47 protein-coding genes and 2 tRNA genes (2 of these 49 only partly in view) are annotated in these 57,671 nt (G+C 61.4%); 16 read left to right on the forward strand and 33 right to left on the reverse strand.

Annotated elements, in window-relative coordinates:
* The 4 genes in view from FHS49_RS03525 to FHS49_RS03540 are tightly spaced (at most 30 nt apart) and all read right to left on the reverse strand, a layout consistent with a single transcriptional unit that may run on beyond the window.
* Positions 1 to 168, reverse strand: partial view of a CopG family ribbon-helix-helix protein gene (locus FHS49_RS03525; protein WP_184015252.1) — the start only. The gene continues 342 nt to the left of window position 1, outside the view; only the first 168 of its 510 coding nucleotides appear in the window; it begins with the start codon at positions 166 to 168; its stop codon lies off the left edge, out of view.
* Between the two features lie 12 nt (positions 169 to 180).
* Positions 181 to 963, reverse strand: a complete 783-nt coding sequence (locus FHS49_RS03530; RefSeq protein ID WP_184015254.1) for an ABC transporter ATP-binding protein — start codon at positions 961 to 963, stop codon at positions 181 to 183.
* The gene (locus FHS49_RS03535) at positions 960 to 1,775 is read right to left on the reverse strand and encodes an ABC transporter permease (protein WP_184015256.1); all 816 of its coding nucleotides are present in this window, start codon (positions 1,773 to 1,775) and stop codon (positions 960 to 962) included. The genes FHS49_RS03530 and FHS49_RS03535 overlap by 4 nt, the downstream gene beginning before the upstream one ends.
* 30 nt (positions 1,776 to 1,805) lie before the next feature.
* A complete protein-coding gene (locus FHS49_RS03540) occupies positions 1,806 to 2,891 on the reverse strand; it encodes a putative urea ABC transporter substrate-binding protein (protein WP_184015258.1) in 1,086 nt (361 codons plus the stop codon).
* A gap of 151 nt (positions 2,892 to 3,042) precedes the next feature.
* Here FHS49_RS03540 and FHS49_RS03545 point away from each other — a divergent pair, with 151 nt between their 5' ends.
* From FHS49_RS03545 to FHS49_RS03560, 4 genes are all read left to right on the forward strand, one after another.
* Positions 3,043 to 4,131 (forward strand): MBL fold metallo-hydrolase, encoded by a 1,089-nt coding sequence (locus FHS49_RS03545; protein ID WP_184015260.1) that lies wholly within the window; start codon positions 3,043 to 3,045, stop codon positions 4,129 to 4,131.
* 17 nt (positions 4,132 to 4,148) lie between these two features.
* Complete coding sequence (locus FHS49_RS03550) at positions 4,149 to 5,162, forward strand: MBL fold metallo-hydrolase (RefSeq protein ID WP_184015262.1); 1,014 nt, start codon at positions 4,149 to 4,151, stop codon at positions 5,160 to 5,162.
* Positions 5,163 to 5,193: 31 nt separating this feature from the next.
* Complete coding sequence (locus FHS49_RS03555) at positions 5,194 to 6,114, forward strand: Vgb family protein (protein WP_184015264.1); 921 nt, start codon at positions 5,194 to 5,196, stop codon at positions 6,112 to 6,114.
* A 297-nt stretch (positions 6,115 to 6,411) separates the two neighbouring features.
* Positions 6,412 to 7,344, forward strand: a complete 933-nt coding sequence (locus FHS49_RS03560; RefSeq protein ID WP_184015266.1) for a sterol desaturase family protein — start codon at positions 6,412 to 6,414, stop codon at positions 7,342 to 7,344.
* Positions 7,345 to 7,360: 16 nt separating this feature from the next.
* Here FHS49_RS03560 and FHS49_RS19810 read toward each other — a convergent pair whose 3' ends face one another.
* Positions 7,361 to 7,483, reverse strand: a complete 123-nt coding sequence (locus FHS49_RS19810) for a hypothetical protein (RefSeq protein WP_281397024.1) — start codon at positions 7,481 to 7,483, stop codon at positions 7,361 to 7,363.
* A 42-nt stretch (positions 7,484 to 7,525) separates the two neighbouring features.
* On the opposite strand from FHS49_RS19810, the gene FHS49_RS03565 reads away from it, so the two are divergent.
* A complete protein-coding gene (locus tag FHS49_RS03565) occupies positions 7,526 to 9,949 on the forward strand; it encodes a TonB-dependent receptor (protein WP_184015268.1) in 2,424 nt (807 codons plus the stop codon).
* A 57-nt stretch (positions 9,950 to 10,006) separates the two neighbouring features.
* Here FHS49_RS03565 and FHS49_RS03570 read toward each other — a convergent pair whose 3' ends face one another.
* The 3 genes from FHS49_RS03570 to FHS49_RS03580 all read right to left on the reverse strand — a co-directional run bounded on the left by FHS49_RS03570 (position 10,007) and on the right by FHS49_RS03580 (position 13,397).
* Positions 10,007 to 11,605, reverse strand: a complete 1,599-nt coding sequence (locus FHS49_RS03570) for a tetratricopeptide repeat-containing sulfotransferase family protein (protein WP_184015270.1) — start codon at positions 11,603 to 11,605, stop codon at positions 10,007 to 10,009.
* A gap of 57 nt (positions 11,606 to 11,662) precedes the next feature.
* On the reverse strand, positions 11,663 to 12,265 hold the full coding sequence (locus FHS49_RS03575; protein ID WP_184015272.1) for a hypothetical protein: 603 nt from the start codon (positions 12,263 to 12,265) through the stop codon (positions 11,663 to 11,665).
* 127 nt (positions 12,266 to 12,392) lie between these two features.
* On the reverse strand, positions 12,393 to 13,397 hold the full coding sequence (locus tag FHS49_RS03580) for a sterol desaturase family protein (RefSeq protein WP_184015274.1): 1,005 nt from the start codon (positions 13,395 to 13,397) through the stop codon (positions 12,393 to 12,395).
* A gap of 187 nt (positions 13,398 to 13,584) precedes the next feature.
* Here FHS49_RS03580 and FHS49_RS03585 point away from each other — a divergent pair, with 187 nt between their 5' ends.
* Entirely contained in the window at positions 13,585 to 13,731 is a 147-nt protein-coding gene (locus FHS49_RS03585; RefSeq protein ID WP_184015276.1) for a hypothetical protein, read from the forward strand.
* Positions 13,732 to 13,737: 6 nt separating this feature from the next.
* Here the strand turns inward: FHS49_RS03585 and FHS49_RS03590 are convergent.
* From FHS49_RS03590 to queF, 8 genes are all read right to left on the reverse strand, one after another.
* Positions 13,738 to 13,812, reverse strand: a tRNA-Glu gene (locus tag FHS49_RS03590).
* Between the two features lie 85 nt (positions 13,813 to 13,897).
* On the reverse strand, positions 13,898 to 15,661 hold the full coding sequence (gene recJ / locus FHS49_RS03595; protein WP_184015278.1) for a single-stranded-DNA-specific exonuclease RecJ: 1,764 nt from the start codon (positions 15,659 to 15,661) through the stop codon (positions 13,898 to 13,900).
* A gap of 63 nt (positions 15,662 to 15,724) precedes the next feature.
* Positions 15,725 to 16,600, reverse strand: coding sequence for a 2-dehydropantoate 2-reductase (locus tag FHS49_RS03600; RefSeq protein WP_184015280.1), 876 nt, complete (start codon positions 16,598 to 16,600; stop codon positions 15,725 to 15,727).
* A 6-nt stretch (positions 16,601 to 16,606) separates the two neighbouring features.
* Entirely contained in the window at positions 16,607 to 17,581 is a 975-nt protein-coding gene (gene glpX, locus FHS49_RS03605; RefSeq protein WP_184015282.1) for a class II fructose-bisphosphatase, read from the reverse strand.
* 115 nt (positions 17,582 to 17,696) lie between these two features.
* Positions 17,697 to 18,104 carry an acyl-CoA thioesterase gene (locus FHS49_RS03610; protein WP_184015284.1) on the reverse strand — a complete coding sequence of 136 codons (408 nt, stop codon included), beginning with the start codon at positions 18,102 to 18,104 and terminating at the stop codon, positions 17,697 to 17,699.
* 48 nt (positions 18,105 to 18,152) lie between these two features.
* Complete coding sequence (locus FHS49_RS03615) at positions 18,153 to 19,436, reverse strand: glycoside hydrolase family 130 protein (protein WP_184015286.1); 1,284 nt, start codon at positions 19,434 to 19,436, stop codon at positions 18,153 to 18,155.
* A 100-nt stretch (positions 19,437 to 19,536) separates the two neighbouring features.
* Positions 19,537 to 21,819 carry a glycosyltransferase family 4 protein gene (locus FHS49_RS03620; protein WP_425502661.1) on the reverse strand — a complete coding sequence of 761 codons (2,283 nt, stop codon included), beginning with the start codon at positions 21,817 to 21,819 and terminating at the stop codon, positions 19,537 to 19,539.
* 147 nt (positions 21,820 to 21,966) lie between these two features.
* Positions 21,967 to 22,413 (reverse strand): preQ(1) synthase, encoded by a 447-nt coding sequence (gene queF / locus FHS49_RS03625; protein WP_184015288.1) that lies wholly within the window; start codon positions 22,411 to 22,413, stop codon positions 21,967 to 21,969.
* A 119-nt stretch (positions 22,414 to 22,532) separates the two neighbouring features.
* Here queF and FHS49_RS03630 point away from each other — a divergent pair, with 119 nt between their 5' ends.
* The 3 genes from FHS49_RS03630 to metC all read left to right on the forward strand — a co-directional run bounded on the left by FHS49_RS03630 (position 22,533) and on the right by metC (position 26,153).
* A complete protein-coding gene (locus FHS49_RS03630) occupies positions 22,533 to 24,035 on the forward strand; it encodes a S10 family peptidase (protein ID WP_184015290.1) in 1,503 nt (500 codons plus the stop codon).
* Positions 24,036 to 24,117: 82 nt separating this feature from the next.
* Entirely contained in the window at positions 24,118 to 24,957 is an 840-nt protein-coding gene (gene sseA / locus FHS49_RS03635; RefSeq protein WP_184015292.1) for a 3-mercaptopyruvate sulfurtransferase, read from the forward strand.
* Complete coding sequence (gene metC / locus FHS49_RS03640) at positions 24,912 to 26,153, forward strand: cystathionine beta-lyase (protein WP_184015294.1); 1,242 nt, start codon at positions 24,912 to 24,914, stop codon at positions 26,151 to 26,153. Before sseA ends, metC begins: the two co-directional genes overlap by 46 nt.
* A gap of 122 nt (positions 26,154 to 26,275) precedes the next feature.
* Here metC and FHS49_RS03645 read toward each other — a convergent pair whose 3' ends face one another.
* Complete coding sequence (locus FHS49_RS03645) at positions 26,276 to 26,617, reverse strand: hypothetical protein (RefSeq protein WP_184015296.1); 342 nt, start codon at positions 26,615 to 26,617, stop codon at positions 26,276 to 26,278.
* Between the two features lie 232 nt (positions 26,618 to 26,849).
* On the opposite strand from FHS49_RS03645, the gene FHS49_RS03650 reads away from it, so the two are divergent.
* The gene (locus FHS49_RS03650; protein WP_184015298.1) at positions 26,850 to 27,611 is read left to right on the forward strand and encodes a TorF family putative porin; all 762 of its coding nucleotides are present in this window, start codon (positions 26,850 to 26,852) and stop codon (positions 27,609 to 27,611) included.
* A gap of 250 nt (positions 27,612 to 27,861) precedes the next feature.
* Here FHS49_RS03650 and FHS49_RS03655 read toward each other — a convergent pair whose 3' ends face one another.
* The 11 genes from FHS49_RS03655 to FHS49_RS03705 all read right to left on the reverse strand — a co-directional run bounded on the left by FHS49_RS03655 (position 27,862) and on the right by FHS49_RS03705 (position 41,087).
* Complete coding sequence (locus FHS49_RS03655) at positions 27,862 to 28,287, reverse strand: DUF3035 domain-containing protein (RefSeq protein ID WP_184015300.1); 426 nt, start codon at positions 28,285 to 28,287, stop codon at positions 27,862 to 27,864.
* On the reverse strand, positions 28,280 to 28,804 hold the full coding sequence (gene lspA / locus FHS49_RS03660; protein WP_184015302.1) for a signal peptidase II: 525 nt from the start codon (positions 28,802 to 28,804) through the stop codon (positions 28,280 to 28,282). Before lspA ends, FHS49_RS03655 begins: the two co-directional genes overlap by 8 nt.
* A 129-nt stretch (positions 28,805 to 28,933) precedes the next feature.
* Positions 28,934 to 31,924 carry an isoleucine--tRNA ligase gene (gene ileS / locus FHS49_RS03665; protein ID WP_184015304.1) on the reverse strand — a complete coding sequence of 997 codons (2,991 nt, stop codon included), beginning with the start codon at positions 31,922 to 31,924 and terminating at the stop codon, positions 28,934 to 28,936.
* 124 nt (positions 31,925 to 32,048) lie between these two features.
* Positions 32,049 to 32,978 carry a bifunctional riboflavin kinase/FAD synthetase gene (locus tag FHS49_RS03670; RefSeq protein ID WP_184015306.1) on the reverse strand — a complete coding sequence of 310 codons (930 nt, stop codon included), beginning with the start codon at positions 32,976 to 32,978 and terminating at the stop codon, positions 32,049 to 32,051.
* 163 nt (positions 32,979 to 33,141) lie between these two features.
* Positions 33,142 to 34,317 carry a dipeptidase gene (locus FHS49_RS03675; protein WP_343052884.1) on the reverse strand — a complete coding sequence of 392 codons (1,176 nt, stop codon included), beginning with the start codon at positions 34,315 to 34,317 and terminating at the stop codon, positions 33,142 to 33,144.
* The gene (locus FHS49_RS03680) at positions 34,314 to 34,802 is read right to left on the reverse strand and encodes a dihydrofolate reductase (RefSeq protein ID WP_184015307.1); all 489 of its coding nucleotides are present in this window, start codon (positions 34,800 to 34,802) and stop codon (positions 34,314 to 34,316) included. The genes FHS49_RS03675 and FHS49_RS03680 overlap by 4 nt, the downstream gene beginning before the upstream one ends.
* On the reverse strand, positions 34,799 to 35,593 hold the full coding sequence (locus FHS49_RS03685) for a thymidylate synthase (protein ID WP_184015989.1): 795 nt from the start codon (positions 35,591 to 35,593) through the stop codon (positions 34,799 to 34,801). The genes FHS49_RS03680 and FHS49_RS03685 overlap by 4 nt, the downstream gene beginning before the upstream one ends.
* 181 nt (positions 35,594 to 35,774) lie before the next feature.
* Positions 35,775 to 36,458: a class I SAM-dependent methyltransferase gene (locus FHS49_RS03690; RefSeq protein ID WP_184015309.1), complete on the reverse strand. Its 684-nt coding sequence runs from the start codon at positions 36,456 to 36,458 to the stop codon at positions 35,775 to 35,777.
* 1 nt (position 36,459) lies between these two features.
* Positions 36,460 to 37,587 (reverse strand): peptide chain release factor 2, encoded by a 1,128-nt coding sequence (gene prfB / locus FHS49_RS03695; RefSeq protein ID WP_184015311.1) that lies wholly within the window; start codon positions 37,585 to 37,587, stop codon positions 36,460 to 36,462.
* A gap of 66 nt (positions 37,588 to 37,653) precedes the next feature.
* Positions 37,654 to 40,173, reverse strand: a complete 2,520-nt coding sequence (locus tag FHS49_RS03700) for a penicillin-binding protein 1A (protein WP_184015313.1) — start codon at positions 40,171 to 40,173, stop codon at positions 37,654 to 37,656.
* 50 nt (positions 40,174 to 40,223) lie between these two features.
* Positions 40,224 to 41,087: an N-acetylmuramoyl-L-alanine amidase family protein gene (locus FHS49_RS03705; RefSeq protein WP_425502662.1), complete on the reverse strand. Its 864-nt coding sequence runs from the start codon at positions 41,085 to 41,087 to the stop codon at positions 40,224 to 40,226.
* Between the two features lie 458 nt (positions 41,088 to 41,545).
* Between FHS49_RS03705 and FHS49_RS03710 the strand changes: the two genes are divergently transcribed.
* The 3 genes from FHS49_RS03710 (at position 41,546) to FHS49_RS03720 (ending at position 46,658) form a co-directional block, all read left to right on the forward strand.
* On the forward strand, positions 41,546 to 44,314 hold the full coding sequence (locus FHS49_RS03710) for an Rne/Rng family ribonuclease (RefSeq protein WP_184015317.1): 2,769 nt from the start codon (positions 41,546 to 41,548) through the stop codon (positions 44,312 to 44,314).
* Positions 44,315 to 44,503: 189 nt separating this feature from the next.
* A complete protein-coding gene (locus FHS49_RS03715; protein ID WP_184015319.1) occupies positions 44,504 to 45,874 on the forward strand; it encodes a M48 family metalloprotease in 1,371 nt (456 codons plus the stop codon).
* 34 nt (positions 45,875 to 45,908) lie between these two features.
* Positions 45,909 to 46,658 (forward strand): DsbA family protein, encoded by a 750-nt coding sequence (locus FHS49_RS03720; RefSeq protein ID WP_184015321.1) that lies wholly within the window; start codon positions 45,909 to 45,911, stop codon positions 46,656 to 46,658.
* 114 nt (positions 46,659 to 46,772) lie between these two features.
* Here the strand turns inward: FHS49_RS03720 and FHS49_RS03725 are convergent, their stop codons facing one another.
* Entirely contained in the window at positions 46,773 to 47,447 is a 675-nt protein-coding gene (locus FHS49_RS03725; protein WP_184015323.1) for an RlmE family RNA methyltransferase, read from the reverse strand.
* Positions 47,444 to 48,499 (reverse strand): Ppx/GppA phosphatase family protein, encoded by a 1,056-nt coding sequence (locus FHS49_RS03730; RefSeq protein WP_184015325.1) that lies wholly within the window; start codon positions 48,497 to 48,499, stop codon positions 47,444 to 47,446. Before FHS49_RS03730 ends, FHS49_RS03725 begins: the two co-directional genes overlap by 4 nt.
* 136 nt (positions 48,500 to 48,635) lie before the next feature.
* Between FHS49_RS03730 and FHS49_RS03735 the strand changes: the two genes are divergently transcribed.
* Positions 48,636 to 48,709 (forward strand) — tRNA-Gln (locus FHS49_RS03735).
* Positions 48,710 to 49,369: 660 nt separating this feature from the next.
* On the forward strand, positions 49,370 to 52,528 hold the full coding sequence (locus tag FHS49_RS03740; RefSeq protein WP_184015327.1) for a TonB-dependent receptor domain-containing protein: 3,159 nt from the start codon (positions 49,370 to 49,372) through the stop codon (positions 52,526 to 52,528).
* A 46-nt stretch (positions 52,529 to 52,574) separates the two neighbouring features.
* Here FHS49_RS03740 and FHS49_RS03745 read toward each other — a convergent pair whose 3' ends face one another.
* Complete coding sequence (locus tag FHS49_RS03745; protein ID WP_184015329.1) at positions 52,575 to 53,486, reverse strand: LysR family transcriptional regulator; 912 nt, start codon at positions 53,484 to 53,486, stop codon at positions 52,575 to 52,577.
* Positions 53,487 to 53,771: 285 nt separating this feature from the next.
* On the opposite strand from FHS49_RS03745, the gene FHS49_RS03750 reads away from it, so the two are divergent.
* Complete coding sequence (locus FHS49_RS03750) at positions 53,772 to 55,808, forward strand: S9 family peptidase (RefSeq protein WP_343052885.1); 2,037 nt, start codon at positions 53,772 to 53,774, stop codon at positions 55,806 to 55,808.
* Between the two features lie 72 nt (positions 55,809 to 55,880).
* Here FHS49_RS03750 and FHS49_RS03755 read toward each other — a convergent pair whose 3' ends face one another.
* Entirely contained in the window at positions 55,881 to 57,200 is a 1,320-nt protein-coding gene (locus tag FHS49_RS03755) for a CitMHS family transporter (RefSeq protein WP_184015333.1), read from the reverse strand.
* Positions 57,201 to 57,219: 19 nt separating this feature from the next.
* Positions 57,220 to 57,671 carry the end of a M20/M25/M40 family metallo-hydrolase gene (locus FHS49_RS03760; RefSeq protein WP_184015335.1) on the reverse strand. 1,000 nt of this gene lie beyond the right edge of the window, so the window shows 452 of its 1,452 coding nt (coding positions 1,001-1,452); its start codon lies off the right edge, out of view; the stop codon is at positions 57,220 to 57,222.

Below are 57,671 nucleotides of genomic sequence, written 5' to 3' on the forward strand. Positions count from 1 at the left end.
GGGGCGGGTCAGCGCCTCATGTTCAGCAAGTGCATGGCGGATCAGTTCTGCAATCAATTGGGATCGGGATGGCAGTCCGCGTTCCTCGACCATCACATCCAATTGACGAAACAACTCTGCCGGAAGGCTCATGCTCAGCCGGGCAAGACTGGTAGGTTCGGTACTCATGCTGCACTCATCTCAATTATTACAAATATCGTCAAGTGTAATACTCTTGTCTTTTTCCTTGGGGGGCGAAATACGCTTGGTCAGCGGCAGATCATAGACCGCCGTCGCGCCGAAGCGATGGGGGGCGTGCGGATCGTGGCGGCGCTTGTCCAATGTAAGCACGCGCGTGCCCAGCGTGAAGGCCTCGCGGATGTCGTGCGTCACCATGACGACGGTCAGGGCATAATCGGTCCACAGCCGGGTGATCAGCGCGTGCATGTCCGCCTTGATGCCCGGATCGAGCGCGCCGAAGGGCTCGTCGAGCAGCAGGATTCGCGGTCGCTTGATCAGCGCCTGCGCGATGGCGAGCCGTTGCTGCATCCCGCCCGACATTTGCGCAGGATAGAGATGCAGACTGTCGCCCAGGCCGACCGCGGCCAGCATGTTTTCGGCCTCCTGCATCGCGGCGCGGCGGCGCGCGCCGAACAATCTCGCGGTGAAGGGTGCCTGCGCGCATTCCAGCCCGAACAGCGTGTTACCTAATACGGACAGATGCGGGAACACCGAATAGCGCTGGAACACCACTCCACGATCCGGCCCGCATTCGGGCTTGAGCGGAATGCCGTCGAGCAGGATCGATCCGCGCGTCGGCGTTTCCTGGCCCAGAATGATGCGCAGCAGGCTGCTCTTGCCGGCACCCGAGGGGCCGATGATCGAGACGAAGGAGCCTGCCGCAATCTCCAAGCTTACCCGTTCCAGCACCACCTTGTCGCCATATTCGACCCAGATATTGTTCAGGCTCAGCAGCGCGCTCAATGGTTGGCTCCATGCGCCCAAGGGAAGAGCCTGCGGCTGGTCCAGCTCAGCATCAGGTCGATCACGATCGCCAGCAATGCGATCCAGGCGACATAGGGCAGGATGATGTCCATCGAAAGATAACGGCGCACCAGGAAAATGCGATAGCCCAAGCCGATATCGGAGGCGATCGCCTCGGCCGAAATCAGGAATACCCAGGCCGGGCCGAGCGACAGACGCACCGCCTGGATCAGGCGCGGCATCGCCTGGGGCAGCGCCACGCGCAGCATCAATTGCCAACTGCTCGCGCCTAATGTCTGAGCCTTGGCGATCTGCTCGCGCGGCAGCGCGGTGATGTGCGCAGCCACGTCGCGGATCATGAAGGGCGCGATGCCGATGAAGATCAGCATGACTTTGGAGGTTTCGCCCAGCCCGAAGGCGATGAACAGGATCGGCAGGAGGGCGATCGGCGGGATGACCGCGATCCCCGTCACCAGCGGGCCGAAAGTCGCCCGCACCGGGGGGAGGACGCCCAGCAGCAGGCCCACCAGCAAGGCGGAGAGGGTGGACACGCCGAGGCCCAGACCAAGGCGTTGCAGGCTGGCGAACGTATCCGCCCAGAAGATCAGCGTGCCGCTGAGCGGGTCCGGTTGAAACAGCAGCGCCGCCATCGCTTCAGCCATGCCGCTCGGCAACGGCAGGATCTTGTCGCTGGGATTGGCCGCATGGCGGCCGGCCGCCGCAACGAGATAGACCAAAGCCAGCAGCAGGATCGGCAGGGCGCCAAGCAGAATGCTGTTTCCCCGGCCGATGCGGCGGTTTACCCAGCGCATCGCGTGCTGTCCTCGCTGCGACCGATCGCCTCAGAGCGTCCCATCGGCGGCCATCTGCATATAGCTGGCGTCGAAGCGCAGGGTTACATGATCGGCATCGCCGAGCGTCTTGTTGCCGGGGAAGGACATGCCGACCACATCGGCCGATTTCGCACCCTGGCCGAAGAGACCTTTGGAGAAGCTGAAATCGCGCACGCGGGTCATGGTGGAGAGGAGTGCCGGGGCGGATGTGGCCGCCACCGCCGCCTTGGGATCGGCATAGAGAAAGGTGGTAGCCAATTGCCCGTCGAACATCTCCGGCGTGCTCCCCGCGAGCTTGGCCATGGCGGCACGCGCCGCCTTGCCCTGCGCATCCTGGCGCTGCATCAGTGCGGTGGTCTCATACCAGATGCCGGCCAGCGCCTTGCCCAGATTGGGATTGGCCTTGAGCGTCGCGGTATCGACCACGAGCAGGTCGAGAATCTCGCCGGGAATGTCGGCTGAACTGAATACCATCTTGGCACCTGGCACACCCTTCATGACCGAAAGCTGCGGATTCCAGGTTACGGCGGCGGTGACGTCGGGCGCGGCGAAGGCACCGACGATATCCGCATCCGACGTGTTGACCGTCTTCACGTCCGTCATCGCCATGCCGGCGCGCTCCAGCGCGCGGGCGAGCAGATAATGGGAGACGGAAAGCTCGACGAGATAGATCTGCCTGCCCTTGATCGCGGCCAGCGTGTCCGCATTTTTCAGCACGATCCCGTCATTGCCGTTGGAATAGTCGCCCACGATGATCGCGCTGGTATCCTTGCCGCCTGCCGCGGGAATGGTGAGCGCATCCATATTGGCGACCGTCACGCCATCGAATTTGCCGGCGGTATATTGGTTCACCGATTCGACGTAATCGTTCACTTGGACGATATCGATCTTGATCCCGTATTTGTCGGCCCATTTCTTCACGATCCCAGCCTGCTCGGCATAGGGCCAAGGCATCCAGCCCGCATAGATCGACCAGCCGATGCTGAATTCGGTGCGCGGTTCTGGTGCCGTGTTCGATGAAGGCGCGCAGGATGCTCCGATAAGCGTGCACGCCATGAGCGCGAGGCGGCGCGCGCTGCGGATCCAGTTGAACATGATTCGAACCCCTTTCGCGCTGCAGCATTGCCGCAAAGCATTGTCTTGTCCATGGCCGATTATTACTATTGCGGGAATTGGTAATATCAATATTATGCCGTTGGTGCCGTCCGGCTCAGGCCGCTTCAGCGTCTCTTTTCGGGAGAATACTATGGTGCAGAGCGCGACGCCCACCCCCGCACGACCAGGCATCGCGCCGTCGCCAAAGGGGCGCACTTTTCCGAACGGAAACCCCGAACTGGGATATAATCCCTCCGGCGTCCGCAACACCGACAGCGCCATACCGCTGCACCGCAGCAAGCCGGTGATCCACGATTATGCCTGCGAAGGCCCGGCCCCGGGCAATCTTGGCTTCCGCTGGACCTATGGCTCCAACGTCGCCGCCAAGAATCGCGATCCGCGCGTGCAGGTGGTGCAATATAATGAAGACAGCTTCGTGCTGCGCCAGAATGTCTGCGTGCATTGGGAAGCGCCCTTCACCTATCTGCTGTTTGGCAATACGGGCGCGTTGCTCATCGATAGCGGCGCGACCGCGCGCGGTGATCACTATCCGCTGCGCGAGACGGTTGACGCGATCATCACGCGATGGGCGCAGGCGCGTGGACGGAGCAGAATTCCCCTGACCGTCGCGCTGACATCCGGTGAGGATGTCGCGCAAAACCAGGGGCTGGTGCAGTTTGCAGGACGGCGAGATACCGTTATCGTCCCGCGGCCGCTGGAGGTGATGAAGCGTTTCTACGGCCTCGGGAAAAGCTGGCCATCGGACACGGGGAAGATCGATCTCGGCGATCGCGTGATCGATGTGATCCCGACCCCGGGCACGCACAAGGACGGTGTGAGCTTTTACGATCCCTATTGCGACTTTCTCTTCACCGGCGACCTTCTGTTTCCCGGCAAGATCAACATCGGCAACGATCGCGATTTCATCGCATCGCTTGAGCGGCTCAAGGCTTTTGCGGCCGCCCATCCCGTAAAATGGCTTCTCGGCGGTCATGTGGAAATGATGTTCGTGCCCGGAAAATACTATCCACGTTTCGCAAATTACAAACCCTATGAGCGCGTGCTGGAGATGGCGCCCGAACTGATCGACGAGGCGATCCAATATGCCCGTGAGGTGCAGGGCAGAGACATGATGCTCATCCGGCCCGATTTTGCGCTGTTCAACGGGGTCAGCCCTGATCAGCGAACGCAGGCCTGGCCCGCGGGCGTGCCCAAGATCAATCCGCCGCATCCCTTCTGACGATAAGGAGAGCTTCCATGGATCGTCGTACTTTTCTGTCCTATAATGCCGCGGCAGCCGCCATTCCTCTGTCGGGCGGGATGCTTGCCGGCCTGGCTGATACGGCGTCGGCGGCGGCCCGTCCGGTGGCGGTCGATTTCAAAAGCGATCTTCCCGCGAAGGGCAGTTTCCCCAAAAAATGGATCTGCGGCTCATCTTCTTGCATGGACAATGAGGATCCGGCGATCCAGGTCCATTGGTATAATCCGCACACCGCGATTTTGCGGCAAAACAAAGCCTATAGTTACGAAGCACCGTTCGCCCCGCTCTATTTCGGCAATGATCGCGTATTGCTGCTCGACGAAGGTTATGTGCAGTTGCGCAACGACTATGATCTGCGCGGCGTCGTTGACCAGTGCATAGAGGATTGGTGCGCGCGCAATGGCCGTGATCCATCCAGCATGGAGTTGCTGGTGGCGTTCAGCCATCTGCATGATGATCATTATGCCGCGACCAACCAGTTCGCGGACCGCCCCAATACGCGCTATATGGGCCTCACTCATGAGGAGATGGTCGGCTTTTGGGGGATGACCAAATTCCCCGAAGAGCGGGTGACCCTCGATCTGGGCGGCCGCGACATATTGATCTGGGGTTCGCCCGGGCATGTCGTCTCGGAATTCGCTTATTACGACAGCTACACCCAGATTTTATATACCGGCGACATGTTCTATCGCGGGCGTTGTTACATCAGCTTCTGGGAACCCTGGTTCGACAGCATGAAGCGGCTGATCGATTTTTGCGACACCCATCCGGTGACGCATGTGATGGGTTGCCATGTGGAGATCAGCAGGGATGGCGAGGACTATGCCTATGGCATGACCTGGCAGCCCGATGAGGCACCCGTGGAGATGACCGTGCAACAATTGCGCGAGGCCTTCGCCTTTGCGCAGACGATCACCAAGCCCGGCATCTATTTCACGGGCACCGTCTTCCTCTGCAATCAGACACGCAGCATGACGACGATCGACAAGAACCCGTATCGTTACAGTTGAAACGCCGCATTATCAGAGTGGGAGTGAGCGCATGAAACGGTCCGTTGGTTTGCCATTGATGTTCGCCATGCTGTGCGCCGCATCCGCACCGGACCCGGCTGCACTGCGCGAACAGGCCTTCGATGTGCCGGGTTTTGCAGATTTCCTGGCGGTCGACGGTGATACGGTGTGGGCCACCAATGACGGCCGAGTCGAACAATGGTCGATCAAAGGCAAACTGGCGTCCGTTGCGGTGCCCAAGCCCTGCGGTGCGATGGCGGTGGCCTATGGCTCGCTCTGGGTCGCCAATTGCAAGGACGGCAATCTTTACCGGATCGATGTGAAGACAGCCAAGGTGCAGGCGATCATCGCGACGGGTATCGCCAATCCCAAGGGCGAGACCAATGTCGTTGCGGGCGCTGGGTCGATTTGGGTGCCCAGCGACGGGGCGGGAAAGATTGCCCGGATAGACCCGGCAAACAACAAGATGTCGGCTGCGATCGTGGTTGATCCGGGCACCTTCTATCTGGCCTTCGGGTTTGACGCGCTATGGGCGGTCAGCAGTGACGAACAGTCTCTTCAGAAAATCGATCCGCAGACGGATACGGTGGTGAACAAGGTGAAATTGGGCAAGCAGCCCGGCTTTCTCGCTGCGGGCGAAGGCGCGGTCTGGGTGCAGGAGCAGCGCGACGGCACTGTGGCGCGGATCGATCCGCACACCGCCGCCGTGTCCGGGCGCGTCACGGTCGGAAAGACCCTGATTTATGGCGATATCGACGTGGGCGGCGGGAAGGTGTGGCTCCGCACGACGGAGGATCAGACATTTGTCGCCATCAATCCGGCATCGATGGAAATTCTCGGGCGTTTGGGCAAGCCGTCAGGCAGCGGTGCGTTGCGTTACACCGCGTCCGGCATCTGGACGTCCGCGCATGATGTGAAGACCTTATCCTGGTGGAGTGCCTCGGAAGACTGAGCGGCCCGGCCAGATTTCGGCCGGTGGATGACGAATCGGCGCACGACTCGATCCCCACGTTCGCAGCCAGGGACTTTGAACGCGCGACATGGCGAAACCCGGTTTCATCCCTTGACGGGAAGGGCAGTTTTACGCGCTTCTGCACATTTTCGGATCATATGAGATCGGTCAGCATTATTACTCTTGACGCATTATGTAATATCAATAGCCTGTGTCACATCGCCTAGTAGAGCGACATCACCATGGGAGAGGATCGAACACGTTGGGCCAGTCGCTGGCTTGATATGGGAGATTTCGATGGATCAACCGCATGGCTATGGCGCAGGCGACTTGGGGGGGAGCACCTTCAAGGATGCCGTGTTCAATCTGGTGCCGCCCGCGACCATCGCCGTCGTGATGCTGTTCTGGGCATTCGGTCCGGCGGAATGGATCAAGAGCCCATGGTCTATCGTGGTTGCAGGCGCGCTCACCTCGGCCTTCATCCAGGGGCTTGAATGGGTGCATGAGCGGCACGCCGGCTGGCGCATCGACAGGCGTGAATTAGCGACGGATCTCTTCTATGTGATCCTGGGCAATACGGCGATCGGCTGGGCCACCGCCACGCTGGCCGAGGCTCCGCTTACGGCGATGAAGCAATCGCTCGGCATCACCACCGCATGGGCAATGCAGATGCCGTTCGTGCTTCAAGTGCTGTTCGTCATTGTCCTCATCGAGTTCGGCCAATATTGGATGCACCGGCTGATGCACGGCAACGCCTTCTTCTGGGCGACCCACGCGCCGCATCATCATATCACGCAGCTTAATGCCATGAAGGGTTTCGTGGGGAATCCGGTGGAGCTTTTTCTCATCAGCCTCAGCGTGGTCGCGCTGTTCGATCTGCCGCAAGCGGCCTTATTCTGCGCTTTCAACGTGATGGGGGTGATCTCCGGTTTCGCCCACGCCAATGTGAGGTCCGATCCGCCGCGCTGGTATGCCTTCTTCTTCACCACGATCCGGCACCACAGTCTCCATCATTCGGTGGGATATGAAGACACCCGCTGCAATTACGGAAATTCGCTCATCCTGTGCGATCGGATCTTCGGCACCTATCGCGAAGGAGAAGCCTCGATCGTCGGCCAGGACGATCGCAAGAGGCTCTCCATCTGGGAGCAGACGATCTTTCCGGTCCGCCCTTTGATCGAGAAATTCAGGGAAAAAAAGCAGGCCAGATCAATGGCCGCAATCAACTGATTCAAGGCATCAGATATCAGGTCTCGACGAGTTCTGGAGCGTCGAGCGGCAAGCGCGTCAGCCAATAATCCGGAAAACCGGCGGCAGGCGCAGCGCGCAATATTTTCAATAGCAGACGCTCGGGCGCTGGCAGGGACACCTCCGGCGCACGGGGGAGATTTAACCAAAAAAGGGGAAGTTCATGTCACGTCGCGCGAAACTCAAATTGGGGCTTTTGTCTGCCACCATTTTTACGAATATGGTCGCGATGACACCGGCCATGGCGGAAGCGCCTGTAGAGGCCGAAGCGGAGGGCGATTCCATCATCGTCACCGGCACGCGCCGCATCACGACGATCATGGATAGCCCGATCAATATCTCCGCGGTCAGTGCCGAAGACATGGCACGCCAGCGCATTCAGGATGTGCGCGATCTTGCGGATTTCACGCCCGGCCTGACCATTTCGGACACCGGCCCCGGCACCACCGGCACGGTCGTGCTCCGTGGTCTCAGCGCCTCGGACGTGGATTCCAGCGGCAGCAATTATGACGATTCGGTCGGGGTCTATCTGGGCGAGGTTCCGCTCTATTACGATTTCAAGCTGCTCGATATCGAACGGGTGGAAACGCTGCTCGGGCCGCAGGGTACGCTTTACGGTCTGGGCACGCTGGCCGGTGCGATCCGTTACATTCCAAACCGCCCCGACGTCGAAAAATTCGAGGGCGAAGTCCATGGCAGCTTTTATGGCAAGAGCCACGGCAGCAAGCCTGGTTATCAGATGGACGCGGTCATCAACATTCCGATCGCCAAGGACCATATAGCGTTCCGGTCGGCCACGGGTTATTATTACGATCCCGGCTTCATCGATTATACGCTGCTGATCCAGGAGCCCGGCGTGTCGCTGCCGCAGCCGGCCGGTTCGACCACTATTTCTGACAGCTTCCGTGCGGCCAACCTTACAAGCCGCAAGGATCTGAACTTCGAAAAGACGATCACGACGCGCAATCAGTTGCTATTCCAGGTGGACGAGGATTTCTCCGCGACCGTCACCTACGCATTCCAGCAGACCAAGACCGATGGTGCCCAGTCCAATGGTGCCGGTGTTTTCGGGACGGGGAAATATGAGAATGCCAGCCGCTATATCGAACCCGTGAAACGCCGCGCGCACCTGGTCAGTCTCGAAATCAACGCCAATGTGTTCAACATCGCCGATCTGGTGGCGACGACGGCCTATACCGACGTCAAATCGGATTCGCAGGGCGACAATACCGATCTGCTGCTCGATCTCGATTATGATTATGAGCTGTTCCCGGCCTTCTCAAGCTGGAGCGAGAGCCACACCCGGCGCAAGCAATATAATCAGGAAGTCCGCCTCGTCTCAAGCCATGGGGGGCCGTTCAGTTGGTCGATCGGCGGCTTTTACAATGAGAATAAATATGGCAGCGACTATGCCGAACATATCCCCAATCATCCGTGGGCCGATGCCGCAACGAACCCGGATTATCTCGAATATGTCAGCTATACCCGCTCGAAGGTGACCGAACAGGCCATTTTCGGCGAAGGATCATTCCATATCACGCCGGACTGGCAGGTCACCGGCGGCGCGCGTTACTTCAAATATACCTCCACCATCGCCGGTGCGCAGACACTGCCGATCCTTGGCGATCCGCTCGACCCACGTGACCTGACGCCACGCGGCGGCGATGCCGGCAAGAACGGAACGGTGTGGAAAATCAACAGCTCCTACAAATTCACCGATGGCCTGATGGCCTATGCGACCTACAGCAAGGGCTATCGCATCGGCGGCCCCAACAGCGTCGCGCCATGCCCCACCCCGCTGCCAAACGATCCAGATGGCGACAACATCAATAATACCCAGCTCATCTGCGCTCTGCCGAACGAGATTCAGTTCGGACCGGACAGCACCAAGAACATCGAAATCGGCATCCGCTCGCAGTTGTTCGATCGCAAGCTGAGCTTCAGTTTCAACGTCTTCCAGATCAAGTGGCAGGGGCTTCAGGTCGATTCCGCCACGCTGAACGGCATTGCCGGCATCACGGTGAACGGCGGTGGTGCCGAGTCCAAGGGCTTCGAATCGTCGTTTCAGTTGAGGCCGCTGGCCGGGCTGTCCATCCAGGGCACCTATTCCTACACCGATGCCAAGTTGACCGACGATGTACCTGGCATCATCCCGGTCAACGATCCGCCGGGCACCTATCCCAGCGCGCCGATCACGCTGGCCGCGCTTTCGGGTGATCGCCTGCCGGGTTCGACGAAGAACAGCGGCAGCCTTGGCGCGGCCTACACCATGCCGCTGATGGCAGGTTCACTGACGGCCAACTGGACGGCGACCTATCGGGGAAGCGTTGTCACGCGGCTTGGCTGGGATCGCGCCTATGGCGACAAGCTGCCCAGCTTTGTGATGCACCGGGCGTCGCTGAGCTATGACGCGGGTCAATACAGTGTCAGCCTGTTTGCGAACAACATCTTCGACAAATATGCGGTCGTGTCCGTGTCCAACGACCGGTCCCGCACAGGCCTCAACGACGGCGTTCTTCTGCGCTATTATCAGAAAGCCGTCGCCAACCCGCGCACCTTCGGCGTCGACGTGCGCTTCAAATATTGAGGATGAGAGGAAAGGGCGCCGCTCCGGAAGGAAGGGCGCCCTTTCCACCACTGACCGTCAGCGTGTTTGAATGCCTTGCGCTTCCAGCCAGGCTCGCGTTGGCTCCAATGCCTCGGCATGAGATCGCCATTTGCCGACGGCATCGGCATTGATCGGCCGTCGCACCTGCGCGGCGCTGGGCGTCGCAACGGCGGCGCTATTTTCGTGGAACGACAGGCAGGCTTCGTCCCATTCGAGGCCGCAATGCTCCAGCAGCCGCCGCGTCTGCCCTTCCTGATCGGCGACCAGCGCTTCATAGGATAGCTGAAGCACCCGCCCCGGCCAGAGGCTTTCCCACAAGGCCATCAGCCGGTCAAAGCGCGCATAGTAGCGCGCCGTATCCATCAGATCGTAGGAATAGGCATAATAAGCCGACTGGCTGGCGAATAGATTTTTGTAATTGCTCCAGACGGTATCCATCGGGTTCCGCCGCAGGCAGACGATCCGGGCGTTGGGCAAGGCCCGTGCGATATGGCCGATATAAAGGAAGTTGGCCGGCAGCTTGTCCGTGAACCGTGCCATGCCTTGGGGGCGGTGGTGGCTGGCGCGTTCGAGATAGGCGGTGCCGATGGCGGCGGGATCGATGGTGCCGCTGGCCGCCACGGTTGCGGGGTCGATGACCACGCGGGAGGCGGTGCCGGCCAGTTTCTTGACCGACAGCGGCACGGCCTGAAGTTCGCCCGCTGACCCGACATCGCGGTGGGATGACAGGATGCGATCGACCAGAGTGGTGCCCGTGCGGGGCATTCCCACCACGAAAATCGGGGCCGGATCGGCATTGCCCGTCCCGGTGGCAAGCGCGCTCGCGCCGCTGCCAAACAGCGTCTCGATCGCGTCGAATATCGCGGCGTCCTGCGCGAAATCATAGCGAATCGTTTGCTTGTGCGCGGCATTGGCGACCGACAGGTGTCGAAAGGCATCGGGCGCATTCCCGATGTCTTCCAATTCCTTGGCCAGGGCATAATGAATGCGCAGCGAATCCTCGGGTCGGCGTGTTTGCGCCAATGCGGTTTGCAGTCTGGGCACATGATTGGCCTGGGCCGTTTGGCGCGAGAGGATGGCAAGCGCATAATGCACGCGCGCGTTGCCGGGGTCTGCGGCCAGGATCATCTCATAATGCGCGCGCGCCTCGGCCACCCGGCCGGTGAAGCCGCTGGCCGCCGCGAGATTGTAGCGATAATTCAGATTGCCGGGATCAGCGGCTACCGCTGCGGTGAACGGCACGACCGATGTTTCATGGTCTCCGAGCCGGGCCAGAACGCATCCGATGGTATCGAGCGTGAGGGCATCGACGGGGGCCAGCGCCATGGCCTCACGCGCGGCCTTGGCGGCTTGCCCATCGCGCCGCAACAGGCTGAGCAGCCGTGCAAGTTGGGCCAGATGTTCCGCCCGCGGCCCGCGTTCCACCGCGGCCTCGATCAGCGGAACTGCCTTGGCGATCTGGCCCGCTTCGGCCGCGGCCATGCCCAGCAGGAAGAAGCCCATGGATTGCTCCGGGTGGGCGAGGGTAAGCGCCTTTGCAGCGGAGACCGCGGCCGGCAGATCACCACGCTTGAGCGCCGCCCTCGCTTGTGCTTCCAGCGTCACGCAATGCCCGCGGTGAGGTGGACCACGCATGTCGCTGTGAGAGAGACGATTTCGCGCAAAAATGTCTCCCATGCGCGACAGCGCCGATTATGAGCCCAGCAAGCTCTTTTTGAACAGCGCCTTGATCCACCTGGCTTCGAAAATGCGTCCCACGCCATAGAGCGTGGCAAAGATCGCTGCAAAGACATAGGCGGGTGTGGGAGAGGGTTTCTTGTCCTCGTCCTTATCCTTGTCTTTCTTTTTGGGCTTGTCGGGTGCGGGCGCGCCGAGGGCTTTGTCGATCGGGTTCATGGGCAGTTCCGCTTTCTTCTTTTCGGGCTTTTTCTTCGCGGCTTCTGTGGAGGGTTTTTCCAGATTGCCGATGGCGATGGTCAGTTGCGCGAAGCCCAGAAACAGCAAGGGTGCCAGAAAGCAGAACAGCAATCCCCGGCTGATCAGATCATAGCGCATCACAGGCCCGGCCTCGCCCTTGTCGATCTGCAGTACACCTCCGTCGAAAATGGCCATCTTGTCCTGCGCCGCCTGGTCTTTCTTGCTGAAGGTCAGCGTGTCGTCCGTCCGTTCGTGATGGGTGTTCCTCTCGCGAAACAGAGGGTCGAGCCGCGCGAAGGCGTCATCGCCCGATTGCCCGGGTGCCAGCGCCAGGCTGCCCCTGACATGCCAGATCCAGTCGATGAAACGCAGGTTCACAGGATCTCCTTCGAAGAGAGATTTTCGAGGCCGCACTGGACGGCAAGGCCTAAGCCGGCGCACTGACGGCGACCCCGTTCAGGGCAGGGAGTATGAGGAAAGGGCGGGTGTGCGACCGGCGATGGCCTCACTCGGCCGGAACCGCCGTCGCGCCCTCGGATGGGTCCAGGTGACCCTTGCCAAATCGTCCCTTGATGGACTTCCAGCCTTCGGTGAAGGGATAGAGCATCGTCTCGGCGACCGACATGCGGCGTCCGCCCTCCATCCCGAGCAGTTCCGCCTCGCCATCCACACAGGTGCCGAACATGCGATCGATGATGATCCAGGTTCCGGAATAATTGCTGCGGGTGGCTTCATAATCCTGCGAATGATGAACGCTGTGATGCTCGGTGGTGTTGAACAGGAACCGCCACCATTTTGGCGAATTGAAGCGGACATTGATATGCTGATAGGTTCCGACAGCCAGGCCGAGGGTGCCGGCGAGCAGGGCTGCGCGCGGCAGAAAGTCAAAGAATCCGCCGATGCCGAGGCCGATCAGGAAAAGCTCGACCGGATTGCCGACCGCGCCTTTGTTGATGTTGAGCTGGGTAATGTAGTGATGCGGCGCGTGGGTCAGCCACAGTGGGTACCAATTGTGCATCCCGCGGTGCATCCAATATTGCCCGAAATCGAAGACGAACGAGATCAGGAAAGCCTGCACCAGCAGCGGCAAAACCGTGAACCAGGCGAATTTGTCCCAGTTGAAAGACTGCTGGACGGCTTCGATCATGGCACCGTCGCCGATATAGCTGTCGACCATGCGGAGCACCGTGTAGCCAAGCCCGACATAGAACAGGTCGGTGGTCAGTTCCTTCCAGGTCAGGCGCCAGCTATCGTGGCGCGGGACGAGCCATTCGAGCCCCAACATGAGCAGCTTGAACCCGATGCCGATGCCGATGGCGGTCGATGTCACGGCGATGGAATTGGGTGCGTAATACCAGAAAGCGAGCAATGCGAAGAGCACGGCGGGCTGGAACCAGGTGAAAAAGAGCTGCTTGGCCCGGCCGCCTTCCACCTTGGGAATGTTCTCCCAGCCCACGGTTACCGGCGCCTGTGTGCCGATCATCCTGTTACCTACGCGAACTCCATCCATATCGCCCGTCCCCGCAATGTTTGGTCGCCGATTCCAGTAATACCAATTTGCATGATCGTAATATCATTGCACCCCCTTTGTCTACACGATTTGGTAGACGTGGCCTCCGTTCCGAAAGGGCGGTGTGCGCAGGCAAACGGAAAGCTCGGTTCAGAGGGCCGGTTTGGTCTGATGGACAGCGCAAGACTTGAGCAACGTGCGCAGATTTTCACCGCGCTATCAGCGCGTCATTCCACTGCGCGTTCGCAAAAACGTATCAAATGATCCGCTGCGCAGCGATGGACGGGAAATGGACGCACCAGGCATCGCGAACGATATCGACCAGGAACAGTGATATTTTTGGTGACCCCTACGGGAATCGAACCCGTGCTTCAGCCGTGAAAGGGCCGCGTCCTAACCGCTAGACGAAGGGGCCGCGAGGGCAGGGCGTGCAACTAGGCGAGGACGGGGGCGGGGTCAAGACCGTGGTTGACCGTTTCTCGCGAAACATGCGGTTTTCTTCAGTCGATCCAGGCGGCATCGTCGAGATGCAGTTCGGCGGCGGGGCGGCTGCCCCAATCGTCGATCTTGGGGCGGCCCGCGATCCAGAGCTTGCGGTCCTTCGGTGCGCCCAGCAAGGCCTGGCCGAGATCGGTGGCGGCGGCGCGAAAGGCGACAGCCTTGAAGCTGCGCCCGTCATCGCCCGCCACGATCGCGCGGACGTGATCGGTGCCCACCACATCGGCTTTGATGATCCGCACTGGCCCTGCGGCCACGCGGGGTGCTGGCCAGCCCATGCCATAGGGTCCGGCACCTTCCAGGGCCTCCACCAGCCCCGGTGTGACCCCACCGGGTGCCACGACCGCATCAAGCAGCAATGCGCGGCCGCCCTGGGATCGAGTCACGTCTGCCGCAAGGCGTTCGTCCAGAAATTCCGCGAGCGCGTCGATCCGGTCTTCCGCGATGGTGAGGCCCGCGGCCATCGCATGGCCGCCGCCCGCTGCGAGCAGACCAAGATCCTTGGCAGCGAGGATGGCCGCACCCAGATCGACTCCGCTGATCGAGCGACCCGATCCCTTGCCAACGCCCTGATCATCCACCGCGATCACGATCACCGGACGTCCGAGTTTTTCCTTCAACCGACCAGCGACGATCCCGATCACGCCGGGGTGCCAGCCCTTGCCCGAGACGAGGGCAACCGCACGATTGCCCTGTCGCAGCGCGGCATCCTCCGCTTCGGCCTGAACCCCGCTCTCGATCGCTCGACGTTCTTCGTTCAGGCGGCTGAGTTCCTCCGCGATCTGCTGCGCTTCATCCGGATCCTGGGTTGTAAGCAGACGCACCCCCAGATCGGATTTGCCGACGCGGCCCCCCGCATTGATCCGCGGCCCCAGCGCGAAGCCGAGATCGGAGCAGGTGGGTGCGCGGGTAAGCCGTGAGGCTGCTATGAGCGCGTTCAGCCCGATATTGCGCCGCCCGGCCATGACTTTCAGCCCCTGCGCCACAAAGGCGCGATTGAGCCCCTTCAACTGCGCGACATCGGCCACGGTGCCCAAAGCGACGATATCGAGCAGTTCGAGCAGCTTCGGCTCGGTGCGATGGGCGAAATAGCCGCGCTGCCGTAGCAGCCGCACCAGCGCCGCTCCGAGCAGAAAGGCCACGCCGACCGCCGCGAGATGACCGTGCGCCGCGCCTTCATCCTCATCCAGCCGGTTGGGATTGACCAGCGCGTGTGCCACGGGCAGCGCGCTGGCGCATTGATGGTGATCGACCACGATCACATCCACGCCCGCCGCCTGCGCCATCTCCAGCGCCTCGAATGCCTGCGCGCCGCAATCCACCGTGACGATCAGTGAGGCTCCGCCCTGCGCGATGCGCACCAATGCCTCGCCCGAGGGGCCATAGCCCTCCATCAGCCGATCCGGGATATAGGCCTTGGCGGGCAGCCCCAGATCGCGCAACAGCCGCACGAGCAGCGCCGCCGATGTCGCGCCATCGACATCGTAATCACCGAAGATGGTGACATTTTCACCCGCGATCACGGCGGCCGCCATGCGTTCCGACGCCTTGTCCATGTCGCGGAAGATGGACGGATCAGGCATGAAGCCGCGAATGCTGGGCAGGCGGTGCGCCGCCAGATCCTCGCGCGAAACGCCGCGCGTCATCAGAAGCTGCGTGATCAGATCATCCGGCGCAAAGCCCTCGTCGCGCGTGTCCGTCTGCATCCCCCGCCAGCGCCAGGGCTGGCCGAGGATCGAATGAGTGATGTTGAGCGCTGGGTTCATCGGTGCAATTTCATATGGCGCTGGACCATGGCAGAATGGAAGGCCGGAGGACAGCGCTCCACGTCAGCCTATGGCGGCTTCGATCAGCGCGACCATCATGGCGTTGGCTGGCGTCGGAATGCCATGCTTCTCACCCAGCCGGACGATCACGCCATTGCGCGCATCCAATTCCAGCGGACGACCCGCCAGACGATCGGCGTGCATCGAATTGATCGAATCGGGCGCGGCGCGAAGATAGTGCGCGATCACGTCCTGGGGCATCGTGTCGGGCATGGTCGCCCTCTCCGCGCGCGCCACGGCGACGCATTCCGCCACGAGCGTGCGCATGACGTCCGCCGCCCCCTGATTCGCAGCGACGCCGCCCGGCTTTAATGTCAGCGCCGATACGGCCCCGGCGCAATTGATGCAGAGCTTTTTCCATATGGCGGTCGTGAAATCATCGGTCAGCGAGACCGTGATGGGCGTGTGTGCAAATAACGACGCGAACGCACGTCCTCCGTCGCCGTCGGGGACGACCAGCAGGCCATCACCGCGCTGGAGAATATGGCCCGGTGCGGTCCGCTCGGCCGGAATATCGACCATGACCGGAACAATGGAGTCAGGGGCGATCCAGTGGGCGAAACGGGCGATATGCTCCACGCCATTCTGAAGCACCGCGACGCGCGTTCCGGCCTTGATCAGGCCAGGGAACCAGAGGGCGGTGCCCTCCGCCTCATAGGTCTTGGTGGCGATCAAAATCCAGTCGACAGGCGTTGCCGCGGCGGGATCGGTGAGGATCGCGGGTGTAGCCGTGATCGGTCCCGATGGCGTCTCCACCTTCAGCCGGTCGAATGGCGTGCGGGCGCAGAGCGAAACATCATGCGCTTCATCCTGCGCGAGCCACGCGGCGATCGTGCCGCCGATCGCGCCAGGGCCGATCACGGCGATGGAAACCGGCATAAGCGTTCAGACCGCCTGGCGGTGTTCGCCCTTGACCCAGCGTACCGTGCCGGAGCTGGCGCGCATCACCACGCTGTCGGTGGTCATCACGCCGCCCTTGCGGCGCTTGACGCCTGCGAGCAGCGAACCATCGGTCACGCCGGTCGCGGCGAAGATGCAATCGCCCTTGGCCAGCTCTTTCAGATCATAGATCTTGTCGAGATCCGTGATGCCCCATTTATAGGCGCGCTGCTTTTCATCCTCATTGCGGAATAGCAGGCGGCCCTTGAACTGCCCGCCAACGCAGCGCAGCGCCGCACAGGCCAGAACGCCCTCGGGTGCGCCGCCCGAACCCATATACATGTCGATCGTTGTGTCTGGATCAGTGGTGGCGATCACGCCGGCGACATCGCCATCGGGGATCAGCATGATGCCGCAACCAATCGCGCGCAGTTCTGCAATCAATTTTTCATGACGCGGACGATCCAGCACGCAGACGATAATCTCATCAGGCTGCACGCCCTTGTGCGCGGCGACCGCGCAGACATTGTCCTTCACCGATTTGTTCAGATCGATGATGTCTTCAGGATAGCCGGGGCCGACGGCGAGCTTTTCCATATAGACGTCCGGCGCATTGAGCAGGCCGCCCGCTTCGGAGATGGCCAGCACGGCGAGCGCGTTGGGACCGGCCTTGGCGGTGATGGTGGTGCCTTCCAGCGGATCGAGCGCGATATCGATCTTGGGGCCGGTGCCGATCGCATTGCCGACCTTTTCGCCGATATACAGCATCGGTGCCTCGTCGCGCTCGCCCTCGCCGATGACGACGGTGCCGTCCATATAGAGATCGTTGAACGCTAGGCGCATGGCCTCCACGGCGGCGGCGTCGGCGGCCTTTTCATCGCCGCGGCCGATCAGCTTGGAGGCGGCGATGGCCGCCGCTTCGGTCACGCGGACCATTTCCAGCACGAGGACGCGATCGAGTATCCGGCTTGCTTCCACCATGGTTCTTTATTCCCCTGAATTTCCTGCACGTCCGATAGGCGAGCGTTGTGGCAATGTCGAGAATGCACGCGCCAGGTTAACAGGATAGCGCACCGGTCCGCCGCGGCTGCGTAAATTAGTCTCCGCGCTGGAAAAACCGCTCCGTGATCTCGCTGGCGATGCGGGCAGGCCGCAAGGTCTTGGCGTCGATGCAGCACCAGCTTGATTTCACCTCGGCCAGCACGTCTTCGCCACGCTTGATCAGCGTTTCATAGAAAGCACGCGCGCCATGCACCTTTTCGAGGATGACCGTGGCGATCACGTCATCATCCAGAAACGCCGGCTTGCGATATGTGATCTCGTGCTTCAGCGCGACCCAGAGATGCTGGGCGACGGCTTCCGCCGGAGCCAGCTTCTGCCAATGCGCTACAACGGCTTCCTGCACCCATTTGAGATAATGGGCATTGTTTACATGGCCCATGAAATCGATGTCGCCGGGAACGATAAAGATCGGGTGATCATGCGGGAGCGATGTGGCTGTCATGATCTGATAATAGTGCAAAAAGCCCGGAAAAGCGAAGAAATTCGCATATTATTGCATCAGCTCAAGCAGCGCCTTGACCGGTACGAACGCGAAGGCAACCGAACTATCGGCCACGCCATAGGGCATGAAGATCATATCCCCATGCTTCATCGCGCCGCAGGTGTAGACCACATTGGGCACATAGCCTTCGCGATCCTGATCAGCCGCGGCCAACACGGGTTCGGGCGTGCGCGCCAGCACCTTGGAAGGGTCATCCTTGTCGAGCAGCACCGCGCCGATCGAATATTTGCGCATCGCGCCCACGCCATGGGTCAGCAACAGCCAGCCTTCATCCAGCTCGATGGGCGGACCGCAATTGCCGATCTGGACGAACTCCCAGGGATAATAAGGGGCCAGCAGCTTATCGCCGCCATCCCAATGCTCCAGATTGTCCGATTTGAGCAGGAACAGGTTTTCGCCGTCCTGCCGACCGATCGCCATATATTGCCCGCCGATCATGCGCGGGAAGATCGCGATGCCCTTGTTGCGTGAGGCTGATCCGGTCATCGGCACCAGATCGAAGCTCCTGAAATCGCTGGTCCGCATCAGCTCGGATTGGATTTCGCGGCCGGAATAGGCGGTATAGGTGCCCAGCCACTCCACCTTGCCATCTTCATGCGTGAATTTCACGAGGCGGAGATCCTCCAGCCCGTTGCGCTGTGCGGGCGTGATCGGAAAGATCACCGTGCCGGAAATCGTGCTGTCCGTATGGCGGTGAACGGTCACCGGACCGTCTGGCATCTCGTCTTCGCCCATATGGGTGTCTGCGGCGGTGGCGAAGGGCGGCTCTGCCGCGAGCTTCAGATCACCCTTGTCCGTGATGATCCCCTCACGGAAGGCCACGGACGAGATATGGCCTTCGCCCACGGCGCGCAGCGACATCAGGATGCGCTGAGACCCCGGCGGCATACCGGATTGATCGAAATGCGGCACCACGCTGGGGTTCATCAGCGCGGCGGCGGCGTAGCTATATTCGTGGCAGAAATAAGCACCGATCAACTGGCGCTTGTCATCCCCGATATCGCCCGTCTTCAACTGAAGCTGCGCCTGGATTTCCTCATAACGGGTCATGAACACCCGTCGCGTCTGCCAATGGCGTTCCTCGAAATCGCGCAACACGAGCTCGAGCTGCGCGCGCGCAGCCATGTTGTCCATTTCCAGCACCTCGTCCACGAGACGCTGGGCGCGGCTGGGCGCGGAGCCGTTGGCTTGCCAGGCCAGATGAAAAGGGCGGACCACTACGCGAGATGGATCGGCATAAAGCCGCAATTCATGATTATAAACGTCGAGCAATTTGCCCTCCCCGGCGTGTCGTCGATAATGCCTTCTATCCGCGTTGAGCGATTAAGAAAGGCTCTCCCCCAAGTAATTCTGTCGCGGCACGCCCCCGCGCTTACGCCGCGTCCGTCGCTTGCCCCGCCGATCGTGCCGCGCTGATCGAAAGCCGGCTGATCGCGGCCGATGCCAATTGCAGCGCCAGGATCGATTCGGCGCCCTGGTTGCGGTTCAACCCCCCCGGCATCAGGCCATCGAAACAGCCGCCGTCCGAAGGACTGGACAAGGGCAGGGACAGATCGTTCGCGCCGAGATACCAGCGATAGGCGCGCTGCGCTTCTTCGATCCAGCGCTTGTCACCCGAAGCTTCGAACGCCGCCTCGCAGGCATCGATCGTCGCTTGGGCTTCCAGGGGCTGCTGATCGAATGGCAGGGGTGGCTCGAACTCTCGACCGAAACTATCGGTACCCACAGCGCGGAAATGACCTTCGGGCGCGGTCTGCTGGCCGATGATCCAATCCAGTGTGGAAAGCCCGCATTCGATATAATCTGCGCGGTTCAAAACGATCCCGGCGCGCAGCAGCGCCTCGGGCAGGCGCGCATTGTCATAGGCCAAGACCGCCTCGAACCAAGGCCAGTCCGGCCGGCGTGATGCCGCCAGCAGGCTGAGCGAATGATCGCCAAAAGTAGTCAATATCTCACGCGCCAGCGCGTGGCCGGGGTGAGCCTGCGCGATCGCGGCGGCCCCCAGCATGGCAAAGCCCTGCGCGCGGGGCGATCCGAGCTTCAAGCCGCTGGCGGCTGTGAGATCATAAAGCGACGAGGCCCAATCACGGTGCTTGGACAGCCTGGCATGGCGCGCGGTAATCCCGATCGACCAGAAGGTGCGGCCCTGACTGTCTTCGGAACCGGTGTCTTCCGCCCAGCTCCGATCGAAGCGCATGAAATTGCGGAACGCCTGCTTGTCGGGGTTCCAAGCATGTTGGACGAACGCGCCATAAACCGTGGTCCAGAGATCGCGGACATCCTCGTCCATATCCTCGATCCGGCACATCAGGATCAACGCGCGGGCGTTATCGTCCACGCAATAACCATGCGCGCGATCGGGCACGGAATAGATGCTGTGCTGTAACATGCCGGTTGCATCGCTCATGCGCACGACTCCACTGATATCGACGGGCAGGATGGTATCGAGCACGCGGCTTGGATGAATGCGCGGCGTCGCTTTCCCCTTCATGCCGCCGAGCAATCCGATCGCGCGTTCCGCAAGCCGCGACCAGACCATCGTGCGGCCACGGGCATAGGCGCGCAGACACAAGGCTTCGCGCGCCGCATCGTCGCCCAGCAGCGTGATGATCGCCGCTGCCATGGCCGCGCTGTCACGGAAATCGACGATCACGCCATGATCGTCGGCCAGTATTTCGGTCGCGTGGACATAGGGGGTGGAAACCACTGCCTTGCCCACGCTGACGGCATAGGAGAGCGTGCCGGACGTGATCTGCGCCGGATTGAGATAGGGCGTGGCATAGACGTCTGCCGCCTGCAGATAATCGAGCAACTCTTCCTGCTCGACAAAGGCATCCACGAAGCGGACGTGATCGCTCACGCCCAGACGATCGGCCTCCGCCTTCAGATGGTCGCGATATGCTTCGCCTTGATTGCGGACGAGATTGGGGTGAGTGGCACCCAGCACGACGTAAAGTGCCTGGGGGTGGGCTTCCACGATCGCCGGCATCGCCGCGATCATATGCTCGATGCCCTTATCCGGCGCGAGCAGGCCGAAGGTGAGGATCGTCTTGCGCCCCTCGAAACCGAAACGCGATTTCATGACGTCGGCAGCAACATAGGCGCGATCGGGCACGCCATGGGGGATGACTTCAATCTGGCGATCGGAAATGCCGTAAACCGATTTGAGCATCGCGCGGCCCTTTTCGGCCATCACGATCAACTTGGTGGCCCGCGCTGCAATTGCTTCGAGCACACGACGTTCGTCGAAGCTCGGCTTTTCGAGCACGGTGTGGAGCGTGACCAGCACGGGCAGCGTGGTGCGATCCAGCAGTGTCAGGATGAAGTCGCCGGCAGACCCGCCGAAGATACCATATTCATGCTGAAGCCAGATGGCTTCTGCGCCACCCGCTTCGATCTGACGGGCGGCAGCGCGATAGGCCGCGGCATCTTTTTCAGGGATGGTGTTGATGCCATCGGGATAGACCACGCCGGAGCCGTCATCCATGGCGTAGAAATCGACCGTCATGCCGGGGAAACTAGCGGCGAGCGCGTCAAAGGTGTCGCTGGTGAAGGTGGCCAGGCCGCAACGCCGCGGCAACGCATTTCCGATCAGCGCGATATGGCTGGGTGTCTTCACGGAAATCGGACGTTCGGCGCTCCCGGTCATGCTCATTCCTTCGCTCGTGCAAAATCAGCCCGTTGCTGTCAAAACCAAGCTCCCAAACGAATCTGGATCATAATGGTTGCTCAAATTGTGCGATGCAGCAACAGAATTCCACGATATGAGGGAATCGCGCGCTCAATCGTGCGCAGAGCCGGATCAGCCCCTGCCGCGATAGCCCTGAACGCCTTGATCAGGGATCCACAGTCCCTTGGGCGACTCGCCCGATTGCCAGAATACGTCGATCGGAATTCCGCCGCGCGGATACCAATAGCCGCCGATGCGCAGCCACAAAGGCTTCATCTCGGCAAACAGGCGTTCGCCGATGCCCACCGTGCAATCCTCATGAAAGGCGCGGTGGTTGCGGAAGGATCCGAGAAACAGCTTGAGCGACTTCGATTCGACGATGCGCGCGTCCGGCGCATAATCGATCACCAGATGCGCGAAATCAGGCTGGCCGGTCACCGGGCAAAGCGAGGTGAATTCGGGCGCTGAAAAGCGGACGAGATAGGGCCGTCCGGTGCGCGGGTTGGGGACGTAATCGAGCACCGCGTCTTCGGGAGAGGCGGGAAGGGCGCTGTTCTGGCCGAGATGAGTGGTTTGCATGGCAGGCTCTTTAGCGATTTGCCGCGAAAATCCCAAACCGTTTGGGATTTCGCCGGTCACCCCTTTCCTTTGCGCCGCTTCCGTCCGAATAATGCGCCATAGTGAAAAGGGGCATTTCCATGAAATCCATCGCATTGAGCCTGGCATTTGCCTTTGCCATGAGCGCCGCGCCGCTGCTGGCCGAAGACGCTGCCGGGCCACCGAAGGCAAAGGCTGCCGAAGATATCCCCCCGCCGCAGGTGTCGGTCACCAAGGCGAGCGGCACATTCGGAGGCCAGCGCGTCGCCTTCACCGCGACCGCGGGGGAAACCTATCTCAAGGCCGAGGATGGCACACCGCGGGCCGCGATCTTTTCCACCGCCTATGTGAAAGACGGCAAGGATCCCAATCGCCCCGTGACCTTCCTTTTCAATGGCGGTCCCGGCTCCGGCTCCGTCTGGTTGCACATGGGCGCGTTCGGGCCGAAGCGCGTCGCCATCCCTTCGGACGCCAAAGACGATGGCGCGCCGCCTTTTCCGATCGTGGACAATCCAGACAGTTTGCTCGACGTGACCGATATCGTGTTCATCGATCCCGTGGGCACCGGCTTCAGCCATGCGCTGGGCAAGACCGATCCCAAGGATTTCTGGGGGGTGACCAAGGATGCCGAATCGATCGCCGAGTTCATCCGGATCTGGCTGAATGAGAATGGCCGCTGGAACGCGCCCAAATTCCTCGGCGGCGAAAGCTATGGCACCACGCGCTCGGCTGCGGTGCTGAACCAGCTTGAGGGCCGCTATAACGATGTCTCGATGAACGGCGTGATCCTGATCTCGACCATCCTCGATTTCGCCGCCGGGGCTGATACTCCTGGCAATGAGATGACTCACATCCTGAACCTGCCCTCCATGGCGGCGACGGCGTTGTTTCATGGCAAGGCGCAATCCGCAGGCACGCCCGCGCAATTTGCGGACGAGGCGCGGCAATGGGCGATCGGCCCCTATGCTGCGGCTCTGCTGAAAGGCAGCGCGCTTGGTGCCGACGAACGCACGCAGGTGCGCAAGGAATTGGCGCGCTTCACCGGGCTTTCGGAAACCTATCTGGAGCAGGCCGATCTGCGCGTGACGCCCGATCGCTTCTACAAGGAATTGCTCCGCGATCGCGGATTGACCGTGGGCCGGCTCGACAGCCGCTATACCGGCAAGGATTATGACAATGCAGGCGAGGGGCCGGATAATGATCCGAGCTTTTACGGCATCGACGGCGGCTATACCGCCGCGATCAACAGCTACGCCCGCGAAACACTGAAATTTCAGACCAATCGCAGCTATGTGACGATCGGCAGCGTCGGCCCGTGGGATTGGCGGCTGGGTGACGGGCGCGACAGCGACGTCTATATGAACGTGGCCCCCTATATCGGTCGCGGGTTGCGGGAGAATAGCGGCCTGCGGATCTTCGTGGGGCAGGGCTATTATGATTTCGCCACCCCCTTCTTCGCGGCCGAATATTCATTGAGCCGCACGGGCATTCCCAAGGATCGGGTGGAGTTTCATTATTATGAGGCTGGTCACATGATGTATGTCCGCGATGAGGATCGGATGAAACTGAGCAAGGATATCCGCCAGTTCATCCGATCACGATAAGCCTGGAATATGGCGCGTCGCATCTCGACGGGGGAGCGGCGGCGGCTTAATCAGGGCTGGAATCATGTTGGGGAGTGTGTCCATGGAAAAGCTGGTGTCCACTGAATGGCTGGCGGGTGAGCTTGGCGCGCCCGATCTGCGCGTGGTCGACGCCACCCTAATCTCCCCCGGCATCACAAATCCGGCGAGAGATTATGAGGCTGGGCATATCCCCGGCGCCGTTTTCATGGATCTGGACAATCTGGTCGATACCAACACCGATCTGCCCAACATGCTGCCCCCGGCCGAGAAATTCGCCAGCCGGATGCAGTCGCTCGGTCTCGGCGATGGCAGCCGGATCGTGCTCTATGACAATTCGCCGTACCGCACCGCGGCGCGCGCCTGGTGGATGCTCAATCTGTTTGGTGCGCATGATGTCGCCATACTCGATGGCGGTCTCGCCAAATGGAAGGCCGAAGAACGTCCGCTGAGCAGCGGCAAGGAAAAGCTGCGCCATCGGCATTTCACCGTGTGGAAAGACGAGGCGACTGTCCGCAATAAGGACCAGATGACGGCGAACATCGGTCACGGCGTATCGCAGGTGCTCGATGCGCGCGGCGAAGCGCGTTTTACAGGTGCCGAACCCGATCCGCGCCCGCGCACCCATGCCGGTCATATCCCCGGATCGAGGAATCTGCCCTATGAGCGGCTGTTCAATGAAGACGGCACCTGGAAACAGGGCGATGCGTTGAAGGCCGCGTTCGATAGCGCCGGGATCGATCTGGATCAGCCGTTGATCACCACCTGCGGATCGGGAATCACGGCGGCCATATTGCTGTTCGGTGCCAATCTGCTGGGTGCCAAGGACGTGTCGCTTTACGATGGTTCGTGGAGCGAATGGGGCGCGGATATGGCCACGCCCAAGGCCATGGGCGCGGCGTGAACGATCGGGAAAAAGAAAAGACCGTAGGCGATGCAACCCGGCTGGTTCAGGCCGGGCGGCGCAAGGAATGGACTCAGGGGATCGTCAATCCGCCGGTGTGGCGCGCCTCGACGATTCTCTATGACAGCATCGCGGAAATGCGGGAGCGCAATCGCGATACGCATCACAAGCTCTATTACGGTCGGCGCGGCACGCCGACGCAATGGTCGCTCGCCGATGCCTTGACCGAGATGGAGCCGGGCGCAGAGGGCACCTTGCTCTATCCCTCCGGCGTCGCGGCGGTCACCACCGCCCTGCTCGCCGTGCTGCGGCCGGGCGACGAATTGCTGATGGTGGACAGCGCCTATGAGCCGACCCGTGCCTTCTGCAACGGGCTGCTCAAGACCTTCGGCATCACCACGGTCTATTATGATCCGTTGATCGGCACCGGGATCAGCGATTTGATCACGGACCAGACCCGCGCGATTTTCATGGAAAGTCCGGGCAGCCTGACCTTCGAAGTGCAGGACGTGCCCGCGATCTGCGCCGTGGCGAAAGCGCGTGGCGTGGTGACCTTGCTGGACAATACTTGGGCCACGCCTCTGCTGTTTCCCGCGATCGAAAAGGGCGTCGATCTCAGCATCCTTGCCTGCACCAAATATATCGTCGGCCATTCGGATGCGATGCTCGGCTCGGTCACGGCGAATGCGGCCTGGTGGCCGAAATTGCGCCATATCACTCATGCGCTGGGCCAGCATGTCGGTCCGGATGATGCCTATCTCGCATCCCGCGGCCTGCGCACGCTCGATGTGCGACTGGCGCGGCATCAGGAAAGCGCGCTGGCGATCGCCGAATGGCTCCGCACGCGGGACGAAGTGGCGCGCGTGCTGCATCCCGCTTTTGCGGACTGCCCCGGCAACGATATCTTCCAGCGCGATTTTCGCGGCGCATCGGGCCTCTTCGCGTTCATCTTGAAGGGCGGGGACGATGCCGCGCGGACGGCGCTGATCGATGGACTGGATCTGTTCGGCATCGGTTTCAGTTGGGGCGGCTATGAAAGCCTGGTGATCCCCGCCGATCCCGAGAAATTGCGCAGCGCCGTCAAATGGGAAGCCGAAGGGCCGCTGGTGCGGCTGCAGATCGGTCTTGAAGATGCGGACGATCTGATCGCGGATCTGGCGGCCGGGCTGGATCGGTTCCGGGCGGCGAGAGGCTAGTCAGCAGCCAACTATCTAAACCGTTTGTCCCGAGCGCAGTCGAGGGGCGTGGTGACAGTTTCCACGTCCCTCGACTGCGCTCGGGACAAAAGGGCTTTTATGACCCGTGATGACGGGGAATATTATCCCAGCATCTTTTCCATGCGGACAATGGCGCGGTCCATCGAGCGTGCCAGATAGGCAGCGGCGGCCTTGGTGTTGCCGCGTTCGCGTCCGCCGATGAGCGCTGACAGTCCCGTCGCCGAAAAGGCGGCTGTTTCCGAAGCCAGCGCATCGAAGCGGCGGCGCACGAGCGGCGCGGCGGCGGCATAGCGCACGTCGGCGTCGGTCATTTCGGGCCGGTCGATCCCCATCTCATTGCCTGCGAGCGCATGAACCAGCCCCAGAATCGCGCGTAATTCCCCGATCTGGGTGCCGGGGGTGACGGGCGCTGTGCTGATCGAAGAGGCGGACTGCTGATTCATATCGGCTCTTTTAGCCGTCACAGGGCTAACAAAGCCTTTACCTGCAAAAACTGTTGCGATGCAGCAACAGATCAGAAACATATTTTCACAATCTAGACATTATTGTTGTGCGGCGCAGCAGCTTCCGGCATCTTTTGTGCGTTGGCGGTCATCTGCTCCGGCCCTGGGGGGACAGAGATGCGGAGGCTGCAACGCAGGCGGGACGAACGCATCGCATTTGAAAGGGTTTACCATGCGCACGTCCATCACCGGCCTCACGGCCTTGGCTCTCTCCATGCTCGCATCGCCGGCCTTCGCTCAGGAAGAAGCCGAAGACACGAGCAGCGTCACCATTTCCGGCAGCGCGACTGTCGTCACCGATTACCGGTTCCGCGGCATTTCGCAGACCGACAAGGATTTCGCGGTTCAGGCCGGCTTCACCGTCGCGCACGATTCCGGCTTCTATGTCAGCGTCTGGGGCTCCTCGGTCGATGAATATGTCGCAGCCGGCAGCGATCAGGAAATCGATCTGATCGCCGGCTTCAAGAAGACGACTGAAAGCGGCACCACATTCGATATCGGTGTGCTTTATTATTACTATCCCGGCGCCGAGAAGTTCATTCCCGGATATGACAGTGATTTCATCGAGCCTTATGTTTCCGTGTCGCACACGTTCGGCCCGGTTTCCGGCAAGCTGACTGCCAATTACGCGCCTAAATCCAATGCGCTTTCCATCGGCAACGGCAAGGAAGACAATCTGTACGTCGCGGGCGATCTGGGCGTCGGCGTTCCCAACACGCCGGTCAGCGTGTCGGCGCATCTCGGCCACAGCTTCGGCCCGAGCTTCCTGACGATCGGCAAGGAATATACCGACTGGAGCGTGGGCGCGACCTATGCGTTCAAGAATCTCTCGTTCGGCGTCGCCTATGTCGATACGAACAAGGCGTCATACAGCTATTCGGGCAAGAACATCGCCAAGGCCGGCGTGGTCGGCTCGATCGGCGTGTCGTTCTGATCACCTGATACCGTTCACCCCGAGCCTGTCGGAGGGTTTTCTTTCTTGTAAACAGAAGGAAAGGGCTTCGAAGGGCTCGGCCAGAGCGGGCTATTGCGGGCATAGAAAAGGCCGCGATCCGAAAGGGTCGCGGCCTTTTTGGTTTCCGTCATGCTGAATTTGTTTCAGCATCCATTTCAACGCCGCACGGTGGTCGTGACCTCAAAATGGACCCCCAAACAAGTTCAGGGTGACGCCTTATCTGAAATTCTTATTGCGGTGTTGGCGTCGCGGCGCGCGCGTCCTGGCCATCGCCTTCTGGCGCTGCGATGATGTCACGGGTCACGGCACCCTTGTCGACCACGGCGGTATCGGGATCACCCACATCGGAACGGATGCCCGCTGCCGAGGTCCGGCCACCAGCCTGGCTGATCACGCCGCTTTCCGAAGCGCTACGTGCGGACGGGCCGCCGAACAGCGCCTGAAGCGCCTGGCTGCTCGTGTCGCTTTCCTGCGGGCGGGGCTGACCGGGCGTGGGCGGCACCAGGGCGAAATCGGGCGGGATCACCAGAGGGGCTTTGCGCGACACGGCAAATTCATCCGGCGCATTGCGGTTATTGAGCCCATTATTGCCGCCGCAACCCGCGAGGGTGAGGGCAGCGAGGCCGAGGCCCGCAAAAATAACCGTCTTACGCATCCAGTGTCTCCGTTACTTCCGGCTGTTTCGGGGGATCGCGCACCAGCAGCGCCCGAATGAGCAGGATCAATACGCCGATGGTAATAGCAGCATCGGCGAGGTTGAAAATCAAAAAGGGACGAAATTCGCCGATATGCAGATCGGCAAAGTCGGCGACGTAGCCCAGCCGCACGCGATCGATGATATTGCCCAGCGCCCCGCCCAGCACGAGGCCGAGAGAAAGCACGTCGCCACGTCTGGTTTCGCGCCACATCCACACGACCACGCCGCACGCGATCACCGCGGTGAGCGCCACCAGCCCCCAGCGCATCGCGGGGCTGTCGGCCTGGAGGAAGCCCATGGACACGCCAAAATTCTGCACCCAGGTGAGGTTGAAGAAGGGCAATATCTCGATCTGCCCGATCGCCGGCAGATTGAGCGGCCCCATCACGGCGAATTTCAGCGCCTGATCGAGGATCAGGGTGATGAACGCCAGGATAAGCCCAGTGCGGCGGTGATTGTGCAGGGTTTGGGTCATAGATTCCCGACTTTGGAGAGACCTTCATGCTGAACTCGTTTCAGCATCCATTCCGTCGCTGCACATTCGCCGAGACTTTGGAATGGACCCTGAAACGAGTTCAGGGTGACGCGGTTTATGGGGTGACATTCAGCCATTGACGACCGTCTCACAACGATCGCACAGATCGCCGTCTTCCTGCACTTCGGGCAGGTGGCGCCAGCAGCGGCCGCATTTCTGCTTCTCGGTCTTGGTCACCGCGATGCCGTCAGCGCCCGGCGTAGCGCTCGCCACGATGCAGATTTCGGCAAAGTCTTCGGCGGAGAGATCGCCCAGATCGGCGGCCGTGATTTCGGCTTCGAGGCTGGAGCGCACGATCTTCTCGCGGCGCAGCGGCTCGATCGCTTCGGTCACCGATGCACGAAGCTGCCGGATACGTGCCCATTTTTCTTCCAGCCCGTCATTCCCGCTTTCGCGAGGATGACGGAGATCGAGCGTCGGCCATTCCAGCATGTGCACCGAATCCGCCTCGGGATAGCGCGTCTGCCACACTTCCTCCGCCGTGAAGCACAGCACCGGCGCGGCATAGCGGACGAGCGCGTGGAACAGCGTATCGAGCACCGTGCGATAGGCGCGGCGCTTAGGATCGTCGGGGGCGTCGCAATAGAGGCTGTCCTTGCGGATATCGAAGAAGAAGGCCGACAGGTCTTCATTCGCGAAATCGGTGAGGCGGCGGATGTAGCGGTTGAACTCGAAATTGTTCGCCGCGTCCTTCAGATCCGCGTCGAGCGTGGCAAGCAGGTGCAGGATATAGCGTTCCAGCTCGGGCATCTCGCTCACCGGCAGCTTTTCGGCATCGGTGAAACCGTCGAGCGCGCCCAGCATATAGCGGAAGGTGTTGCGCAATTTGCGATAGGCGTCGCTGGTGGTGGCGAGCACCTCCTTGCCGATGCGGACGTCCTCGAAATAATCGACCGAGGCCACCCACATGCGCAATATGTCCGCGCCCGATTCCTGAATGATCTTTAAGGGATCGACGACATTGCCGAGCGATTTGGACATTTTCTTGCCGGTGCCATCGAGCGCGAAACCATGGGTGAGCACGGCATCATAAGGCGCGCGGCCGCGCGTGCCGCTGGATTCGAGCAGCGACGACTGGAACCAGCCGCGATGCTGATCCGAACCCTCGACATAGAGGTTCGCGCGGGTGCCTTCCCCATAACGCGCCTCGACCACGAAGGCGTGGGTGGAGCCAGAATCGAACCACACGTCGAGAATGTCGGTCACCACCTCATAATCGTCGAGCCTGTAATCCGGGCCGAGCAGGCTCTGGTGATCGGTCGCATACCAGGCGTCCGCGCCGCCCTGCAGCACCGCGTCGATGATGCGTGCGTTGACGGCTGGATCGCGGAGATAGTCGCCGGTGGCGCGATTGACATAAAGCGCGATCGGCACGCCCCAGGCACGCTGGCGGCTGATCACCCAATCGGGGCGGCCTTCCACCATGGCATGAATGCGGTTGCGCGATTTCTCGGGCACCCAGCGGGTGTTGGCGATGGCGTCCAGCGCGATGCCGCGGAGGGTGGGGTTGTTCGACTGGCGTCCCTCGACGGTCGCGTCTCGGCTGCACTCGACGCTGCTCGGGACAAACGGTTTTTGGGAAACATCAACATTTCCGTTTGTGTCGAGCGTAGTCGAGACACGTTCAACAGCCCGTGCATCCATCGGGATGAACCATTGCGGGGTGCAGCGGAAGATGATCTTGGCCTTGCTGCGCCACGAATGCGGATAGCTGTGGGAGAAATCGTCCGAGGCGGCGAGCAGAGCGCCGGCTTCGCGCAGATCGGTGCAGATCGGGCCGTCGCTGGCCACGAACTTCTTGTTGATCACCGAACCCTGACCGCCCAGCCAGAGCCAGTCATCGCGGTACATGCCATCGCCATTCACCGCGAAGACGGGATCGATGCCATTGGCCTTGCACAGCAGGAAATCGTCCTCGCCGTGGTCCGGGGCCATATGGACGAGGCCGGTGCCGGTTTCAGTGGTGACGAAATCGCCGGGCAGGAAGGGGCGGGGCTTCGCGAAGAAACCACCGAGCCCGTGCATCGGGTGGCGGGCGATTGCGCCTGCGAGTTTGGACGACGGCACATCAGCTTCGCGAACTAGGTATACCTGACGATGTTCACCTACGCCCAGTGACAGTCGCTTCGCGGTCGACTCGGCAAGGTCATCCGCCATGACAATTTGCCGCTCTAACCAAACCATCAATGGATGAGTAGCCAATAAACCTGTCTGTTCCACCCTGACAGAATCTAAAGACGCGCCTTCAGCATCTGATCCCAGTTGGAATGAATAGCGACCGTACTTAACGTCAGGTCCATAGCTCAGAGCCTGGTTCACCGGAATCGTCCAAGGCGTGGTCGTCCAGATCACCGCATGGGCGCCGACCAGTTCAGGGGCGTTCGGCGCTTCCATGATTTCGAATGCCACATCGATCTGCGTCGAGACCACATCCTCATATTCCACCTCGGCTTCGGCGAGCGCGGTCTTTTCCACCGGGCTCCACATCACGGGCTTGGCCCCGCGATAGAGCTGGCCGCTTTCGGCGAATTTCAGCAGTTCGTTCACGATCGCGGCCTCGGCCTCGAACTTCATCGTGAGATAGGGATCGCCCCAATCGCCCATCACGCCCAGCCGCTGGAATTGCGCGCGCTGCACGTCCACCCATTTTTCCGCATAGGCGCGGCATTCGGCGCGGAATTCGGCCGGGGGCACCTCATCCTTGTTCAGCTTTTTCTTGCGATAGGCTTCCTCGATCTTCCATTCGATCGGCAGGCCGTGACAATCCCAGCCGGGCACATAGGGCGCGTCCTTGCCCATCAGGCTCTGGCTGCGGACGATGATGTCTTTCAGCACCTTGTTCATCGCATGGCCCATGTGAATGTCGCCATTCGCATAAGGCGGGCCATCGTGCAGGATGAAGCGCTCGCGGCCCTTGCGGGTTTCGCGCAGTTTTTCGTAAATTCCCAGAGCGTCCCAGCGCGCGAGAATCGCGGGCTCCTTGGCGGCGAGGCCGGCCTTCATCGGAAAGTCGGTCTTCGGGAGGAAGACGGTGTCTCTATAGTCGGGTTTTTCGGTCATATCGCCGCGGTGCTTAGAGCAAGAGCGGGTCAAAGAAAACCGTTTGTCCCGAGCGAAGTCGAGGGACGTTTGTCGCTTCACCAGCGTCCCTCGACTTCGCTCGGGACAAACGGTGTAAAATTGATCAGCTTTCCGCCAAAACCCGCTTTGCCTCGGCGCAATCCTTGTCCATCTGCGCCACCAAAGGTTCGATCCCGTCGAACTTCATCTCGGGCCGCAGGAAGCGGATCAATTCCACCTCGATCACCTGCCCGTAAAGACTCTCATGAAAATCGAAGAAATAAGGCTCCAGCAATTCCTTGGGCGGATCGAAGGTGGGCCGGATGCCGAGATTCGCCGCGCCCTCCAGCACGCGGCCGTCAGCCAGCCTCCCGCGCACCGCATAGATGCCGTAGCGCGGGCGCAGATAATGGCCGAGCGACACGTTGGCGGTGGGATAGCCGATGGTGCGGCCCAATTTGTCGCCATGGATCACATCGCCCTGAATGGCGAAGGGGCGGGTGAGCAGGCGTGTCGCGGTCTCGCAATCGCCCGCTTGAAGCGCCGTGCGGATGCGGCTGGACGAGATGGTCTCATCCCCCTCCGCCACGGGACCGACCGCTTCGGTGGTGAGGCCATGCACTTGGCCGAGCTCAGCCAGCACGCGCACATTGCCGCCGCGATCCTTGCCGAAGGTGAAATCCTCCCCCGTCACCACGCCCGCCGCGCCGATCAGATCGATCAGCCGTTGCTCCACGAATTCCTGCGCGGTGAGCGCGGCCAGATGATCATCGAAGGTGAATACCAGCATCGCGTCGGCACCCGCTTCGGCAAACAGGCGTTCGCGCTGGTCCAGCGTGGTGAGGCGGAAGGGGGGGGCATCGGGCTTGAAATAACGGATCGGGTGCGGATCGAAGGTGGCCACGAGCGCGGGGCGACCCTGCTCGCGCGCCAAAGCCACGGCACTGCCGACCACGGCCTGATGACCCCGGTGAAACCCGTCGAAATTTCCCAAAGCGATCACGCCCCCGCGCAAATCATCGGGAACCCGCCGCTCGCCCGAAAGCCGCTGCATGGCGGGGCTTTAGCGGGGGGGAGGGCACCTGTAAAACCCTTCTCCCTTCCTATGGCTCAATGCCAAACACCGTTTGTCCCGAGCGCAGTCGAGGGACGTGGGTGCAGGTGACGGACGTCCCTCGACTTCGCTCGGGACAAACGGCTTATGATATACGCTTCTGCTAAGGCTGCTTTGGCACCAGCCCCTGTTCCAGCAACCGGATCACATTGCCGCCCATCACCGCGCGGATCTCGCTTGGCGTGAACCGGCGATCGACCAATGCCTGCGTCACGGCGGCAAGTTGGCTCGCGTCCCAGCGCGTGGTCACCGCGCCATCGAAATCGCTGCCGAGGCCGACATGCTTTACCCCCACCAGATCGCGGACGTGCGCGATCGCGTCGGCTACGGCCTCGGTGGAGGTGTCGCAGATCGCGCCCTCCCAATAGCCGATGCCGATCACCCCGCCGGTGCGCGCGACGCCGCGGATCTCGTCATCGGTGAGGTTGCGATTGACCTTGCACGTCGCCTGCACCCCGCCATGGCTGGACACCACCGGACGGGTGGCCATCGCCAGAATGTCGGCGACCGACTGATGGCTGGCATGGGCGATATCGACGATCATCCCCTTGCTTTCCATCGCCTGGATCACCTGCCGACCGAGCGGCCTCAGCCCACCCTTCTTTAGGCCGTGCATCGATCCGGCGAGTTCATTGTCGAAAAAATGCGCGGGGCCGGCCATGCGGAAGCCAGCCTTGTAGAGCACATCCAGATTGGTCGCCTTGCCCTCGAGATCCTGCAGCCCCTCGATCGAGAGCAAAGCGCCTGTCACGGTTTTGCCCGCCACGCGGTCGGCGATCAGCGTCTGCACGTCCGCGCCGCTGCGCACGATCCGCAGCCGTCCGTTTGATCCGGCCTCGGCCTTCTGCAATTTCTCCGCATGAAAGAGCGAACGCTGGAGCAGCGATGTCCAGGTCCAGGGTGGCTGCAACTGGGCGATCGTCAGCAGCGTGATATTGTCGCTATCCTCGCCATTGGCGTCGTAATTCTGACCCTTGGGCGTCTTGGTGACCGATGAGAATATCTGCAGCGCGACATTGCCAGCCTCCAGGCGTCTCAGATCGACCTGCCCCTGCCAGGTCTCGCTCAGAAGATCGCGCTGCCACATCAACGTATCGGCGTGCATGTCGACCAAGTGAAGCGTGCGGTGAAGTTCGGCGGTTTCGGCCGAAACCTCGGGCAATTCCCCCGGCTGCACCACATTCATAGTGCGCTCGACCACGCCGGGCGCGACGCCGAAAAAGCCGACGCCGGCGAGGATCAGCAGCATCGCGAGGCCGATGCCGATCGCGCGTTTCACCCGGCGCGCACCAGGGTCACGAAGCTATAGGCGGGGCGGGGGGCTTCGGCCGCGTGATGCTCGCGCCGGGCCTCGCGCCAGCCGGGGCCGAACGGATCGAGGCTTGTGTCGCCTTCAGCTTCGATATGCACTTCGGTCAGTTCGATCCGGTCCGCACGCGGCAGGAACAGCCGATAGATTTCCGCGCCGCCGATCACCGAGACATGCGGCGCATTGGCGAGCCTGAGCGCCTCCTCCACGCTATGCGCCACTTCCGCGCCGTCCTCCTGCCAATCCGTATCACGGGTCAGCACGATATGGCGGCGGCCGGGCAACAGACCGGGCAGGCTGTCGAATGTCTTGCGGCCCATGATCATGGGCTTGTCCTGCGTCAGCATCTTGAAATGGCGCAGGTCAGCGGGAAGGTGCCACGGCAAAGCACCATCCTTGCCGATGACGCCATTGTCCGCACGCGCGAGGATCAGGGCGATTTCCGGATGGTTCAAACCGCCACCGCCGCCTTGATGTGCGGATGCGCTTCATAGCCGCTGATCTCGAAATCCTTATAGTCATAGCCGTCGATCCCGTCCGGCGTGCGGAGAATCTTGAGCGTGGGCAGCGGATAGGGATCGCGCGTAAGCTGTTCGCGCGCCTGATCGAGATGGTTGAGATAGAGATGCGTGTCGCCGCCGGTCCAGATGAAATGGCCCGGTTTCAGCCCGCATTGATCGGCCAGCATGTGGGTGAGCAAGGCATAGCTCGCGATGTTGAACGGGATGCCCAGGAAGGCGTCGCCACTGCGTTGATAAAGCTGGAGGCTCAATTTGCCATCGGCCACCTGCGTCTGGAACAGGCAATGGCAGGGCGCGAGCGCCATCTTCTCGATCTCGCCGGGGTTCCAGGCGGAAACGATCTGGCGGCGGGAGGCGGGATTGGTGTTGATCTGATGCACCAGCGCGGCGATCTGGTCGATATGGCGGCCATCCGCCGCCTCCCAATCGCGCCACTGCTTGCCATAGACCGGGCCGAGATCGCCGGTCTCGTCGGCCCATTCGTCCCAAATGCGCACCTTGTGATCCTGCAGGTAGCGGACATTGGTGTCGCCCTTGAGGAACCAGAGCAGTTCGTAGATGATCGAACGCAGGTGAAGTTTTTTGGTCGTGACCAAGGGAAAGCCCTGGCTCAGATCGAAGCGCATCTGATGGCCGAAGATGGCGAGCGTGCCCGTCCCGGTGCGATCCTCCTGCCGGGTGCCTTCGTTCAGGATACGCTGGAGGAGATCAAGATAGGGCTGCATGGAGACGCTTATGGCGAGACCGGGGGGAGTCGCCAAGCCCTTACTCCCTCTCCCCTTCAGGGGAGAGGGCCGGGGAGAGGGGGAGTGAGGCAAATGAGCAGAGGCCGGTGCACTACGACCCGCATTCCTCTCTCCCGGCGGGGCTTCGCCCGCCACCCTCTCCCCTAAAGGGGAGAGGGAATTAGCCTTTGCACGCCTTGATCGTTTCCGGCTCCGGCCGTGCACCGGTCGCCTGGAATTGCGCGATATAACCATCGACAGCGGGCAGCGGCGTGTTTTGCACCAGCTTGTAACCCACGGCCGCAAATTCGCAGGTGAGCAAGGCGATCGGCGTGCCATGATCCTTGGTCGGGCGCTCGGCGTCCACCACGATCACGCGACCGTCTGCGTTCAGCGAGGGCCGCATCCGCCAGAGGAATTCATAGGGCTCGGCGATCTCGTGATACATGTGCACCATGAAAATCCGGTCGAAGCTGTTTTCGGGCAGCTTGGGATCATCCGGCTCACCCAGGCGCACGCTGACATTGTCGAGCTGCTCGCGGGTCACGCGGGCGGCCAGCGCATTGCGGACATCCGGCACGATATCCTCTGCCAGCACCCGGCCCTTCTCGCCGACGCGCTGAGCGAGACGGATCGTATAATAACCCTCGCCGGCACCGATATCGGCAATCGTCATGCCCGGTGCGATCCCGGCATTGTCCATCACAGTGCCGGATTCATTTACCCGGTCACGGGCTTCCTCAGTGGAGAATCGGTTCGACGTGATCGGCGCGACGGGCCGATCGGCTTCCGGGAACACAGGCGCCGTTTCGCCGCGATTGCACGCGACGAGTGTCAACAGAAGAAGCGGGAGGGCGCGCCGCATCCTAATCCACATCCTCCACGTCGACGCTCTCGCCGGTTACGCGCTGCGAGAGTGCGGCGGCCATGAACGGATCGAGCGCGCCATCCAGCACGTCATCGGGCGCGGTGGAGACCACGCCGGTGCGCAGATCCTTCACCATCTGATAGGGCTGGAGCACATAGGAACGGATCTGGTGGCCCCAGCCGATTTCGGTCTTGGCGGCATAGCCCACCGCGGCTTCGGCCTCGCGCTTCTGCAATTCGGCCTCATAAAGCCGCGCCTTCAGCATGTTCATCGCCTCGGCCTTGTTCTTGTGCTGCGAACGCTGGTTTTGGCACGCCACGATGATTCCGCTGGGCACATGGGTGATGCGCACCGCCGAATCGGTGGTGTTGATATGCTGCCCGCCCGCGCCCGATGCACGATAGGTGTCGATCTTGAGATCGCTGTCATTCACTTCGATATCGATATTATCGTCGATCACGGGATAGACCCAGACGGACGAGAAGCTCGTGTGCCGGCGCGCGGAGGAATCATAGGGGCTGATGCGGACCAGCCGGTGGACGCCGCTCTCCGTCTTGGCATAGCCATAGGCATTTTCGCCCTTGATCAGCAATGTGGCGGATTTGATCCCGGCCTGTTCGCCGCCGTGATAATCGACGATCTCCACCTTCATGCCGCGGCGCTCGGCCCAGCGCTGATACATGCGCTGGAGCATCTCGGCCCAATCCTGGCTCTCGGTGCCGCCCGCGCCCGCATGGACTTCGAGATAGGCGTCATTGGGATCGGCCTCGCCCGCGAGCAGCGCCTTCACCTTGTCGGTCTCGGCGCGTGCGGCGAGGGCGGCAAGGCTCTCGAGGCCGTCATTGACCATGTCGTCATCGCCTTCGGCTTCGGCCATCTCCATCAGCTCGGCGGTATCAGCGAGTTCGGTCTCGATCGCGCGCGTGGCGTTGATCGCTTCGTCCAGGCGGCGACGTTCGCGCATCACCTCCTGCGCAGCGCGTGGATCATTCCACAGCGTGGGATCTTCCACGCGCGCGTTCAACTCGTCGAGCCGCCGCAGCGCGCGATCCCAATCGAGGAATCGGCGCAGCAGATCGAGGGCGGCATTGATCTTGTCGGCGTGAGCCTGCGCTTCGGCGCGCATGGTGATAACTCCAGAATAGTGTCAGCCGTTCGAACGCGGGGATGACATGATGTATGACGACGGGCTCTAGTAAATCCCGTCACGTTTTTGCAAGAATTCGCGGTCTCCGGCGCTGATGGCGGCGGGGCCGGCGGCCTTGTCGGCTTTCTTCGGTTTGGCGATCTCATCCTTGCGGATGGAACGGCGCGGCTCGCTTTCGGGCTTGAAGGCTTCCCAGATGACGGCCGCCTTGGGTTCGTCACCTGGCCAGGCACCAAACACCTTGCGACCGCTCTTGCGATCGATGCGCACCATGCGGATGCCCGGTGGCGCCTTGAACGGCACCACGGGCATATCGACCATCGCCTTTTTGGCGAAGGAAAGGAAAATCGGCGCGGCGAGCGTGCCGCCCTGGGCATAGCCGCCCATCGGGCGCGGCTGATCGAAGCCCATATACACGCCAGCGACGAGATCGGCCGATCCGCCCACGAACCACACATTGGTCGGGCCGCTGGTCGTGCCGGTCTTGCCGAAGATTGGGCGCTTCAGCGCCTGCAACGATGGTGCGGTGCCGCGCAGGATCACGCCTTCGAGAATATGGACCATCTGATAGGCGGTCATCGGATCGAGCGCCTGCTTTGTGCGGGCGGGCGGGCGGGGCATGGCCTTGCCATCCCAATCCTTGGCGTTGCAGCGTTCGCACGGGCGGGTGTCGGCGCGGAAGATCACCTTGCCCTTGCGATCCTGCACATAGTCGATCAGCGACGGGCTCATCGCCTTGCCGTTGTTCGCCAGCATCGCATAGGCGTTGGTCAGCCGCATCACCGTGGTGTCGCCCGCGCCCAGAGCAATGGCGAGCACTTTGGGATAGAGCTTGCCCGGCGCGCTGACGCCCATCCGCGCTGCGGTTTCCACCACCTTGTCCATGCCGGTCTGCGATGCGGTGCGCACGGTCATCAAATTGCGCGATTGCTCGATGCCCCAGCGCATCGTCTGCGGCCCCGCGCCAGCACTGCCGCCGAAATTGCGGAAGCATTTCTGGCCGAGGCGACCGCCCTGGTAGACGCAAAAGGGTCCGTCCACGATGATCGACGCCGGGGTCATGCCATTGTCCAGCGCGGCGGAATAAGCGATCGGCTTGAAGGTGGAGCCGGGCTGGCGCTCCGCCTGGGTGGCGCGATTGTAACTGGCGAGTTGCGCGTCGAACCCGCCCTGCATCGCCAGCACGCGGCCGGTATGCGGATCTTCCACCACCATGCCGCCCGACACTTCGGGGATGTTGCGCAGCGCCCACAGGCTGCCTTCCTGTTTCACTGCGATGATATCGCCGGGCTGCATCGCACTGAACGCCGTGCCGCCGCTGCGCTTTGGCATGGCGGCGGCGCTGGCGGGCAGCGCGCCCGTGCTGCCATCGGTGAAGCCGATCGTCGCACTGCCGCCATCCTTGGACAGCACCACGGCGGCGCGCCAGTCATCGTAATTGATGCCGATATTCTTGACGACGAAATTGGTCTGCCAGCGTTCGCCGACCTCGATCCTGGCAATCGGTCCGCTCCAGCCCTTGCCGCGATCATAGCGCAGCAGCCCTTCGCGCAGCGCATCCTCCGCATAATCCTGCAGTTTGGGATCGAGCGAGGTGCGCACCCAGAGACCACCGTCATAAACGCTGTAGGGCTTGCGTCCGTCATCCGACGATTCGCCGAATTTGGAGATGAGCAGGCGACGCACCTCTTCCATATAATAGTCGCCGACGCGCTCATAACGCGCGCCGCCCGTGGGTTTCAGCCCGAGTGGCTGGGCCTTGGCATCGCTTGCCTGCGCCTGGGTGATGAATTCGTTGCGCGCCATCTCTCCCAGCACGAAATTGCGGCGAGAGATCGCTTTTTCGGCATATTTGGCACGGCCATAGGTGGACGGTGCCTTGGGCAGGATCGCCAGAAACGCCATCTCGTTGAGCGTCAGCCCATCCACATCCTTGTTGAAATAGGCGCGGGCCGCGGCCTGCACGCCGAAACTGTTGCGCCCCAATGCGATCTGGTTGAGGTACAATTCCATGATCTGCTCTTTGGTGAGCGCGGCTTCGATCCTCCTGGCGAGGATCGCTTCCTTCATCTTGCGGACGTAGCTCACTTCGTTGGTCAGCAGCAGATTCTTGGCTACCTGCTGGGTGATGGTCGATGCGCCCACCGGGCGACCGGAACTGGTGAGATTGTTGACCGCCGCGCTGATGATGCCGGGATAATCCAGGCCACCATGTTCGAAGAACGTCCGGTCTTCCGCGGCCATGAACGCCTGGACCAGCGGCTTGGGAAATTCCTCATAGGCAAGCTGGACCCGGCGTTCGCGCGCATAGCTGTGCACCGGCGTGCCATCGATCGCGCGCACGCTGGTGGGCAAAGGCGGCTCATAGGTTTTCAGCGTTTCAACCGAAGGCAGGTTGCGCGCGAAGATCGCCCAGATCAGCAGCCATCCGATCAGCGCCAGCAGGACCAGCGCCATCAGCCATCGAACCCACCGCTTCTGGCGCCATTGCCGCACAGTCTCCCAAGCGCCACTGGCTTCGCGCTTGATCTTGTAGCTGAAGTTTTCCGCGGCCGGTTCGGTCATGACGGACCGGCTCTAGCAACTTTTAAGCGCTTTGCCAGCCATGGGGAGGATCACTTTGCCGCGCGTTTGGCGAAATGGGTCTCGATCGCGCTCGCTGCGCCGTCGACGATGCTTTCCCGGCCCTGTCTGGAAAAGATGAACGCGGCATCGGCCTCATTGCTCAGATAGCCCGTTTCGAAAAGTACCGAGGGCACGTCGGGCGCTTTCAATACGATCAGCGCGGCAAAGCGGTGATAATCGGTGCGGAACGGCACATTGCCGGATTCGCGACGGAGCAGCGCGGCGAATTGGGATGATATTTCCATCGTCTCGCGCTGCGTGAGATCGATCAGGATCGAGCTGACATCACCGCTGGCGCCCCCCAGATTGACGCCGTTCAGGATATCCGCCTTGTTTTCCCGCGCGGCGAGCCGTGCGGCCTCCCTGTCGGATGCGATTTCGGACAGCGTATAGATTGTCGCGCCGGACGCCAGGGGATTGGCGGCGCTGTCCGCATGGATGGACAGGAACAGATTGGCCTTCAGCCGGCGCGCGATCTCATAGCGCTGGTTGAGCACGATAAAACGGTCGTCCTCCCGCGTCAGCGCCACACGCACCCGGCCCGATTCCACCAGCCGATCGCGGATCGCGCGCGCCAGGGTGAGTGTCGCCTCCTTTTCGCGCTGGCCCCCATAAGGGGAGAGGGCGCCCGGATCGTGCCCGCCATGCCCCGCGTCGATCACGACCAGCGGCCGGCCGGCGGGGCCGAGTATCCGGGGTAGCGGCGGTGCCTTGCGCGGCGGGTCCAGCTTGATGGTGAGATTATATTTGCTCCGCGGGGGCGGGCGGCGGAGAAATCTGGGAAGTTCCCAGCCCAGAAAGGTGGGCGCGGCGGATGACGACGCGACCGGGTTCGCCGCGAGCATAGATGCCATGATCAGAAAGCCCGCTCCCATGGATGCCTTATTGCCAGCATCAGCGGGCTTGGGTCCAGCCCGGCTGGAAGATTAAGATCCTGTTCACCATATCCATCCATATCGCTTGGCGCAGGCTCCGCGCTTTTTGTTGCCCCCGGGCAATGTGAATGCTAGCGATGCAAGCGGCTGGAAAAGCGCACTGCTTTCTACCAGTCAAACGCGAATCGCCCGATCCGGGCGATCAATTCAGGTTGACGCTGCAATGAGGCATTTCTCCCCCCTAACGCATCAGGCCCGCCGGGCCGTGGATGCGCGGGCTTTGGGGGAGGCTCCGGCCGATCGGGCCGGACATGCTTACGCAGCAGAGGCATATTTCACATCAACCAAGATGCCCGCGGCGCTTTGCCCGGCATCCCATTCATTTCGCGCGCCGCCGGCCTATCTGGCCGGGATGAGGCGCGCACGGAGAATTTTCAATGACAATGCGTATGCTGATCGACGCGCGCCACCGGGAAGAGACCCGTGTGGCGGTGGTCAAGGGTAACCGGATCGAGGAATTCGATTTCGAATCCGCCGAGCACAAGCAGCTCAAGGGCAATATCTATCTCGCCAAAGTAACCAGGGTCGAACCGTCGCTTCAGGCGGCGTTCGTCGATTATGGCGGCAATCGCCATGGTTTCCTGGCGTTTAGCGAAATTCATCCCGATTATTACCAGATCCCCAAGGAAGATCGTGAAGCGCTGCTGCGCGAGGAAGCCGAGCACGCCGCCGAGGAAGAGGCGCTGCGCGCGCGTGCCGATGAGGATGATGACGACGAGGATTATGGCGACGACCGCGAGGGCGGCGATGATGATGGCATTGAGGAAATGTCCGACATCGATCACGATTATGACGCCGATGAAGACGGCGATCAGGAAGAGCGTGCTTCTGAAGATGGCGCGCCGCGCAGCGAAGGCGGACGCGGCCGTGGTCGCCGCGGCAAGGCGCAGGCCGATGACGGCGCTGTAGAAGCGCTGCGCACGAAGCGCATGAATTTGCGCCGTCGCTACAAGATTCAGGATGTGATTCGCCGCCGTCAGGTGCTGCTGGTTCAGGTCGTGAAGGAAGAGCGCGGCAATAAGGGCGCTGCGCTCACCACCTATCTGTCGCTGGCCGGCCGTTATTGCGTGCTCATGCCAAACACGTCGCATGGCGGCGGGATCAGCCGCAAGATTTCGAATGCGGGCGATCGCAAGCGTTTGAAGTCGATCATGGCCGATATGCAATTGCCGTCCAGCATGGGCTGCATCGTGCGCACCGCCGGGCTCAGCCGCACAAAGGTAGAGATCAAGCGCGATTTCGATTATCTGGCGCGCCTGTGGGACGAAATCCGCGAAAAGACGCTGGCTTCCGCAGCACCTGCGCTGGTTTATGGTGACAGCGATCTGATGAAGCGGGCGATCCGCGACATCTATAACCGCGATATCGAAGACGTGATCATCGAGGGCGAGGAGGGGTATCGCGCAGCGAAGGACTTCATGAAGCTCCTCATGCCGAGCCATGCCCGCAAGGTGAAGCCCTATGCGGACGCCGTGCCGCTGTTCCAGCGCTTTGGCGTGGAAGACCAGTTGGCGGCGATGTATAACCCCACCGTCCAGCTCAAATCGGGCGGCTATCTGGTGATCAACCCCACCGAAGCGCTCGTCTCGATCGATATCAACTCCGGTCGTTCGACCCGTGAGCATGGTATCGAGCAGACCGCGGTCGCGACCAATCTGGAAGCGGCGCACGAGATTGCCCGCCAGCTTCGCCTGCGCGATATGGCCGGCCTGGTCGTGATCGATTTCATCGACATGGAGAATAACTCCAACATCCGTAAGGTCGAAAAGGCCATGAAGGGTGCGCTGGCGAACGATCGCGCGCGCATCCAGGTGGGCCGGATCAGCTCCTTTGGTCTGATGGAGATGAGCCGCCAGCGCTTGCGCACCGGTGTGCTTGAAGCCTCCACCCGCGTTTGCCCGCATTGCGAAGGCACCGGACTGGTGCGCACGGCATCGTCGGCAGGTCTGTCCGCGCTGCGGATGCTGGAAGACGAAGCCGGTCGTGGCCGCGGCAGCCGCCTCACCCTGCGCGCCAGCCAGGAAGCCGCCGTTTATGTGCTCAATCGCAAGCGCGCCGAACTGGCCGAGATCGAAGAGCGCTATGGCGTCCTGATCGACATCCTGCCCGACGGCGAGACCGAGGGCGCGCGCATGAGCGTCGAGGCCAGCGGCCCGCCGCCCGAGCACGCGCCGCGGTTTGAGCTGCCCGTGTTCGAGGATGACGACGACGATCTGCCGTTGGAAGACGAGGACGAGGAAGAAGAGACCGTCGCCGAGGAAGAAGCGCGCGAGGCTCGCGAAGAACGAGGCGAGCGTGGCGAGCGCGAAGGGGGTGGCAAGCGCCGTCGCCGTCGCCGTGGCCGCCGCAGCGGACGCCGCGAAGATGGCGAACCCCGCGAGGAGGGTGATGAACCCCGCAGCGAGGACGAGCCCGGTCACGAAGACGATGCAGAGTCCATCGAGGGCGAGGCTACCGAGGCGCAGGAAGCGGGCGACCGCGAGGCCGATACCGAAGAAGGCCGCGATGCCAAGCGTCGCCGCAGCCGTCGTGGCCGCCGTGGTGGTCGTCGTCGTCGCGAAGGTGGCGAAGCTGGTGCGGAAGGTTCGGAAGAGCTGAATGCCGAGGGCGAGACGGTTGAAGCCGAAGCATCTTCGGACGCCGAAGCGGCTGCTGAACCTGTGGCCGAAACGGAGGACAAGCCCAAGCGGGCGCGTCGCCGTCCCAAGGCCGAAGCCAAGATCGATCCGCCCGCTGCGCCGGAGGCAGAAGCCGCACCGACCGAAGCGCCCAAGCGTCGTGGCCGTGCCAAGGCCGCGCCCGTCGCTGAGATCGCTGCTGTGGAAGCGGTCGTTTCCGAAGTGCCTGCACCGGCTGCCGAAGAGGTTGTGGCCGAGAAGCCCAAGCGCGGCCGCAAGAAAGCCGCGCCCAAGGCCGATGCCGAGCCTGAAGTCGTGGCGGAGCCTGAAGTCGTGATCGAAGCACCCGTTGAAGCCGCTTCGGAAGAGGCTGTTGCCGAAAAGCCCAAGCGGACGCGTAAAAAGGCTGTCACCCAGGCAGAGGCGGCACCCGCCGTTGAAGCCAAGACGGCCGAAGCAACGGCCGAGGCCGAGGACGCCGAACCGCGTCGCGGCTGGTGGCAGCGGACGTTCGGCGCACCGGAGTAATCGGCGCCAAGGTTGGATACGCCCGCGCCCGCCGTCATGCTGAACTTGTTTCAGCATCCATTCGTCCGCCCCACCATTGGTCTGGACTTTGGAATGGACCTGGAAACACGTTCAGGGTGACGGCGGGAGGGATTGTTCGAAGCTACTTTAATCCCGGGTTCAGACGGGAAGACGGAAGGAAGAGCGGCCATGGCCATCCAGTTCCGATCTTTTGCGCCGGCGATCCGCTTTGCGATCGCGCTTCTGCTCTCCCTGGCCGTGCTGGTGCGCCCGGCCTTTGCTCAATCGATCCTGCGTGATGCGGAGACCGAGGCGCTCTTTGCCGACATGTCCGCCCCGCTCATCGTGGCGGCGGGGCTCGATCCCCGCAATGTGAAGGTCGTGCTGATCAACGATCCGTCGATCAACGCCTTCGTCGCGGGCGGTCAGGCGGTCTATATCCATTCCGGCCTGATTTCGGCCGCGGACAATATCAATGAAGTGCAAGGCGTGGTCGCGCATGAAATCGGCCACATCACCGGCGGACATATCGTGCGTTTCGGCGAGGGGATGAAGGTGGCTTCGGGCATCAGCATCCTGAGCCTGGTGCTGGGCGCAGCCGCGCTGGCGGCAGGCGCTGGCGATGCCGGCATGGGTATCTTGGCGGCGGGTCAGCAGGCGGCGATGGGCAAGTTTCTCGCGTTCAGCCGCACGCAGGAATCCAGTGCCGATGCCGCGGGCGTCAGTTTTCTCGCAAAGGCCGGAATCAGTGGCAAAGGCTCGCTCGCTTTTTTCAAGCGGCTGCAGAATATGGAATATCGGCTCGGCATCCCGCAGACCGACAGTTATGCGCGCACCCACCCGCTGAGCGGGGAGCGGATCGCAGTGCTTGAGCATCAATATCAATCATCGCCATCCTGGAATGCACCGATCGATCAAACGCTCGAGGCGCGGTTCGAGCGTGTGAAGGCCAAGCTCAATGGCTTCGTTTCGGAGCCGGCCACGACGCTCAGGCAATATCCCGAACGCGACAAGACCGTGCCTGCGCGCTACGCCCGCGCCTATGCTTGGCATAAATCGGCTTATCCCGATAAGGCGCTGGCCGAGGTTTCATCCTTGCTGACCACCAATCCCGACGATCCCTATTTCCTGGAACTCGAAGGCCAGATCCTGCTGGAATCGGGCCGGGTGGCCGAGGCCCTGCCGCCGCTGCGGGAAGCGGTGGAGCGCACGCGCAATCAGCCGTTGATCGCCGCACTCTTCGGCCATGCGTTGATCGCGACGGAAGATCCGAAGAATTTCGATGAGGCGCGCACCGTGCTGAAGGCCGCTGTAGCGCGCGACAATGACAATCCTTTTGCCTGGTATCAGCTCGGCGTGGTCTATGAGCGCGAGGGCGATGTACCGCGCGCGCAACTGGCAACCGCGGAGCGCTATAATCTGGAGGGCGTGGCCCCGCTCGCGCTTGCCAATGCGCGGCAGGCCATGCAGGGCATCCCTGAAGGCACTTCCGATTGGCTGCGGGCGCAGGATATCGCGCTCGTGTCCGAGGCTGAAGTGCAGAAAAAGAAGAAGCGGTAGGCCGCGCGGCCGGATAAGTGAGCGGATATCTTCAATGACACCCAAGGAAAAGACGATCATGATTGCAGGCGGCGCATTTCTTGCTGGAGCCGCGGCGACCGCGCTTGCGGCCACCGTCAGTGGCGGTGCCAGCATAGCCGGCGTCAGTGAGGCCGAGCGCACGAAGATCGAGGCCGTGGTGCGCGCCTATATTCTGGATCATCCCGAAATCATTCCGGAAGCCATGCAGAAACTGGAGCAGAAGCAGGCGGCCGGCGCGGTCGAGGCCAATCGCGCGCAGATCGAAACGCCATTTGCAGGTGCCTGGGCGGGCAATGAAAAGGGCGACGCTACTCTGGTCGTCTTTTATGATTATGCCTGCGGTTTCTGCCGCAAGAGCCTGCCCGATATCGAGCGGTTGCTGGCTGAGGACAAGGGTCTGAAGATCGTGTTCCGCGAACTGCCGATCCTCAGCCCGGAGAGCGAAGTGGCAGCGCGCGTCAGTCTGGCTGCGGCGAAGCAGGGCAAGTTCAAGGCGTTTCACGATGCGCTCTATGCCGAGGGCCGCCCCACCGCCGCAAATGTGGAAAAGGTGGAAGCCAAGCTCGGCCTGGATAGCAAGCGCATCGCAGCCGAGGCCGGCTCGGGCGAATATCAGAAGGAAATAGACGCCAACATCGCGGTCGCGCGCGCCTTGGGTTTCACCGGCACGCCAAGCTGGGTGGTGGGCGATCAGGTGCTGAACGGCGCCGTGGGCTATGACGCGCTGAAGGCCGCGATCGCGGACGCGCGCAAGAAGGGGTAATTTGACTCCTTTTTACCGTTCGGGCTGAGCCTGTCGAAGTCTTTTCCTTCTCGTGATTTTGAAGAAGAAAGGGCTTCGACAGGCTCAGCCCAAACGGGATTTGAAATATCGAATTTAATCTTCGGTCAGCCGCCCCTTGAACCCCTGCGCAATCACATACCATTCGGACGAATCCTTCCGGCTCGCGGCGGGTTTGGCGTGTTTCACGGTGGTGAAGTTCTTCTTGAGGATCGCGAGAAGCGCGTGATCCGTGCCCCCGGCGAAGACCTTCGCCACAAAGGCGCCGCCCGGCTCCAGCACATCGCACGCGAAATCCACTGCGGCCTCCACCAGCCCCATGGTGCGCAGATGATCGGTCTGCGGGTGGCCCACCGTATTGGCGGCCATGTCGGACAGGATCAGGTCGGCCGGGCCGCCCAGGGCGTCCTTCAGCGCTTCGAGCGCCTCATCGGCCAGGAAGTCCATCTCGAAGATCGTTACGCCGTCGATCGGATCGACGGGCAGCAGATCGATGCCGACGATTGTGGCACGCGGCACGGTCTTGCGGGCGACCTGGCTCCAGCCGCCCGGCGCGATCCCCAGATCGAGGATGCGTTTCGCGCCTTTCAGCAGGTTGAATTTCTCGTCCAGCCCGATCAATTTATAGGCCGCACGGCTGCGATAGCCTTCGGCGCGCGCCTTCTTCACCCAGGGATCGTTCAACTGGCGCTCCAGCCAGCGCGTCGATTGCGCGGTGCGGCCCTTTGATGTCTTGACGCGCGTCCGCCCGCCCGATCCGCCCCGGCTCATCTCTTGTCCCCGTCGCGTGCCATCAACAGCCGCAAAATGCCTTCGCGAATGCCGCGATCCGCCACGCCCAGCCGTTCGGCGGGCCAGATATCCGTGATCGCCTCGAGGATCGCGCAACCGGCCACCACCAGGTCCGCGCGCTCATGCCCGATGCAGGGCTGGTTTTCGCGATCCGCCACCGACATGGCGGACAATTCGGTGCTGATCGCGCGCATCGCCTGGGTCGGCACGATCAGCCCATCGATCGCGCTGCGATCATAGGAACTGAGCTTGAGATAGAGGCTGGCGAGCGTGGTCACCGTGCCGCTGGTGCCGAGCAGGCGGATGTCGGGCAATTTTTCCGCGGGCAATCGGGCTGCAAAGGGGGCGAAACTCTCGGTGACACGCGCCTTCATCCGCGCATAAGCCGCCAAGCGCGCGGGTGCATTGTCCGCAATGTCCGGCTCGCTCTCGGTCAATGAGACCACCCCCCAGGGGGCGCTCTGCCAATCGAGGATCTTCGGCGCCGATTCGAGCGTATCGACCAGCACCAATTCGGTCGAGCCGCCGCCGATATCGAAGATCAGCGCCTGACCATCACCCGGCTCGAGCAGCGTATGGCAGCCGATCACGGCCAGCCGAGCCTCTTCCTCCGCGCTGATGATGTCCAGCGCGATCCCGGTTTCATTATACACCCGATCGATGAAATCCTGGCCGTTGGCGGCCTGGCGACAGGCTTCGGTGGCGACGGAGCGGGCCAGCGTCACATGGCGGCGTTTCAGCTTGTCCGCGCAGATCTTGAGCGCGGCGATGGCGCGCTCGATCGCGGCGTCGCTCAGCCGGCCATTGGCAGAAAGCCCTTCGCCCAGCCTGACGATCCGGGAAAACGCATCAACCACCACAAAGCCGTCGCCTTCGGGCTTGGCGATCAGCAGACGGCAATTGTTGGTGCCGAGATCGAGCGCGGCATAAGCGCGCCGCTGATGCCAGCGCTGAACAGGCTGGCGGTTTGCCGCGAGGCCCGCCTGTGCTGGCGCGGACCGGTGCGGCGATGGCGTGGAAGGATCCACCATGGCCGTCAATTCACTCTTATGTTCTCCGGAAACGGGAATACCGCCGGTACTTGGGGCCAAGTCTAAAGGTTCAAGCGATTTCCCGCAAGGCGGCGTTGACTTGAACGAGCGGTCCGCCTATTTCGCCGGCCTCTGGTGCCCCGTCGTCTAATGGTAAGACTGCGGTTTCTGATACCGCCTATCGAGGTTCGAATCCTCGCGGGGCATCCAGCTATGCTCCCTCAAACCATTGTAAATAGATAATTTATTTTGGCCGGCCGCTTATCCGTCCAGATGGGTGCCGGGATTCGCCAAAGCGGCCTTGGTGGTAGTCGTTATGAGCTGCCCATGGGTGTCCTCTCACACCGCGCGCGCTCTACAGGCAAACGCCAAGAGGCGCGGGCGGACGCCAGGCCGTCACACCATAGGGATTTCCGGGACTTCTAGGGATTTCAGTGAACGCCCTCAGATGGGCGTAGTGACGCCTGCCGATGTCGACCATAACCTGCCGTTTGACTGCTGATTTTTTAGTTGCAACTCCGGACCGGCTTCTGTGGATGGCTCCCGCGTCGCGAGCATAACGTGATGATCTGACGTTCAGTTGGTGCAGACAGCAATGATGGTGGTTCACCCAATGCCTCATTCCGCGAGGTGGATTCTGCGTCGCCAGAGCTAACGGCAATTTGAGGCCTGAAGTGTTGCTTGGTTGAGGCGTAGCGGGATCAAATAAGCAATTCATGCTGTCAGTGCATCAATCAATGTTAATTATTTATTTCACAACACTCCAGCGGTTCGCAATTGTCACTGCCTGACTGCGAGGGCGAACCCGAGTTTGTAAAATAGCGCAGCGGAACATCGGGATTTCAAAAACAGGGGAATGAAATGCAAGCCATGTGTTTGTCGACCTTTCGGTCACGCTGCTCTCTAACCGCGATCGTCATCAGCAGTCTTAGCGCGCTCTCCTTTTCAAATGCCGCCTTTGCGCAGGCTCCGGAAGACGAGACGGTAGCCGTACAATCGGATGTCGCCAATGCGGCCGACGATCAGTCGACTGGCGACGCCATTGTGGTCACCGGATCGCGTATTCCCCGCGTGGGCTTCGATACGCTGGAGCCGGCGACAACCATATCCTCCCAATTGGTCGAATCGCGCGGGCAGACCAACATCGTCGACACATTGACAGCGACGCCCAGCTTCGGCCTTGGCCAGACGCCGCAGGGTCAGCAGGGGTCTTTCAATGCGGGACAGAGCTTTGCCGACCGCTTCGGCCTGGGATCGGCACGGACGCTGACGCTATTCAATGGTCGGCGCGTCGTTTCGACCAACGCCCCGTCGGTATCGGGCACGCGCGTGGGAACGCCTGCACCGCCCGGACTGCAGGTTGATCTCAACATCATTCCGACGTTGCTGGTTGAGAGGGTCGAAAACCTGTCGATCGGCGGTGCACCGGCTTATGGCTCCGATGCGATCTCTGGTGTGGTGAACGTCATCCTGAAATCGAAATATAGCGGGCTCACGGTCTCGGCGCTCAGCGGCATCACTGAGCAAGGAGATAATTTCCGGCTGAACGTGGCTGGTCTGGCCGGCACGGATTTCGCCGAAGGCCGTGGCAATGTGATGTTCGCAGCAAGCTATGATCGCAGCGAAGGCGTTTTGGGTTCGGCGCGGAAACGCATTCGCCAGGCTTATGATTTTGACGACAATCCAAGCGTTGGATCGGTCATTTCGAATACACCGGGCGGGCGCACCACGGCGAATGATGGCCGCATCAATTCTTCAATCCCGTTCAACTCGGGCAATGCAGATGGTGTCCCGGCGTCCGTGCTCATCAGGAATTTTCGCGCGGAAGGCCTGACGACGGGCGGCGTCATCCTCCCCGTTGGACAATTTATCCGCGCCGATGGCACGGCGGCAGGGTTCGGAGTCAATGGCACGACGCGGCTCCAGTTCGATCCGTCGGGCAATCTCATCCCCTATAATCCGGCTATCCCCTTTTCGGGATTTTTCGGATCGGGGGGCGATGGTTTCAACCTGTCTGAAACCACGCAGATCTTGTCGGATGTCAAACGCATATCGCTTAATCTCAATGCCAGCTTTGAACTGACGCCCAATATCGAAGTCTTCGCCGAATCGATGTATTTCAACGGCAAGGGCCGTGAGCTGGTGGACCAGCCCACCTATGCCACGCCGCTGGTCGGCAGCCGAACAAACCCGCAGGGGCCGTTGCTGGTTTCAGTTAGCGATCCGCGCCTGACGGATCAGGCGCGCACCTTGCTCACGAGCCTTGGCGTTTCGACCTTTAACGTATCAAAGGCCTATCTCGGTTTTATCGACGGGCGCAGCATGTCGAGCAACGACGTGTACCGGGCCGTTGGCGGTATCAGGGGGAAATTTGGCAGTTTCGGCCGCGAATTTACCTATGAAGTCTCGGCGAATTATGGTCGGACCGAAGGCAATTACCTTCGCAACCAGATCATCCAGCAGAATTTCGTCAACGCGCTCAACGTAAGGCGCGACGCATCGGGTGCGATCGTCTGCGATGCCAATCCGGCCTTCAATGTCGCTTCGGGGACGCTGGCGCCGGTGCTGGACGCCGCCTGCGTCCCGCTCAATCCCTTCGGGACCGACGGCGTGAGCAAAGCGGCAGCAAATTATGTCACGGCGCGCACGCTATCACGGTCTTTGCTCGAGCAAACGGTTTTTTCCGCGAATATCTCGACCGGCAGCCTGATTGATCTCTGGTCCGGACCCGTCGGCTTCAGTATCGGCGCCGAAACGCGCCGCGAACATGGCCGCTTCACGCCGGATCCCCTGGAGCTCGCCGGCAGAACGCAAAACCCCGCCATCGCGGCCGCCGACGGTTCGTTCCGAACCAAGGAAGTCTTCGGCGAACTCGAAATTCCGCTGATTTCCGAGGACAATAATATTCCGCTCGTCCATGCCTTGTCCGTGGAGGGCAGAGCCCGCTACGTCGATAATTCGATCAATGGCGGCTTTACCACCTACACGCTTGGCGGACGCTATCAGCCTGTCCGGGATATCACGTTCCGCGGAAACTTCACACGCGCACTCAGGGCGCCGGCCATCGTCGAACTGTTTACGCCCAATGCCGTCGGCGTGTCGTCTTTTCCGGATCCTTGTGACAGCGCCAATGTCGCAAGCGGCCCCAATCCGTCCATTCGCGCGCGCAACTGCGCGGCCTTCTATTCGGAATACGGCCTCAATCCAGCCAATTTCGTGTCGCAGGCCAAGAGCGTGGGTCAGGCGACGCTTGATGGCGGCAATATCAATCTGCAGAACGAAACGTCCAACGCTTACACCTTCGGCTTTGTCCTGCGGCCCAGTTTTATGCCGCGCATGACGATGGCTGTCGATTGGAACCGGATCAAGATCAAGGGGCCGATCGCGCAGCTGACGACCGCCGATATCGCGAGCGGCTGCTATGACAATCCGGACTTCGACCTCAATAATCCGGATGCGGGCAACCAGTTTTGCAGCCTGTTTTCCCGGGATGCGACGGGGCAGCTGGTCAATGACCGTTCCAATCCCGGTATCCGCCGGACATTCGTCAATGGCGGCTCGATCGATTTCCGCGGCCTCACCGCGAATGTGAACTATGCCGGTCTGCCGCTCGACGGGGTCGGGCTTGCCGATACGACGCTCAGCCTCGATGGAAGCTTCTTTTATCTCGACAGGCTTTGCCGGTCGATCAACGCCGTCACCACGACCTGCGCGCAAGGCACGATCACCAATCCACGGTATAGCGGCCAGCTCAGCGCGACGCTGGCAAAAGGTCCATTCAGCCTTTTCACCGAAGTCAATTATCAGTCGGGCGGGAAATATGATCTGACCTTTACCAATGAAACGCAGGATATCCTCAAGGTAGACAGTCTCATCACGGTCAATGCCGCGATCGGCTATGGCATCAACGACGATTGGTCGATGCGCTTTACCGTCACCAATCTGTTCGATACGCCGCCGCCATTCCCGCTCACCACGGGTGACCTACTCGGGCGTCGGTTCGTGGTGCGCGTCACCAAGACGTTTTGATCAAAGGGCCGGTCGCTGGGGTTGTCCGCAGCGGCCGGTTTGTTGATCACTCCGCCACGGTAATATCTGTGCTCGTTTCTTCCAGCAAAGTCAGCAATGTGGTTGCTGCGGGCTGCGTTTCGCGATCCAGTCTCAATATATAGCCACACGACCGAAGGATTTCCGGATTGCCAAGCGGGCGCCACGACAGGCCTTCCTGCTGAAGGCCGGCTGCGGCCAGCTTGGGCAAAGCGGTGATGCCGGCGCGGCTGGACACCAGCGCGCCGACCGTCGCCAGGAATGCGGGCTCGTAGAGCGGTCTCACCGAGAGATGACATTGCGAGAGCGCGGCGTCGATCAGTGTGCGAACGCTGGAGCCAACCGCCATGGCGATGAACGGCCTGTCATCGAAAACCTGCCAATCCACGCGTTTGAGCGCGGCGATGGGATCATCGTTGCGGCAGACCACGCCCACCTGATCCTTGAGCAATTCAACATATTTCAGTTTGGGGTGGTTGGCCGGCCTATCAACCAGACCGATATCCACCTCACCATCAATCACCTGCGTCATCACCGTTTCGGATAGGCCGTCATAGATATGCAGTTCGATACTGGGCGCAGCGATCCGCATCTTCGCGATCGCGGGTGCCAGCAACGCCTGCGCAAGCGAGGGCAGGGTCGCGACCCGCACATTGCCAGACTGGCCGAGCGCCTGTTCCCGCAGGTGAATCAGGGCGCGATCATAATCGGTCAAGGCGTTGCGCATGGTTGCAAGGATGGTTTCGCCGGCTGCCGTCGGGCTCACATTACGCGTGTCCCGGTCGAAAATGACGCAGCCGAGTTCTGCCTCCACCGAACGAACGATCCGGCTCAAGGCCGGTTGAGACAGTCCCATTTTCGAAGCGGCTGCCGTAAAGCTGCCGGTTTGCGCCACCGCCATGACGGACCTTAAATGATGCGGCGTGATATTTATACGCATGGCGTATCATTCCATCAAATTTATGAATTTTACAATAGTTTCAGCATCCATACACTGAAATTTAAGCGAATACAGTGGCCCTGTTGTCAAATTAGACATAATAATCAGATTAAACTGCCGATATCACAAAGTAAATTTGAAAATTAATAGATATATTGCAGTAATATTTTGATAAAAATTTGGATAGAATAGACTAATTGGGGATGGAGCATGATCTTAAGATTATTGATGTTGTGTACCGTATCTGGATCTGCATTGTTGTTTGCTCCCGCATCGGCGAATGCGGTGCCAGCGACATCTGATGTGGTGGCGCTCGCGAAAGACGAAACTCGATTGTATCCCGAAGATCTCTTCAGCCTGAGCGCTGGGGGCGATCCGCAAATCGCACCGGATGGCGGGCTTATCGTCTATACGCGCACTGCCAATGACATCATGACCGATCGGGGCCGCACGACGCTCTGGTTTATCGATACGCGCACGGGCGAACAGTCCCCGCTGGATGGCGTGGGGCCGAATGCAGATTCCTCTCAGCCACGCTGGTCTCCGGACGGCACGCGATTGGCTTTTGTCGGCACGCCGGAAGGTGGAAGAGCGGGCATCTATATGTTCTGGAAGGCGACCGGTCGCACGGCGCTGATCGCGTCGCCTCCGCGCGGACCGGGCAATCTGACATGGTCGCCGGACGGAAGCTCGATCGCTTTCACTATGCTTTCGGTGACGGATCCCGAGACTCTCGGCGCGCCGCTCAAAAAGCCCGAGGGCGCCAAATGGTCGGAGCCGCTGAGGATCGTTTCGCGCATCGAATATAAACGGGATGGCGAGGGCGATCGCAAGCCGGGCTATTATCATGTGTTCGTGATCCCGGCTGACGGCGGCATTCCACGGCAACTGACCACAGGCAGTTTCGAGGATAGCGGACCCTTATCCTGGACGTCTGACAACCGGGCGATCCTGTTCACCGCCAGGCGCGGCCCCGATTGGGAACGCGAGCGCGACCTTTCGGCAATCTATCGCGTGTCGCTTGCGGATGGCGCGCTCACGCGGATGACCGAGAATAAGGGTCCTGATACGTCCGCATCGGTCTCGCCAAACGGAAAGCTGATCGCCTTCACTGGCTATACGCAGAAATATCGCGGTTACGAAAATCGCCTGCTGTATGTGATGGATATCGATGGGCGCAACGTGCGGCCCCTCACCGGTGCGCTGGATCGCAGCGTCGAGAAATCAAAGCTCATATGGGCTGCGGACGGGCAAAGCATCTATTTCTCCTTTGACGATCACGGCGTCGCCAAGGTCGCCCGCGCCGATCTCGCCGGCCGTATCGACACGCTTGTGTCTGGTCTGGGCGGCGAGGGCGATATTCCCGATACGCCCTATACCGGCGGCGGCTTTTCCGTGGCGCAGAATGGTGTGATCGCCTTTACGCAGGGCGCGGGCGACCGGCCGAGCGACATTGCCATTACGCGGGGCGGAAAGGTCACGCGACTGACGCGGCTTAACGACAATGTGCTTGGGCATAAGAAGATGGGCGCGGTCACGCCGCTCGCCGTGACGTCCAGCTTCGACCAGGCTTCGGTCGACGCCTGGTTGGTGACGCCGCCTGATTTCGATCCATCGCGCCGATATCCGATGGTTTTGGAAATCCATGGCGGCCCGTTCGGCAGCTATGGCCCGACCTTCGCGAGCGATTATCAACTCTATGCTGCCGCCGGATATGTCGTGCTCTATGTCAATCCGAGAGGATCGACATCCTATGGCGACGTGTTTGCCAACGGGATTACCCACAGTTACCCGGGCACCGACTATGACGATCTGATGAGCGCGGTCGATGGTGCCATCGCGAAGGGCTTCGTCGATCCGGAACGCCTGTTCGTGGCGGGCGTATCTGGAGGCGGCGCATTGACCGCCTGGATCGTGGGTAAGAATAACCGCTTCAAGGCTGCGGTATCACAAGCACCGGTGATCGAATGGACGAGCGAGGTGCTGACGGTCGATTTCTACCCCTGGATGGGCAGGCAGTGGTTCGGAAAACAGCCGTGGGAAGATCACGAACTCTATTGGAAGCATTCACCGCTCTCGCTTGTCGGCAATGTCACCACGCCCACAATGCTGATCGTCGGGGATCAGGACCATCGGACGGATCCGTCGCAGGCCGAACAATTCTATGGCGCTCTGCAGATCCGCGGCGTACCGACCACGCTCATCAAGATCCCCGGCGCATCGCATGGCACCTTTTCGACACGGCCCAGCCAATCGGCTGCGCGGGTGAACGCCATCCTCGCGTGGTTCGCCCGGTTCGACATGGCCAAGACCGTCAAATAGGGCGCGTCTTTCGAAGGTGAGATGGATCCCCGCATATCCAATGGATGTGCGGGGATTTTCGTGCCGGATCGCTCAGATCGCGCCGGTCAGCGTGGCAACGATCGTCATCACCAGGGTCGTGCCGAACGCCCAGCGGAACATGTGTAATTGGTGTTCGCGCAGGCTGACGCCAGACAAGCCGATGAGGATATAGGTGGAGGCGGTCAGCGGGCTGAGGGGGAATCCAGTCGTCATCTGGCCCATCAGCGCCGCGCGACCGATGGTGAGCGGATCCGAACCCACCACTTTGGCGGTTTCCGCAAAGACCGGAAGCATCCCGAAATAATAAGCATCAGGCGTGAAGACGAGGCTCATTGGCATACTCGTGATCGCAACGATTTGACTGAGCCAGGGCGCGACCGACGCGGGGACGCCGCCAGCCAAGACAGACGCCATGGCGGCGATCATGCCTGTGCCGTTTAAAATGCCCGTGAAGATCCCGGCGGCGAAGATCATGGAGATGACCGTGACGACGCTGGCGGCGTATGCGGAAAGTTGCGCGCTCTGCGCTTCGGCCGACCGGCGATTAACGGGTAACGCGATGGCGAACGCCAGGATGAACAGGAGCGGAGCGGGGATGGGCGGAACGGACACCAGATCGGCATAAAGTCCCTGAAACAGCAGGAGCAACAGCGTCAGCGTCAGCGCAAGATTGAACCAGAAAATGGGGCTCTTTGCGGCGGGCGCTGGCAGATCAGGGCCGGGGCCGCCCGGTGTGCTTGCGATGAGGCCAGCAGCGCGCAGCCGACGGCGCTCCTGAACGCCCATCAGAAAGGCGGCGCAGAAAATCCAGCATATCCCCGCCAGCATCGCAGGCAGGACGGGCACGAACAGATGGCTGACATCCGTTTTCAACACGGCCATTGCCCGCGCGGTCGGCCCGCCCCAGGGCAAGAGATTCATGACCCCGGCCGACAGGCCGACAATCGTAGGCAGCACGAGCGGGTTCAGCCCCAATCGGCGATGCACGGGAAGCAGGGCGGTCACGGAGATCAGGAATGTTGTCGCGCCGTCTCCGTCGAGCGAGACGAGCAAAGGCAGCAGGGCGGTGATGATGCAAAGCCGCACGGGATCATGATGCACAAAGGCGGTCAATGTGCGCACGAGCGGTTCGAAAAGGCCCGCGTCTATCATCAGGCCGAAGTAAAGAATGGCGAATGTCATCATCACTGCGATCGGCGCGACGATCTTGAGGCCTTCGATGCTCATGGTTGTAAGGCCATCGCCGAAGCCGCAGAGCACGGCGCTGACCATCGGTACAAGGATCAGCGCGACGAGGACTGGCATCCGCAGGATGAGGATCAGCGCCAGAAAGGATCCGATGGTCAAAAAGCCTGCCAGCGCCAGGTTCATGGACTTATCCCGCGTTGCATTAGCGGCGGGCCGACTGGCCACCGCCGAGGGATTTGACGAGGCGGTACAGGAAGGTGCGGCTGTCCATCAGCGATTTGACTCGAACTCGTTCATTGAGACCATGGACGCCATTGCCGTCGGGATCGCGGAAGATCGCCGATATGCCATAGGTTGGAATGCCAGCAGCCAGCAGGAAGCGGCCGTCGGTTCCTGCTGTAAGTATGTTCGGAATAACCGGAACGCCGGGCCACATCTCCGCCACCAGCTTTTCGACCGGAGCCATGATGCTGGACGTCAACGCTGGAGCCGATGAGACTGGCCCGGGCAGGGAGACAAACTCGATCCGCACCGAGGGATCGGCAACTATTTCCACCAGCCTGTCTCGGATCGCGCTGACGTCCTGTCCCGGCAGGATCCTGCAATTGACATTGGCCTCGGCATGTTGAGCCATCGCATTGGCGGCGTGCCCGG

Source organism: Sphingobium boeckii (assembly GCF_014199215.1).
Classification (GTDB): domain Bacteria; phylum Pseudomonadota; class Alphaproteobacteria; order Sphingomonadales; family Sphingomonadaceae; genus Sphingobium_A; species Sphingobium_A boeckii.

Coding starts and splice junctions, on each gene's coding strand:
- FHS49_RS03535 (WP_184015256.1), bottom strand. CDS start 1,775: ATGCGCTGGGTAAACCGCCGCATCGGCCGGGGAAACAGCATTCTGCTT.
- FHS49_RS03540 (WP_184015258.1), bottom strand. CDS start 2,891: ATGTTCAACTGGATCCGCAGCGCGCGCCGCCTCGCGCTCATGGCGTGC.
- FHS49_RS03545 (WP_184015260.1), top strand. CDS start 3,043: ATGGTGCAGAGCGCGACGCCCACCCCCGCACGACCAGGCATCGCGCCG.
- FHS49_RS03550 (WP_184015262.1), top strand. CDS start 4,149: ATGGATCGTCGTACTTTTCTGTCCTATAATGCCGCGGCAGCCGCCATT.
- FHS49_RS03555 (WP_184015264.1), top strand. CDS start 5,194: ATGAAACGGTCCGTTGGTTTGCCATTGATGTTCGCCATGCTGTGCGCC.
- FHS49_RS03560 (WP_184015266.1), top strand. CDS start 6,412: ATGGATCAACCGCATGGCTATGGCGCAGGCGACTTGGGGGGGAGCACC.
- FHS49_RS03565 (WP_184015268.1), top strand. CDS start 7,526: ATGTCACGTCGCGCGAAACTCAAATTGGGGCTTTTGTCTGCCACCATT.
- FHS49_RS03570 (WP_184015270.1), bottom strand. CDS start 11,605: ATGCGTGGTCCACCTCACCGCGGGCATTGCGTGACGCTGGAAGCACAA.
- FHS49_RS03580 (WP_184015274.1), bottom strand. CDS start 13,397: ATGGATGGAGTTCGCGTAGGTAACAGGATGATCGGCACACAGGCGCCG.
- recJ (WP_184015278.1), bottom strand. CDS start 15,661: ATGAACCCAGCGCTCAACATCACTCATTCGATCCTCGGCCAGCCCTGG.
- FHS49_RS03600 (WP_184015280.1), bottom strand. CDS start 16,600: ATGCCGGTTTCCATCGCCGTGATCGGCCCTGGCGCGATCGGCGGCACG.
- glpX (WP_184015282.1), bottom strand. CDS start 17,581: ATGGTGGAAGCAAGCCGGATACTCGATCGCGTCCTCGTGCTGGAAATG.
- FHS49_RS03610 (WP_184015284.1), bottom strand. CDS start 18,104: ATGACAGCCACATCGCTCCCGCATGATCACCCGATCTTTATCGTTCCC.
- FHS49_RS03620 (WP_425502661.1), bottom strand. CDS start 21,819: ATGAGCATGACCGGGAGCGCCGAACGTCCGATTTCCGTGAAGACACCC.
- queF (WP_184015288.1), bottom strand. CDS start 22,413: ATGCAAACCACTCATCTCGGCCAGAACAGCGCCCTTCCCGCCTCTCCC.
- FHS49_RS03630 (WP_184015290.1), top strand. CDS start 22,533: ATGAAATCCATCGCATTGAGCCTGGCATTTGCCTTTGCCATGAGCGCC.
- sseA (WP_184015292.1), top strand. CDS start 24,118: ATGGAAAAGCTGGTGTCCACTGAATGGCTGGCGGGTGAGCTTGGCGCG.
- metC (WP_184015294.1), top strand. CDS start 24,912: ATGGGGCGCGGATATGGCCACGCCCAAGGCCATGGGCGCGGCGTGAAC.
- FHS49_RS03645 (WP_184015296.1), bottom strand. CDS start 26,617: ATGAATCAGCAGTCCGCCTCTTCGATCAGCACAGCGCCCGTCACCCCC.
- FHS49_RS03650 (WP_184015298.1), top strand. CDS start 26,850: ATGCGCACGTCCATCACCGGCCTCACGGCCTTGGCTCTCTCCATGCTC.
- FHS49_RS03655 (WP_184015300.1), bottom strand. CDS start 28,287: ATGCGTAAGACGGTTATTTTTGCGGGCCTCGGCCTCGCTGCCCTCACC.
- lspA (WP_184015302.1), bottom strand. CDS start 28,804: ATGACCCAAACCCTGCACAATCACCGCCGCACTGGGCTTATCCTGGCG.
- ileS (WP_184015304.1), bottom strand. CDS start 31,924: ATGACCGAAAAACCCGACTATAGAGACACCGTCTTCCTCCCGAAGACC.
- FHS49_RS03670 (WP_184015306.1), bottom strand. CDS start 32,978: ATGCAGCGGCTTTCGGGCGAGCGGCGGGTTCCCGATGATTTGCGCGGG.
- FHS49_RS03685 (WP_184015989.1), bottom strand. CDS start 35,593: ATGCAGCCCTATCTTGATCTCCTCCAGCGTATCCTGAACGAAGGCACC.
- FHS49_RS03690 (WP_184015309.1), bottom strand. CDS start 36,458: ATGCGGCGCGCCCTCCCGCTTCTTCTGTTGACACTCGTCGCGTGCAAT.
- prfB (WP_184015311.1), bottom strand. CDS start 37,587: ATGCGCGCCGAAGCGCAGGCTCACGCCGACAAGATCAATGCCGCCCTC.
- FHS49_RS03700 (WP_184015313.1), bottom strand. CDS start 40,173: ATGACCGAACCGGCCGCGGAAAACTTCAGCTACAAGATCAAGCGCGAA.
- FHS49_RS03705 (WP_425502662.1), bottom strand. CDS start 41,087: ATGGCATCTATGCTCGCGGCGAACCCGGTCGCGTCGTCATCCGCCGCG.
- FHS49_RS03710 (WP_184015317.1), top strand. CDS start 41,546: ATGACAATGCGTATGCTGATCGACGCGCGCCACCGGGAAGAGACCCGT.
- FHS49_RS03715 (WP_184015319.1), top strand. CDS start 44,504: ATGGCCATCCAGTTCCGATCTTTTGCGCCGGCGATCCGCTTTGCGATC.
- FHS49_RS03720 (WP_184015321.1), top strand. CDS start 45,909: ATGACACCCAAGGAAAAGACGATCATGATTGCAGGCGGCGCATTTCTT.
- FHS49_RS03725 (WP_184015323.1), bottom strand. CDS start 47,447: ATGAGCCGGGGCGGATCGGGCGGGCGGACGCGCGTCAAGACATCAAAG.
- FHS49_RS03730 (WP_184015325.1), bottom strand. CDS start 48,499: ATGGTGGATCCTTCCACGCCATCGCCGCACCGGTCCGCGCCAGCACAG.
- FHS49_RS03740 (WP_184015327.1), top strand. CDS start 49,370: ATGTGTTTGTCGACCTTTCGGTCACGCTGCTCTCTAACCGCGATCGTC.
- FHS49_RS03745 (WP_184015329.1), bottom strand. CDS start 53,486: ATGCGTATAAATATCACGCCGCATCATTTAAGGTCCGTCATGGCGGTG.
- FHS49_RS03755 (WP_184015333.1), bottom strand. CDS start 57,200: ATGAACCTGGCGCTGGCAGGCTTTTTGACCATCGGATCCTTTCTGGCG.